Source organism: Mesorhizobium sp. M1D.F.Ca.ET.231.01.1.1, assembly GCF_003999155.2.
GTDB lineage: Bacteria > Pseudomonadota > Alphaproteobacteria > Rhizobiales > Rhizobiaceae > Mesorhizobium.
In genome coordinates, this window is sequence record NZ_RZOZ02000005.1 from 364,168 (window position 1) to 419,699 (window position 55,532).

Sequence of the window (55,532 nt, forward strand, 5' to 3'; positions counted from 1 at the left end):
GCTGGCGGACCGCTTTGGTCTGAAGCGCGTGGTCTGGGTGGCGGTGACCGGCTACGCCACGGTGATGGTGGCGCTGTTCGCCGTCATGGCATCCGGTGTCGACCGGCTCGACGTGATGGCGGCGCTGCTGTTCGTCGGCTACGGCTTCCTCGGCCTTGTCATCCCGACCACTTCCGTGCTGGCCATGGAAGAGCATGGCGAGATCGCCGGCACCGCCTCGGCGCTGATGGGCACGCTGCACTTCGCCATCGGCGCGCTGGCCATGGGCGTAGCGGGGCTCTTCTTCGACGGCACACCGCTGCCGATGGTTGCCGGCATCACGCTCTGCGCGGTGATTTCGTTCACGCTGGCCAAGGTCACGCTTGGCCGAGTGCGGGAGGCGGTCGAAGCGCCGGCGGAGTAAGAACGCACGAAAGATCGGGAAAGGCCGGGCATGCCCGGCCTTTTTCATGTCCGCGACAGACCGGGTGCATCGAGGGCAGGACGGCGCGTACGCTGCGCACCGGGCACCGCCGTTCAGGCGGGTTCGGATGAAAGAAAAGAGAGGGAGAAGGTGGAGGTTTCTGTTGCCAGGTACCTCCGAACCCCGCCTAGAAGTGCGAACCTCTAGGGCTTGATTTGAAGCGTTCGCACCGCATTAAGCGGCGAGACGAGCTTCCGCATAGTTGTCGTTGGCAACTATAAGTTTAGCCCGATGACGGTGGTACAATGCCGGGCAAAAGTACGATCTTTACACCTTCGTCGATCCTATTTCGCCCCCAGCAAAAGCCGCTCCGTCACCCAGAGCGGTTTTTGGTGGAGGCGCCGGGTACCGCCCCCGGGTCCGAACGGCTTATTTCATCGCCTGTTTATCGCCATAGTCGGTCAAGCCGACGAAGCGAATATAGGGACCGATCATGGAAAATGAAAGGCCAAACCGGCACTTGTCCCCGGCGCCAAACGCGACAGCCGAGGGTTGACTTGCGTGCTCACTCAATCGAAGCTCCGCCGGTGATGAGGAGTCTCTGACCTAGCGCACAGGTTGCGCGGCGCGCCACAAGCCTCATCCATCGGATCAGTGGCGCCGACGAGGGGAAGTTCGATGGCCGACTATCTTGCGGATGTGAAGAAATACGATGCCGGCGCCAGCGCCGACGCGGTCGATAAGATCGTCAAGCATCTGGGCATAGCGCTCAGGAACCGCGATTCCTCGCTGGTCTCCTGCACGGACCCGAACGAGCTAGAGCGGGTCCGGGAGAACTGGGCCGGCAAGAAGCTCGGTGTCGCCGACGCCAAGAAGGCCGACGCCTCGATCGAGAAGGTCTGCAAGGCGATGGCGGCCGACAACACCAAGAGTCGCGTGACCTTCTACTATCTGGTGGCCAAGGATCTGGGCAAACTCGGTTCCCTCTGAGGCATAGCCGTCCGCAGCCGGCACGATATCGTGCCGGCATCCTGGACTTTCTGGCGTATCATCCACATCAGTGACCGGCTTTACAGTGTTCGACCGACAGCCAGTCGGCTATGATCATCTGCCATCCGAATCGAGGCGGAGCCGATGCGCCAATATCTTGACCTGCTAAAGCATGTGCTGGAAAACGGCACCGACCGCGGCGACCGCACCGGTACCGGCACGCGCTCGGTGTTCGGCTACCAGATGCGCTTCGACCTTTCGCGCGGCTTCCCGGTCACCACCACCAAGAAGCTGCACCTGAAGTCGATCATCCATGAGCTGCTGTGGTTCCTGGCCGGCGACACCAACATCAGATATCTCAACGACAACGGCGTCACCATCTGGGACGAATGGGCCGACGAGAATGGCGATCTCGGGCCTGTCTACGGCAAGCAGTGGCGCTCGTGGCCTGACGGGCATGGCGGCGAGACCGACCAGATCGCGGGCCTTCTCAAGGAGATTCGCAAGAATCCCAATTCGCGGCGGCTGATCGTTTCGGCCTGGAACCCGGCCGAGGTGGAAGCGATGGCGCTGCCGCCCTGCCACTGCCTGTTCCAGTTCTACGTCTCGGAGGGCCGGCTCTCCTGCCAGCTCTACCAGCGCTCTGGCGATATCTTCCTCGGCGTGCCGTTCAACATTGCGTCCTATGCATTGCTGACGCTGATGGTTGCACAGGTGACCGGTCTGAAGCCAGGCGACTTCGTCCATACGCTCGGCGACGCGCATCTTTACTCGAACCATTTCGAGCAGGCGCGCGAGCAGCTGCGGCGCACGCCGAAGCCGCTGCCGACGATGTGGATCAACCCGGACGTGCAGGATCTTTTTGCCTTCCGTTTCGAGGATTTCCGCCTCGAAAACTATTTTGCGGACGCAACCATCAAGGCGCCGATCGCGGTATAAGGCCGGTCCGGCCGCGGCCAGCGCGCTCCAGTATCGTCAATCGGTGCCGACCATGACGCCCGAAGCCTTGATCACGTCATAAGCCTGCTTGCCTTTTTCGAGCTGCAGATCGGCGACCGCTTCATTCGTGATCGAAGCGGTGACGATGGCGCCGCCGCCAATGTCGATCCTGACATGCGAGGTGGTCGCTCCCTTGGCGATTTCGGTGACGTTGCCCTTCAGGATATTGCGGGCGCTGATCTTCATCTGCCTCTCCTTGGCCATCGCTGTATCGAACGGGCTCCATCGTAGGCTGGGAACACCCTGTCATACAATGGCGAGGAGGGTAAAAGGCCTTTTCTTGTTATGTTCATCCGGATATATCGATCAAAGGCATTGGGCCGAACGGATTTTCAAAACAGGGAGAGATTTCATGACGGGGAAGGGTTTTGGATTGAGGGCAATTGCCATCGGCGGGCTCACGGCGGCGCTGATGGCGGCGGTGCCTGCAGCCCATGCCGACGACAAGGTGGTCGTGTTCGCCGCGGCGAGCCTCAAGGACGCGCTCGATGCGGTCAACAAGGCCTGCGAGCCCGAGGTCGGCGAAGCGGCGACCATCTCCTACGCGGCGAGCTCGGCGCTGGCCAAGCAGATCGAGCGCGGCGCGCCGGCAGACGTGTTCGTCTCGGCCGACCTCGACTGGATGAAATATCTCTCCGACAAGAAGCTGACCAAGCCGGACACCGAAGTGAAGCTGCTCGGCAACCAGATCGTGCTGGTGGCGCCGAAAGATTCCAAGGTCGAAACCAAGGTGGAAAAGGGTTTCGACCTCGCCAGGCTCATCGGCGACGGCAGGCTCGCCATGGGCGACTTCAAGGCGGTGCCGGCCGGCAAGTACGGCAAGGCGGCGCTGGAATCGCTGGGCGTCTGGTCCTCGGTAGAAAGCAAGGTCGCGCAGGCCGAGAATGTCCGCGCCGCGCTCAAGCTGGTGTCGACGGGCGAGGCCGCGCTCGGCATCGTGTACGCCACCGACGCCCATGCCGAAAAGGGCGTGAAGGTCGTCGGTACCTTCCCCGAGGATTCGCACCCGCCGATCATCTACCCGATTGCCCAGACGGCGGATTCGAAGGACAACGATACGGCTGCCTTCCTGAAATGCGTCGAGTCGGCCAAGGCCGCCGCGCTCTTCAAGGAACAGGGTTTTACGGTGCTCGCGCCGAGCAACTGAGAGAGACCTTACACCGCATATGAACTGGCTGCTGGACCTCACTCCCGACGAATGGAATGCGGTCCGGCTGTCGATCAGGGTGGCGACGGTGGCGATGATCGCAAGCCTGCCGCCGGGCATACTGATCGCGCTGCTGCTGGCCCGGGGCCGGTTCTGGGGCAAGACCCTGCTCAACGGGCTGGTGCATCTGCCGTTGATCCTGCCGCCGGTGGTGACCGGCTATCTGCTCCTGCTCAGCTTCGGCCGTCGCGGACCTGCCGGTGCTTTCCTCGCCGAGCATTTCGGCATTGTCTTTTCGTTCCGCTGGACGGGTGCGGCGCTCGCGTGCGGCGTCATGGGCTTTCCGCTGATGGTGCGGGCAATAAGGCTGTCGATCGAGGCAGTCGACCGCAAGATGGAGGCTGCGGCCGGCACGCTCGGCGCCAATCCGCTGTGGGTCTTTGCCACCATCACGCTGCCGTTGACCCTGCCGGGGCTGATCGCCGGGGGGATACTCTCCTTCGCCAAGGCGATGGGCGAGTTCGGCGCCACCATCACCTTCGTCTCCAACATCCCCAACGAGACGCAGACGCTGCCCTCGGCGATCTACACCTTCACGCAGGTGCCGGGCGGTGATGCGGGCGCGCTCAGGCTGACGCTGATCTCGGTCGTCATTTCCATGGTCGCACTGGTGGCTTCCGAGGTCCTTGCGCGGCGGGTCGGCCGGCGGATGGACATCGAATGACGCTTTCGGTCGACATCATGCATCGCCTCGGCGATTTCGCCGTCGAGGCGAATTTCGAAAGCGCCGGCCGGCTGACGGCGCTGTTCGGGCCTTCGGGGTCGGGCAAGTCGACCCTGATCAACCTGATTGCCGGGTTGATCCGGCCGCAGAAGGGGCGGATTGCGATCGACGGCCGCGTGCTGGTCGACACCGCCGCCGGCGTGTTCGTGCCGATGCACAAACGGCGGATCGGCACGGTTTTCCAGGATGCTCGACTCTTCCCGCATATGAGCGTCGCCGGCAACCTGCGCTATGGCCGCTGGTTCACGCCGCCTTCCGAGCGCTACGCCAATATGGACGCGGTGGTTGAACTCCTCGGCATCGGCCATCTGCTCGACCGGCGGCCGGCGAAACTGTCGGGGGGCGAAAAGCAGCGCGTGGCGATCGGGCGTGCGCTGCTTGCCAGCCCGAAACTGCTGTTGATGGACGAGCCGCTTGCCTCGCTCGACGAAGCGCGCAAGGCCGAGATCCTGCCCTATATCGAGCGGCTGCGCGACGAGACGAAAATCCCCATCGCCTATGTCAGCCATTCCGTCGCCGAGGTGGCGCGGCTGGCGAGCGACGTGGTGGTTCTCTCGCAAGGCAAGGTCGCGGCTTTCGGCCCGACCGAGGCGATCATGCAGCGGCTCGACCTTTTGCCGGCGGAGGAGCGCGGCGAGGGTGGCGCGGTGCTCGACACCAGGGTGCTGCGTCACGACGAGGCTTTCGGCATGACTGTGCTCGGCTCGCCGGCGGGCGATATCCGCGTGCCGCGCCTGCCACGGCAAGCGGGGGCTCTGGTGCGGCTCCGCATCCGCGCTCGCGACGTCATGATCGCGACCGAACAGCCGGCGGGCCTCAGCGCGCTCAACATCTTGGGGGGAACGATCGCCGCGGTCAGGCCGGGCGTTGGCCCGACGGTGGAGATTGCCATCGATTGCAATGGTGCGATCGTTCTGGCGCGCATCACCGAACAGTCGAAACACACCCTTCGCCTCGCGCTCGGCCGCAAGGTCTTCGCGGTAATCAAGACGGTGAGCTTCGACAGTGCGACGACCGTTCCCGGATTGCCGGAAGAGGCTGATGGTTGACGAAAGGGCAATATCGCTATGTTGCTTTGGAATAGCGATATTGCGGCAGAGGGGGTAATCTCGACATGATCGCGGAGAACGAGAGATGCCATCGCTGAGCCTGCGAATAAATCTCGACCCCGACGGGCGAATTGGTCCGGGCAAGATCGAGTTGCTGGAGCAAATCGCCGCCTTTGGCTCGATCTCGGCCGCGGCGCGCGGCATGGAGATGTCCTACAAGCATGCCTGGGATCTGGTCGAGGACATGAACCGGGTGTTCGGCAAGCCGCTGGTCGCGGCGCAGACCGGCGGCAGGAAAGGCGGCGGCGCGCAGTTGACCGCGGTCGGCCTCGCCGTCGTCAGCCGCTTCAGGGCCATTGAGCGCGCGGCGGCTTCTGCGGCCGCGGTTCATATGCAGGCGTTGCAGGCCGAGATCGACGCCGGCTGACCGTGGCCTTTTGGAGCGCCTATTCTTCCGGTTCGCCGGGCTTGCGCAGCAGATAGGTGTCCATGATCCAGCCCTTTTTCCGCCGGGCTTCCTCACGGACCCTTTCGATCTCGGGGCCGACATCGCCTAAGCGTCCGGAAATGATGATCTCGTCCGGCGTGCCGAGATAGGCGCCCCACTGGATGAAGACATCCGGGTCGGCCAGCGTGTTGAAGGCGCACTTGCCGTCGAGCATGACCACCGCGCTCCCGGCGTTGGCCGGCAGCCCTTCTTCGGTCAGCCGCCGGCCGGTGGTGACGAGAATGGAATCGCCGATGCGGTTGAGCGCCGTCGCGTGGGAGGCTGCCAGCGCCTGGATGGCGGTGATGCCTGGAATGACTTCGAGCTCGAAACCGACATTGCCTCTGTGGCGCACGCGCTCCAGGATACGCAGCGCGCTGTCATAGAGCGAAGGATCGCCCCAGATCAGGAAGGCGCCGCAGCCGTCTTCGGTCAGCTCATCGCGGATCAACCCCTCATAGATCTCGGCGATCGCTTCGTGCCAGTCGTCGACCGTCACGCGATAGGACGATGTCGGCTCCGCGCGAACCGGCACATCGAACTCGACGCGGCGCGATTGCGGGTTGGAGACGAAACGGTCGCAGATCTGCCGGCGGAGCTTGGCGAGATCGTTCTTCTTGGCGCCCTTGTCGGGAATGAACAGCACGTCGGCCCGGTTCAGGCCGTTGATCGCCTGTACGGTCATGTGTTCGGGATTGCCGGCGCCGATGCCGATGACGAGAAGCTTGCGCATGAAAGCTTTTCCTGCCCGATCGGGCAGCCGGTGTCCAGACGGGCGCAGGCAGCCAGAACGCAAAGGACTTTGAAACGCAGTCCATCGTTTGGCAGAAACGCTGAACTGCCCTAGCTAGTTTTCGTGGAATTGCTCTAGATGGAAGCGCGCATCGGGGTGGTCCCGGTATTGCCGTCGAGAGGGGGATTCATGTTCCGCACTATCCTCACCGCAGCGTTGGCTTTTTTGGCCGCGCCGGCCTTCGCCAACGATTCCGTCGCCGAACTGGGTACCGGCGGGCTGATCCTGTCGCGCAGCGACGCCGTCGCCATGGAAAGCGAGAACCTTTTCATCTCGCCGGAGAAGGTGACCGTCGACTACGTCTTCCGCAACAACACCGACAAGGACGTCAGCGCCATCGTCGCCTTCCCGATGCCGGATATCGAGGGCGATCCGAACGAGATGCCAGCGATTCCGGAAGCGCAGAGCGACAATTTCCTCGGCTTCGAGGTGACGATCGACGGCGTCGACGCAAAGCCGCAGCTCGAACAGAAGGCTTTTGCGCTGGGCATCGACATCACCGCCGAGCTCAAGGCGCAGGGCGTGCCGCTCTATCCCTTCGGCGACGCGGCCAAGGCGGCGCTGGCCAAACTGCCCAAGGATGTCGCCGAGGACTGGGAAAACCGCGGCATCGTCATCGAGGACACCGCCGATGACGGCTCGGGCATGCAAACCGCCTACGCGCCGTTCTGGCAGTTGCGCTCGACCTATTGGTGGCGCTCGACCTTCCCGGCCAACAAGGAAGTCCATGTCTCGCACCGCTATAAGCCCAGCGTCGGCGGCACGTCATCGGTCAGCTTCTACTACGCCGGCAAGTTCCAGGGGCAGTACGACAGCTACAAGACCCGCTACTGCATGGACCAGGCGTTCGAGAATGCGGTGCGCAAGACAGCAAAGGAAAATCCCGACGGCTATCCGAAATATTTCGAAAGCCGCATCGCTTACGTCCTGACCACGGGCGGCAACTGGGCGTCCGGCAGCATCGGCAATTTCAAGCTCACGATCGACAAGGGCAACGCCAGGAATCTGGTTTCCTTCTGCGGCGATAACGTCCGCAAGGTCGGCCCGACGACGTTCGAGATGACGGCCAAGGATTTTTATCCGGAGCGCAACATCGACATCTTGCTGCTCGAGCCGTCGGACAATGGCGGGAACGGCGGCTGATGGAAATCGCGATCTATGTCGCCATTGCCGAGAATGGCGTGATCGGACGCGAAGGCGGGCTGCCGTGGCGGCTGTCCAGCGACCTGAAGCGCTTCAAGGCCGACACGATGGGCAAGCCGATCATCATGGGCCGCAAGACCTACGAGGGCATCGGCCGGCCGTTGCCCGGCAGGCTCAACATCGTGGTGACGCGCGCCAGGGACTGGCGCGCCGAGGGCATCGAGGTCGCCCACTCGCTGGACGAGGCGATCGCGCTGGCCAAGGTGCGCGGGCGCTGCATGGCGGGTGCCGAGGAGATCTGCGTGGTTGGCGGCGGCGAGATTTATGCCCAGGCCTTGCCGGTCGCCGATCGTCTCCATGTCACCCATGTGCTGGCCGCGGTCGATGGCGACGCTCATTTTCCGCCGATCGACCCGGCGATCTGGCGGATCATGCGATCCGAGGATTTCCCTGCGGGCGAAAAGGACAGCCACGCGACGCGCTACACGGTCTACGAGCGTCGAGGCGACGGTCGGTGACGAGGACAAAGGGTCGCTGCCGGGCCAAATCGGACGGCGCGTGCGGCGGACCGCGTTGAAAGCGCGTCACGGCGTCCCTATAGAAGAACGACAGTACAGCGCCGCGCGCCCAACCGGACCCGCAAAAGGCCGCTGTAAAACTTTGATTTGGCGCATGATTCCTTTCCGAAAACCGATACCGGATTTCGGGGTCATGCGTTAGGATTGCGCCGCAAGGCCCGAGGGAACCGAAGCGAAAGGACATTCATGCCCTGGAACGACAAGAGCGGTGGCGGCGGCCCATGGGGCGGCGGCGGCAATCAGGGACCCTGGGGGCAGGGGCCGAGGGGGCCGAGCGGCCCGCAGGGTTCGCCTCCCGATCTCGAGGACATCATCCGCCGCGGCCAGGACAGGCTGCGGCGCGCGCTTCCGGGCGGCGGCGGCGCGAGCCCCGCGGTCCTCGGGCTGATCGCGCTCGCGCTCGTCGCGCTTTGGGCCTTCAAGGCGATCTATACCGTGCAGCCTGACGAGGTTGCCGTCGAATTGCGCTTCGGCAAGCCCAAGCCGGAACTCTCGCAGCCCGGCCTGCATTTCCACTGGTGGCCGATCGAAACTGTCGAAACGGCAAAGATCTCCGAGCAACTCGTCAGCATCGGCGGCGGATCGAGCAGCGGTTCCGGGCTGATGCTCTCCGGTGACCAGAATATCGTCAACGTGCAGTTCTCGGTCGCCTATCAGGTTTCCGATCCACGGGCCTATCTGTTCGATGTCTCCGATCCCGACGGCATGCTGACGCAGGTGGCCGAGAGCGCCATGCGCGAGGTCGTCGGCCGGCGCCCGGCGCAGGATATTTTCCGCGACGATCGGCAGGGTATCGCCACTTCGGTGCGCGAGATCGTCCAGAACACGCTCGACGGCTACAAGACCGGTCTGCAAGTCAACGCGATCTCCATTGAGGACGCGGCACCCCCGCGCGAGGTCGCCGACGCCTTCGACGAGGTGCAGCGCGCCGAACAGGACGAGGACAAGTTCGTCGAGCAGGCCAATCAGTATTCCAACCAGAAGCTCGGCCAGGCGCGCGGCCAGGCGGCACAGATCCGCGAGGATGCCGCCGCCTACAAGAACCGCGTCGTGCAGGAAGCCGAAGGTGAGGCGCAGCGCTTCATCTCCGTCTACAACGAATACGCCAAGGCGCCCGACGTGACGCGCAAGCGCCTTTATCTGGAAACGATGGAGAGGATCCTGAAGGACTCGAACAAGGTCGTCGTCGAGCAGGGAAACGGGCAAGGTGTGCTTCCGTATCTGCCGCTGCCGGCACTGCAGCCGAAGGCGCCGCCGGCGCCGGTGCTGGGAGGTAACCAGTGATGGCCAACCGTCTTCCCATCATCGCGGTCATCGCGGCCGTCCTTCTGTTCCTGCTCTATTCGTCGGTTTTCGTCGTCAAGGCGGGCGAGCAGGCGATCGTGCTCAGGTTCGGCGAGATCATCGACGTCAAGACCGAGCCGGGCATCTACTTCAAGGCGCCATTCGCCTTTTTCGACGCCGACAGCGTTCAGACAATCGAGAAAAAAGTGATGCGCTTCGACCTCGACAACATCCGCGTCCAGGTCTCCGGCGGCAAGTTCTACGAGGTCGACGCCTTCATCGCCTACCGCATTTCGGATCCGCGCACCTTCCGTGCGGCGGTGTCGGGGCAGGTGGAACTCGCCGAAGCCCGGCTGAAGACGCGTCTCGATGCGGCGCTGCGCCGGGTCTACGGTCTGCGCGACTTCGAGGCCGCACTTTCCGAGGAACGTGGCGTCATGATGCGCGAGGTGCGCGACCAGCTCCGTCCGGATGCGACGTCGCTCGGTCTCGACATCGAGGATGTGCGCATCCGCCGGACGGATCTGACGGCGGAAGTCTCGCAGCAGACCTACGACCGCATGAAGGCCGAGCGTCTGGCTGAAGCCGAGCGGCTGAGAGCGCGCGGCAACGAGGCGGCGCAACGCATCAGGGCTCGGGCCGATCGCGAAGTCGTCGAGATCGTCGCCGAGGCGCAGAAGGAATCGGAAATCCTGCGCGGCGAAGGCGAGGCGCAGCGCAGCGCCACCTTCGCGGATGCCTACAAGAGGGACCCGGCCTTCTTCGATTTCTATCGCTCGATGAATGCCTATGGCACCGCGCTGGACAACAGCGGGACCACCATGGTGCTGTCGCCCGAGTCGGAGTTTTTCCGCTACTTCCGCAATCCGGACAGCAAGCCCGCCCCCGGACCGGCACCGGCCGCGCCTGCGACAGCACCTGCGGCGCCTGCGACACAACCCGGCATCGTCCAGTAGCGGGCGGTGCAGGATTTCCTGGCAGCGGTCGGCCTGGTCCTCGTCATCGAGGGCTTGGTCTATGGCGGGTTTCCGGCCCTGGCCCGGAAACTCGCCACGGAAGTGCTGTCGATGCCTGAGAATGTGCTGCGGATCGGCGGACTGGTAGCGATCGGCGTCGGCGTCGGCATCGTCTGGCTGGTCCGGGGCTGATGAAATTCCTTGGTGGCGAAGCGATTGACGATTTATCCTCCGCCGATAGCTATGGCCGCAAACGTGCCTTAATTCTTGCCAACATGACTTGGACTGGCGCCGTTGCGGATGCGCTTTTCCTTTTCAGAACCACCGGGAGGCCACGATGATATCCGACACTCTGTTGCGCGCGGCGCGGCGTACGCTTTTCGCCGGCGCCACCGCATTCGTCGTCGGCATGGTTGCCGTCCCGTCTTTCGTCACGCCCACCGTCGCTTCCGACGGGCCGCCTTCCGTCGCCGATCTTGCCCAACGCCTGCTCGGCGCAGTGGTCAACATCTCGACCTCGCAAACGGTGAAAGGCACCGAGGGGCCGGGCGCGGTGCCGATGCCGCAACTTCCCGAAGGCTCGCCCTTCCAGGACTTTTTCGACGACTTCTTCAAGAACCGCGGCGGTGACAAGGGCGGCGGCGGGCAGAAGGTGCAGTCGCTGGGCTCCGGCTTTGTCATCGACGCCGAGCAGGGCATCGTGGTGACCAACAACCATGTGATTGCCGACGCCGACGACATCGAGGTCAATTTCTCCGACGGCGTGACGCTGAAGGCGACGCTTGTCGGCACCGACACCAAGACCGACGTCGCGGTGCTGAAGGTCGATCCGAAGGGCCACAAGCTGACGGCGGTGAAATTTGGCGATTCCACCAAGATGCGCGTGGGCGACTGGGTGATGGCGATCGGCAACCCGTTCGGCCTCGGCGGCACGGTCACGGTCGGCATCGTCTCGGCGCGCAACCGCGACATCAATTCCGGCCCCTATGACGACTTCATCCAGACCGACGCCGCCATCAACCGCGGCAATTCCGGCGGCCCGCTGTTCAATGCCGAGGGCGAGGTCATCGGCATCAACACGGCGATCATCTCGCCCTCGGGCGGCTCGATCGGCATCGGTTTCTCCATTCCCTCGCAGCTCGCGGCGGGCGTGGTCGACCAGCTCCGTCAATATGGCGAGACGCGGCGCGGCTGGCTTGGCGTTCGCATCCAGCCGGTGACGGACGACATCGCCGAGAGCCTCGGCATGGCGACCGCCAAGGGCGCGCTGGTGGCCGGCGTCATCAAGGGCGGTCCGGTCGACAATGGTTCGGTGCAGGCGGGCGACGTCATCATCAAGTTCGACGGCAAGGACATCCACGAAATGCGCGACCTGCCGCGCGTGGTGGCCGAAAGCCCGGTCGGCAAGGCGGTCGACGTGGTGATCGTGCGCAAGGGTGTCGAGCAGACTGTGAAGGTGACGCTCGGCCGGCTCGAGGACGGCGAGAAGCTGGCCAGCGGCGAGAACGGCACCACCGACCAGGAAAAGGGCGACAAGGCGGCTCCGGTGTCCACGGCTTCGGTGCTCGGCATGACCGTCGGCGAGCTCAATGACCAGACCAGGCAGAAGTTCGGTATCGCGGCCGACGTTTCGGGCGTGGTCATCACCGACGTCGCCAAGGATTCGGCGGCAGCCGAGCGCGGCATCCAGCCGGGCGAGGTGATCACCGAGATCGCGCAGGAATCGGTCGGAACGCCGAAGGACGTCATGGACCGGATCGGCGCGCTCAAGGAGCAGGGCCGCAAGAACGCGCTGCTGATGCTGGCTTCGAAGACAGGCGAACTCCGCTTCGTGACGATCCGGATGGACTGAGTCCGGAAAATCGCCTAGCTGACTGAGTTGCAAGAAAAAGGGCGGCTAAAGAGCCGCCCTTTTTCGCGCCTGCCAGTCCTCGCGCGACAGCCTGTACAGCACATGCCGCTTGAGATGCGGGTGGCCGTCCGGAACCGCGGGGTGGTCGAAGTCGCCGGCCGGGTCGACGCGCATGCCGAGGCGTTTCATGACGGCGATGGAGCGATGGTTTTCGGCGACGGCGAAGGAGACGATCTCCTCCACCTTCAGCGTTTCGAAGCCGTAGGCAAACCAGGCTTCCGCTGCCTCGGTGACATAGCCATTGCCCCAGAATTCGGGCGCCAGCCGCCAGCCGATCTCGATCGTGCCGTCCGGCAGCGATGGCACATCATCCGTATCCAGGAGACCGACGAAGCCGATGCACTCGCCGGTGGCGGCGATCTCGGCCGCGGCGAAGCCATAGCCGTCGTCGTCGATCCAGACGCGGAACTCATCCATCTTGGCGTCGGCCGCGGCGCGGTCGCGGCGGAACGGGAAGAACTCCATCACGCGCTCATCGGAATTGATGCGATGGAACAGCGCGCGGTCGCGCTCTTCCCAGTTGCGCAGGATGAGACGCCCGGTGCGGATCGGCTTCATTGCGTGAAATCCTCCTGGCGATAGCCCTGGAGGTAGAGCAGCGCAGTCAGGTCGCCATGATCGATGCGGATCCGCGCCTGTTCCGCCACCGCCGGCTTGGCGTGGAGGGCGACACCTGTACCGGCAAGGCGGATCATGTCGAGGTCGTTGGCGCCGTCGCCGACGGCAATCGCGTCGGCCGTCGCCAAGCCAAGCCTTGCCGCGATGTCGAGCAGCGCCTCCGCCTTGGCGGCGCGGCCGAGGATCGGCTCGGCCACCGTGCCGGTGAACTTGCCGTCTTCCTCGATCAGCCGGTTGGCGCGGTTCTCCTGGAAGCCGAGCAAGGCGGCAATGCGGCTGGTGAAGACGTCGAAACCACCGGAGACGAGTGCCGTCCAGGCGCCGTTGGCGCGCATCGTCTGCACCAGCGCGCGGCCGCCGGCGGCCAGCGTCAGCCGCTTGGCGATGATGCGGTCGACCACTGCCGTGTCGAGGCCCTTTAGCAAGGCGACGCGCTCGCGCAGGGCGGGCTCGAAGGCGATCTCGCCATTCATCGACCGCGCGGTGATCGCCGCGACATGCGCCTTGACGCCGATCTCGTCGGCGAGCTCGTCGATGCATTCCTGGTCGATCATGGTCGAATCCATGTCGGCAAGCAGGATCTTCTTTCTCCTGCCCTCAGCCGGCTGGACGATGATGTCGACCGGTTCGGAGGCCAGTGCCGCGCGCAGGTTGGCCGTCAATTCGCCGACATCGGGCGTCTCCGGCAAAACCAGATCGCAGGCGACATCTTCGGCCAGCCAGTGAAGGGCGCTTGCGCCGGCCGCATGCGAGGCCATACTCGCAAGCGAGGCCGACACAGCGCGGTCTTTGGGACGGGAAACAAGCGTGGCGATCAGCGGCATCGAAAATTCCGGCAGGCAGGCGGGCGAAGGCCGCGTGAAGAACGCGATCCTGATAGCCGGGCCGACCGCCAGCGGCAAGTCGGCGCTGGCGCTCGATCTCGCCGAACGCCAGGGCGGCGTCATCGTCAACACCGATTCCATGCAGGGCTATTCGGTGCTCGACGTGCTGACGGCGCGTCCAAGCGTCGAGGAGATGGCACGCGTGCCGCATTTCCTCTACGGCCATGTGCATCCTTCGACAGCCTACTCCACCGGCGCCTGGCTGCGCGACGTTACCCGGCTTATCGAGGAAGGCGCTTTGTCCGGGCGGCCGGCCGTCTTCGTCGGCGGCACCGGGCTCTATTTCCGCGCTTTGGCCGAAGGCATCTCGGACATGCCCGACATTCCGCCATCGGTGCGCGAGCGCTGGCGCTACGAGCTCAAGGAACAAGGGGCCGAACGGCTGCATCGCATTCTGATGCACGAGGACTCGGCCGTCGCCATGCAGCTCAGGCCAACCGACGGCCAGCGCATCGTGAGGGCGCTCGAGGTGCTCGACGCCTCGGGACGATCGATCCTCGACTGGCAGGCGGCGCGCGGCCAGCCGCTTGTCGACCGCGACAGCGCGCGCTTCCTGGTGATCGAACCGGATCGCGGCGAGCTCGTCGCGCGCATCGAGGCACGCTTCGACGATATGCTCGACAAAGGCGCGCTCGACGAGGTCAGGCAGCTGATGGCGCTCGACCTCGCTCCGAACCTGCCGGCAATGAAGGCCATCGGGGTCCGAGAGCTGCAGGGCGCCTTGGCCGGGCAGATCAGCTTTCCCGAAGCGATCGAGCGGGCCAAGATCGCAACGCGCCAATATGCCAAACGTCAGACGACCTGGTTCAGGCACCAGCTGGGACCGGAGTGGAAAAGGCTCCGCCCGGGCGATGGCCCGCCAGTCTCGGACTGACAGGTTGCTAATTCAATCAGAGGCTTAAAGTGTCGAGCGCAGCTTCCCGTCGCGGTTGCTCCGGTTAACGGTCCGTAAGGCGGCGCATGCCATAACGACTATGGGTCGCAGTCCCGCGGGGAGTTATGCGTTTTCACAAGGCGGAATCCGCATTCTTTGTCTTTATTTTCGTCATCCTGGCCGCGGGCCTCGTGACCTTCCACGCCTATGGCCAGTTGCAGGACATCGCGACCGATCTCGACACCGCGTCGCGTCTCGAAAGAATAGTCTATCTCAATAAACTGCTGTTCGTGACCGGCGCGCTGCTGGCCGCCGCCTTGTTCTTCGGGATCTTCTTCATTTACCCGCTGATCCGCGGCCAGGTGCGGGAAGAGGGCAAGCTGCGCGCCATGACCGTGTCGCTGAGCGCCCGTTCGCAGACGCTGGAGCAGGCGGCGCTCACCGACGGCCTGACCGGCATGCAGAACCGCCGCTACTTCGACGACGCCCTGCGGGAATATCTCGACGAGTTCGGCCGCATCGACAAGCCGGTGGGCCTGATGATCCTCGACCTCGATCATTTCAAGCAAGTCAACGACACGCATGGTCACGATGTCGGCGACGAGGTCCTGCGTGCCGTCGCGCAATGCGTGCGCGGCATGACGCGCTATCACGATGTGGTGGCGAGGCTTGGCGGCGAGGAGTTTGCCGTCGTCACGCCCAACATGGACGCGGAACTGCTCGCCCGGTTCGCCGAGCGCATCCGCAAGGCTATCGCCAACATGTCCATCCTGTCGGGCAATGTGCGGCTGAAAGTCACCACCAGCGTCGGCCTTGCGGTCTGGGACCGCAAGGAGAGCGCCGAGGACTTCTACCGCCGCGCCGACCGGCAGCTCTATGAGGCGAAGAAGCAGGGCCGCAACCGCGTCTGCGCCTAAAATCCCATCACTGAATTCGTGATGCCGGCCGTATGCCGCCGTTTTCTGCGCTTCCGGCCTTCGCCGGCCGAAGCACTCATGGTGGTCGTGGCAGTTAAGGCTACGGCCGGCGTAGACCGGTGCTCATGGACTTTATGTCCGCTTCGCTCCGGTTCTCGAAAGCGGCACCATCCGGCTCGGCCTGACGAGTTCCGTGACGGGATTTACCCACGTTGGCCGACAAGCAGAGAGGCAATTCTGCCGTGGTTTCGACCGGGACGACGGCAAAGTCTGGGGATCAGTCGTTCTGCTGGCGCATGCCGAAGGTCGAGGGCTTCAGGCCATAGCGCAGGTCGAAATCATCGTCCGGCTGTGCACGCGGCGCGGGTGGCTTGCGATAGTCCGGGTCGCCAGCCTGACGGGCGGAATCCACCACCTCGGCAAAGGCCATCGCCTGCTGCGGCTTCGGCACGTTGCGCAGCCGTTCGACAATTCCCGCGAGATCGACATCGTCGCCGGCTTCCGCGGGCAGGGTCTGCTCGCGCTTGGCCGTTCCAGGTATGAATTCGCGGGACAATTTCTCGAATTTGAGCCGCATGGTCGTCGCCACGCCTTCGCCGAAGGCGATTGCCTCGCGCTGGCCCATGGAGGACAGGAACGCCAGCGTCGAGGCCGAGGAATCAGCGATCGCCGAGCGTATGATCGCCTGGTCCTGCTCGTTGGCGAGCCGCATGGCGAAGAAGGTCGAGCATTGCGACAGGATGGTCGGATCGAGCTCGCCCGGACGCTGGGTGACGACGCCGAGGTAGCAGCCATATTTGCGGCCTTCCTTGGCGATGCGCGACAAGGCGTGCCTGGTCGGCGCGAAGCCGAGGCGCGGATCGGCGGGCATGTAGCGGTGCGCCTCCTCGCACAGCAGAAGTAGCCGCAGCCGGCCCTCGCTCCAGAGCGCAAGGTCGAAGGCGAGACGCGCCAGCACCGAGCAGACGGAGTTGACGACCTCGGACGGCATGCCCGCCATCTCGAAACAGGTCACCGGACGCCCATGGTTCGGCACGCGGAAGATGTTGCCGATGGTCTCGTGGATGGTGTCCTCGATCAGCCGCGAATTGAACATGAAACGGTAGCGCGGGTCGGCCGCGGCCGATTCGATGCGCGTCCTCAGCGACTTCAACGTCGGGCGATCGTTCTTGCTCTCCAGGAGACCCATGCGCTCGTCGATCTGCTTGAGGAGATCGGCGATGCGGTAAGGTACCGGTGTGTCCGCCGTCAGCGCATCGCTGCCGCGCCTGACGTACGAGCCGGAACTCGGGTTGCGGTAGAGATTCTTGGCGGCGGGGATGAGGTCGCGCAGGACGTCGACTTCCTCCGGCACGGTCTCGCGCCCACGAAACAGAACCTCGGCGAATTCCTCCAGCCTGAACATCCAGAACGGCAGGTCGAGCGTCTTGGAATCGACCTTCACGCAATGTTCCGGAAGCGAGGCGGCAAACTCGTTGTGCGGATCGAGGATCAGCACGCGCAGATCGGGCCGGGCCTCGATCGACTTGCGCAGAAGCAGCGAGACAGCCGTGGATTTGCCGACGCCGGTCGTGCCGACAACGGCGAAATGGCGCGCCAGCGTGTCGTCGATGGCGATGTTGGCGTCGATCGCCTCGTCCTGGGACAGCGTGCCGATGGTGATCGAATGGCGGCCGGCGAGATCGTAGACGGCCTGCAGGTCGCGGCTGCGGATGCGATGGGCAACGGCGCCGATATGCGGATAGGTGGTGATGCCGCGATCGAAGACGGGCTTGGCGCCAGGCTCGGCGCCGTCGCGTACCTCGCCGATCAGTTCGATGCTGACCTCGATCGCGTTCTGGCCCTCGTTGCTCCAGACGCGGTCAGACTTGCCGATCGCATAGACAAGGCCAACGGTGCGGGTCCCGCCGAGATTGATGGAGATCATCTTGCCGACGGTCCAAAGGCCGGTGACCGTGCCTTCGGCATCCTCGGCATAGGCACTGATGGTGGCACGCGCGCCGTCGCATTGCACGACATTGCCAAGAATGCGCTTGTCGCTCTGCTGGGCGTCGCGGCGCTCCTGCGAGGTCGGCTCTCCAACGGAGGCTTCGCGTTCAACAAACATCGGTGACCTGTCCCATTCCCCTCGAGGCCAAACCTATCCAATCGGGGTTAAAGTCGGGTGAGGTCGGATGGTGTAGGGCCTGTTAAGGCCGTCGCGAAAATTCGATCGAATAGCACCTTTCGCTATTGCTGATTTTCGATATATTGGACGAATGGCTGATATATCGAATGACATCACATCCACGATCGGCAGGCGGATACGCTCCGAACGGGACTTGCGGGGATGGTCGCTGGCGGAGCTGGCCGAGCGGTCGGCTGTTTCCAAGGCGATGCTGAGCGCGATCGAGCGCGGCATGACAAGTCCAACCGCGGCGCTCCTCGTGCGCATCGCGTCGGCTTTCGGCATGACGCTGTCGACATTGATCGCCCGTGCCGAAATGCAGGGTGGCGGTGTCTGCCGCAAGGATGAGCAGCCGGTCTGGCAGGATCCGGCGACGGGCTATGTGAGGCGGCACCTGTCGCCGGCGACGCAAATGCCGCTCGAACTGATCCGGGTCAGCTTGCCGGCAGGCGCCAAGGTCGATTTCCCGGCAGCGTCCTATGCCTTCATCAAGCAGCAGATATGGCTTATCGGCGGCCGCCTCGACTTCACCGAAGGCGATGTCGTGCATAGGCTGGAACCCGGCGATTGCCTGGCGCTCGGCGCTCCGTCGGACTGCACATTCCATGCCCCGGGACCGGAAGCCGCCGAGTATCTGGTGGCGCTTGTCAGGGGCTGATCGCATGGCGCGCCGACCGAGACGCTCGCACAATGGCGGGCCGCCTATCGACGACTATCAAGGCCCACCCTGGGGCAAGGGCGACGCCTACATCTTCCTCGCCTGGCGCGCCGCTCATGACAAGGCCTGGAAGGCACCCAGCCAGACCATCATGCTGATGCGGCTGGAAAGGGCCGAGCGGCTTGGCCTCACCTATGAGGAATACACGCTCGAGATCCTGGAGCGCGGGCGCCACCTCGGCGAGGACGATGCCGAGCGCATCGCGGAAATCCGCAGGATCCGCCGCCGAAGGCCGAGCAGTCATTTCGAATGACCCCGGCCCGGCACCTCATCCACCTGGAGAGCATGGACATGAACACCCTTGAAATCAGGGCGCTGGACGACGACGCGCGAACCAGCGGGATGCTGGCCGACCTGCTGATCGAGACGGTCGCCGCCGGCGGATCGGTGAGCTTCATGCATCCGCTGTCGCCCGACGCAGCCTATGGTTTCTGGCGCAAAGCACTGGCCGCCGCCGCGCGGGGAGAACGGGCGGTGCTGGCCGCATGGCACGGCGAGACGCTTGTCGGCACCGTCACGCTGCTTCTCGACTGCCCGCCCAACCAGCCGCACCGCGCCGAGATCGCCAAGCTGATGACCCGGCTCGACCGCCGCGGCCAAGGCATCGCGACCCGGCTGATGCGGGCGGCGGAGGAACTGGCCGTCGAGAAGGGGCGCACCCTGCTGGTGCTGGATACCGCGGCCGAGGAAGGGGCTGCCGGCCTTTACGAGAAACTCGGCTTCACGCTGACCGGCGAGATTCCGGACTATGCGCTCAAGCCGCATGGCGGGCTGACCGGCACGCTCATCTACTGGAAGCGGATAGGGAAAGACCGATAGCCCATGAAGGGTCTGCTCGAGGCTCAACGCAGGATGGAAGCCCGCGGTCGGCCTTCCATCCTGTGGACAGCGTCCGGCCTCAAGCCTTGTGGTGCACCTCCTGCAGCCCATAGACGGGCGTTGGCAAGCCGACTTGCCTGGCCTTCAGCTGCAGCGACAGATACTGCGAGTAGTGGCGGGACTGGTGCAGGTTGCCGCCGTGGAACCACAACGCTTCCTGCTGCGTCGGCTTCCACATGTTGCGCTGCTCGCCTTCCCACGGGCCAGGATCCTTGGTGGTATTGGAGCCGAGGCCCCAGACCTTGCCGACCTTGTCCGCCACTTGCTGCGAGATGAGGTCCGCGGCCCAGCCGTTCATCGAGCCGTAGCCGGTGGCATAAATCACCAGATCGGCCGGCAGTTCGGTGCCGTCGACGAATTTGACGCCGGTTTCGGTAAGTTCCTGCACCGCAGCGCCCGGGCCGCTCTTCAGCTTGATCGAGCCGTCGATGACAAGATCGCAGGCGCCGACATCGATGTAATAGCCGGAACCGCGGCGCAAATACTTCATGAACAGCCCCGAGCCGTCGTCGCCCCAATCGAGCATGAAGCCGGCCTTTTCCAGATCCTCGTAGAACTTAGCGTCGCGCTCCTTCATCTGCTCGTAGAGCGGAATCTGGAACTCGTGCAGGATGCGGTAGGGGAGCGAAGCGAAGATCATGTCCGCTTTTCGCGTCGTCATGCCGTTCTCGACCGCCTGCTCGGAATAGAGGGCGCCGAGGCCGATATCCATCAGCGTGTCGGACTTGACGATATGGGTGGACGAGCGCTGCACCATGGTCACGTCCGCGCCGGCTTCCCACAGCGCCGCGCAGATGTCGTGCGCGGAGTTGTTCGAGCCGATGACGACGACCTTCTTGCCGGCATATTTGTCCGGACCGGGATGCGTCGAGGAATGCTGCTGCTCGCCCTTGAAGACGTCCTGGCCTTTGTATTTCGGCCAGTTCGCCTTGCCGGACATGCCGGTCGCCAGCACCAGCTGCTTCGGCTTCAGCACGATCTCCTTGCCGTCGCGTTCGACGACAACGGTCCATTCCTTGGCCTTCTCGTCATATGTGGTGGATTTCGCGGTGGTGGAGCTCCAATAGTTCAGCTCCATCACCCTGGTGTACATCTCCAGCCAGTCGCCGATCTTGTCCTTCGGCGAGAAGACCGGCCAGTTCTTCGGAAAATCGATATAGGGCAGGTGATCGTACCAGACCGGATCGTGCAGGCAGAGCGACTTGTAGCGCTTGCGCCAGGAGTCGCCTGGACGCTCGTTCTTCTCGACGATGATGGTCGGCACGCCGAGCTGTTTCAGCCGGGCTCCAAGCGCAATGCCGCCCTGGCCACCACCGATGATGACGACATAGGGCTGCCGCGAGTGGCCGAGTTCCGCGATCTCGTCGTCGCGCTCCTCGCGCCATGTCTTGCGGCCCTTGCCGTGGCCGTGCTTGGCGCCGAGCGGGCGGGTGAAGCCGGCTTTCTCTTCGTGACCCTTTAGTTCGGCAATGGTGGTCAGCAGCGTCCAGATCATCTCGCCGTTGAACCGCACGAGGCCAAAGCCGCGCGCCGCGCCGGTCTCGAAAGTGATCCAGGCGGTGATGATGCCGCCGTCCTCTGTCGCTTCCTCGCCCTCGGCCACCGTCCAGCCGGTCGGCTTGGTGTTGCTGAGCGTCGCCTGCAGCATGTCGCGGATTTGGTCGCGGCCCTCCATGGTCTTCAAGTTCCAGGTGAAGGCCACGAGGTCGCGCCAGTAGCAGTCAGCCTGGAAACAATTGACGGCGGTATCGATGTCGCCGGCTTCCAGCGCCTTGCCGAATTTGTCGAGCAGCGCCTGCGCCTTGGTGGTGGGTGTCCTCTCGAGCATGTGTTCTCCTCCGCTTGCTAGAGTCCGATCAGAATGGGGTCGATCAGGATTTTCAGTTGGGTTCCGGCAGGATCCAAACGGCGTCGAAGCTGGCCGTCGCGACGAGGTTCGCCGGCCATGCGTCCTCCTCGCAGGCAACGTCCTTTGCCGGGCAATAGTGGTGCTTCAGCCCCGTGTGCTCAACTGTACTATGGTAGCGCGAGGGGCGCCGATCTCACAGGCGGGTGAATTCGCGCGGCACCCCATTGACGAGCCCGCGCTTTGGCCCTTATTGTCCGCGGCCATGAAAACAGCACTCATTCTCGTAGGCTGGCGCGTGGGCAAGGTGGTGTAACCGCCGGGCGAAAACCTCCCATGCGCATCCCACAGGCTCCCTCGGGGGCCTTTTTTATTGCCCAAAATCCAACTAAACGACCAGCAAATCGCCAGGCGGCGAACAGTACGGGACCAGACCGATGAGCAATGGACAGAACGAGCGGCGCGAAATGACGGGCGCCGAAATGGTGGTGCAGGCGCTGAAGGACAACGGCGTCAAGCATGTCTTCGGCTATCCGGGCGGCGCCGTTCTCCCGATCTACGATGAAATTTTTCAACAAGACGAGGTCGAGCACATTCTGGTCAGACACGAGCAGGGCGCCGGCCATGCCGCCGAAGGCTATGCGCGCTCGACCGGCAAGGCCGGCGTGCTTTTGGTCACATCCGGCCCCGGCGCCACCAATGCGGTGACGCCGCTGCAGGACGCGCTGATGGATTCCATTCCCCTGGTGTGTCTCACCGGCCAGGTGCCGACCTCGCTGATCGGCTCCGACGCCTTCCAGGAATGCGATACGGTCGGCATCACGCGCCCCTGCACCAAGCACAACTGGCTGGTGAAGGACGTCAACGATCTCGCCGCCACGATCCATGAAGCCTTCCATGTCGCAACCACCGGGCGCCCCGGCCCGGTCGTGGTCGACATTCCGAAGGACGTGCAGTTCGCCAAGGGCATCTACGTGCCGCCGCAGACGGCACCGCGCACCAGCTACCAGCCAAAGGTCCAGGGCGATCTGGAAAAGGTCAAGGCAGCGGTCGAGCTGATGGCCGGCGCCAGGAAGCCGATCATCTATTCGGGCGGCGGCGTCATCAATTCCGGTTCGGAAGCCAGCCACCTGCTGCGCGAGCTGGTCGACCTCACCGGCTTTCCTATCACCTCGACGCTGATGGGGCTCGGCGCCTATCCGGCTTCAGGCAAGAACTGGATCGGCATGCTCGGCATGCACGGCACCTATGAAGCCAACATGGCCATGCATGATTGCGACGTGATGATCTGCATCGGCGCGCGCTTCGACGACCGTATCACCGGCCGGCTCACCGCATTCTCGCCGAACTCGAAGAAGATCCACATCGATATCGATCCGTCCTCGATCAACAAGAACGTCCATGCGGACGTGCCGATCCTGGGCGATGTCGGGCGGGTTCTGGAGGATCTGGTGCGGCTGTGGCGGGCGACCGCCAAGGCCGACAAGAAGGCGCTCTACCCGTGGTGGGAGCAGATCGCGAAATGGCGCGCACGGGATTCGCTCGCCTACAAGATGAACAGCGACGTGATCATGCCGCAATATGCGATCCAGCGGCTCTATGCGCTGACCAAGGATATGGATACCTACATCACCACCGAGGTCGGCCAGCACCAGATGTGGGCGGCGCAGCACTACCATTTCGACAAACCGAACCGTTGGATGACATCCGGCGGGCTGGGCACGATGGGCTATGGCCTGCCGGCGGCGCTCGGCGTGCAGATCGCGCACCCGGATGCGCTCGTCATCGACATCGCCGGCGACGCATCGGTGCAGATGACGATGCAGGAGATGAGCTCGGCGGTGCAGTATGAGGCGCCGATCAAGATCTTCATCCTCAACAACCAGTATATGGGCATGGTGCGCCAGTGGCAGCAGCTGCTGCACGGCAACCGGCTGTCGCATTCCTACACCGAGGCGATGCCGGACTTCGTCAAGCTGGCGGAAGCCTATGGCGGTCACGGCATCCGCTGCGACAAGCCGGACGAGCTGGACGACGCGATCCGGGAGATGATCTCGGTGAAGAAGCCGGTGCTGTTCGACTGCCGCGTGGCGACTTTGGCCAACTGCTTCCCGATGATCCCGTCCGGCAAGGCGCATAATGAGATGCTCCTGCCCGACGAGGCGACCGACGAGGCGGTGGCCAACGCCATCGACGCCAAGGGCAGGGAACTGGTGTAGCCGCGAGCCGGGCTTGCGGCGGGAAGCCGTGTGGAAACAGAGAATTAGATCCAACAGTTTGAAGTCGAGATTCACGTCATGAACGCACAGCTCCAGCCGACCGGCTCCGCCTATTTCATCGCCAAGGAAACGGAAAAGCCAGAGAACCACACGCTGTCCGTGCTGGTCGACAACGAGCCGGGCGTGCTTGCCCGCGTCATCGGTCTTTTCTCGGGGCGCGGCTACAACATCGAGAGCCTGACCGTCTCCGAGACGGAGCACGAGAAGCACCTGTCGCGCATCACCATCGTGACGCGCGGCACGCCGCATGTGCTGGAGCAGATCAAGCATCAGCTCGAGCGAATCGTGCCGGTGCACCGCGTGGTCGATCTCACCGTGCGCTCGCACGAGCTTGGCCAGGAGCGGCCGCTGGAGCGCGAGCTGGCGCTGGTCAAGGTCGCCGGGACCGGCGACAGCCGGGTCGAAGCGCTCAGGCTGGCAGACGCCTTCCGCGCCAGCGTCATCGACGCCAACACCGAGCATTTCATCTTCGAGATCACCGGCAAGGGTTCGAAGCTCGATCAGTTCATCGCCATCATGAAGCCGCTCGGCCTGGTCGAGATCTGCCGCACCGGCGTGGCGGCGATGAACCGCGGCCCGCAGGGCATGTAGTCGGCGAGCATCGCTCGCACCCTCTCAATCTTCTCTCTGGTCCGGCAGTCGCCCGTCGGTGGCTTTTGCGCATCTGCCAAAAAAGGACAATAAGACTGACATATCCGGGAGGATAACATGTCACTCGACGCATTCCTTGCCCTGTTGGTCTATGCCCTCGTGACTTCGATCACGCCGGGGCCGAACAACCTCATGCTGCTCGCCTCCGGCGTCAATTTCGGTATCGCCAGGACGGTTCCGCACATGCTCGGCATCAGCATCGGCTTTCTGGTCCTGCTGCTGGCCGTGGGCTTCGGGCTCGGCGCGGTGCTGATGGCGTTTCCGGCGCTGCATACGGCGCTGAAAATCGCGGGCGCCGCCTACCTGCTCTACCTTGCCTGGAAGATCGCCATGTCACGCTCGATGAGCGATAGAAAAGGCGCGGAGGCGCGACCGATGCGCTTCATCGACGCTGCGGCGTTCCAATGGGTCAATCCCAAGGCATGGGTGATGGCGATAACCGCCATGGCCGTCTACACCAACCCCGACCATCCGTTCGTCTCGGTGGCGCTGATCTCGATCGCCTTCACCATCGTCAACCTGCCCAGCGTGTCCGTCTGGGCCGGGTTCGGCACCGCGCTGCGCGGCTTCCTGTCGGATCCCGTGCGCCTGAAATGGTTCAACATCGCCATGGGTTTGCTGCTCGCAGCGACGCTCTGGCCGATGCTGCGCTAGGCTCAGTTTCGGGCTGATGCGAGGGGCCGTCGCGGCACGTTGGCCGGCTGCACAGCGATTGTGCAGTGCACATTAAATCTTCGTAATCCCGCGTTTTGGCCCTTTTCCGCCAAGGCCTTGTCCTATCTATTCGGCGAAAATCGCGGCAAGGCGCCGTGAATCGAGCTAGAATAAGGCCACCGGGTTCGGCGTGTCTGGTAGAGGGCATGGTGTCGATGCGCGGAAAAATCGCTCTTGCAGTCGTTGCGCTGGCCTGCCTCGCAGGCGCCGGCCTCTACTTCTCGCCAGCGACGCTGGGCAAGGTCCAGCAGCTGATGTCGGGCCAGCAGGCCGGCACGGCTACTGCGGACAAGACGGCGAAGGCTTCGGACAATCCGAAGGGCGGCGGCGGTGGTGGCCCGCGGTCGGCCTCCATCGTCTCGGCAGCCGCGACGACCGCCGATTTTCCGATCCGCCGCTACGCCATCGGCTTCGTTTCGTCGCCGTCGGTGGTCAGTGTGAACGCCCGCGTCTCCAGCCAGATCGTGTCTATCGCGGTGAAGGACGGACAAATGGTCAAGGCCGGCGATCTCCTCTTTTCGCTCGACGATCGCGCGCTGAAAGCCCAGCTCGCCAAGGACCAGGCGATGCTCGTGAAGGACCAAGCGCTTCTGGTGAGCGCCCAGGCCGACCTGCAGCGCGCCAAGGATCTTGTCGCCCGGCAGGCAGGCACGCAGCAGACCTACGACCAGGCGCTGGCGGCGCAAAAGGCCGCGGCCGCCACCATCGATGCCGACAAGGCGACGATGGACGCCGATACGGTCCAGTTGAGCTACGCGACCATCACCGCGCCCATCTCGGGCAGGCTGGGAGCGGTCAACGTCTCCGTCGGCGACCTCGTCACCACCAGCAACGGCAACTTGAGCAGCTCGACGCCGCTTGTCACCATCACGCAGATGGACCCGCTGCAGGTGAATTTCTCCTTGCCGGAAAGCAACCTCGCCTTGCTGCACAAGGAGCTGGCGAACCAGCAGCAAGGGGACGTGACGCTTACCAAGGACGGCGATCCGACGCCGATCGGCAAGGGCACGCTCGACTTCGTCGATTCCAGCGTCGATACCGCCTCCGGTACCATCGCCACGCGCGCGAGCATACCGAACGCCGACCTTTCGCTTTGGCCGGGCCAGTATGTGAACGTCGTGATCGACGCCGGCACGATGCCGCAAATGACCTCGGTGCCGACGGTCGCGGTGCAGCCCAGCCAGAAGGGTCCGTTTGTCTACGTCGTCAAGCCTGACAACACCGTGGAGATGCGGCCGGTGCAGGTGGCGCTGACGGAAGGCGAGAACAGCGCCATCAGCCAGGGGCTGAAGAGCGGCGAGAAGGTCGTCGTCGAAGGCCAGACCAGGCTGAAGGACGGCGCCGCCGTGCACGAAGGCAAGCCCGCCACCAGCGGCGCCGATCGGGCCGCCCCCAAGGTCGCTGAAGCGGACAAGGCGAGTGGTGGCGACAAGGCTGGCGAGGCGCGCCCATGATTTCCGAATTCTGCATACGCAGACCCGTCGCCACATTGCTGATGTCGTTCGCCCTCGTGCTGGGCGGAATCTTTGCCTACAAGTTCCTGCCGGTCGCGGCGCTGCCGAGCGCCGAATTTCCGGTGGTCAACGTCTCTGCCAGCCTGCCCGGCGCTTCGCCGGAGACGATGGCGACGTCGGTGGCGACGCCGCTGATCAAGCAGTTCGCCACCATTGCCGGCATCGATTCGATCTCGACCACCAACTCGCTCGGCCAGACTTCGATCGCCATCCAGTTCGTGCTCAACCGCGATATCGATGCTGCCGCGGCCGACGTCCAGGCGGCGATAGCGCGCACGCAGCGGCAACTGCCGCCGGAGATGACCTCGCCGCCTAGCTATCGGAAGGTCAATCCCGCCGATGCGCCGATCCTTTTGATGTCGCTGGTCAGCGACACGGTTCCGCTCACCGATCTCGACGCCTTCGCCGAAAACGTCATCTCGCCGTCGCTGTCGACCATCGACGGCGTGGCACAGGTCTCGATCTTCGGCCAGCAGAAATATGCGGTGCGCATCCAGATCGATCCGACCGCGCTTGCCGCGCGCGGCATCTCGATCGATCAGCTGCAGGCGGCGATCGCGTCGGCCAACAGCAACACGCCGCTCGGCGTGCTGCAGAACGACAAGCAGCAGCTCACCATTACCGCCAACACCCAGCTCGTCAACGCCGCCAAGTTCTCCAACCTGATCATCGCCGCCAAGAACGGCCGCCCGGTGCGGCTGGGCGAGGTGACCCGCGTCGTCGATTCGGTGCAGACCACGACGACCGCAAGCTGGTACGACGGCACACGTGCCATCATCATGGCCGTGCAGCGCCAGCCGGACGCCAACACCGTCGACGTCGTCGACAAGGTCAAGGCGATGCTGCCCTCCTTCCAGGACCAGATACCGGCGGCGGCCAGCATCAAGCTGCTCAACGACCGCTCGACCTCGATCCGTCAGGCCGTCGACGACGTGCAGTTCACGCTGCTCTTGACCATCGCCCTGGTGGTGATGGTGATCTTCGTGTTCCTGCGCAGGATAACCGCGACGGTCATCCCGGCGGTGGCGGTGCCGATCTCGCTGATCGCCACCCTTGGCGCGATGTTCCTGTTCGGCTTCTCGATCGACAACATCTCGCTGATGGGCCTCACGCTCGCGGTCGGCCTGGTCGTCGACGACGCCATCGTCATGCTGGAGAACATCTTCCGCCACATGGAGGAGGATGGGCTGTCGGCATTCGACGCCTCGCTGAAGGGCGCCCGCGAAATCGGCTTCACCATCATATCGATCTCGATTTCGCTGGTGGCGGTGTTCATTCCCGTGCTTTTGATGGGCGGCGTGATCGGCCGCATCTTCAACGAATTCGCGGTCGTGGTGACGGTCGCCATCCTGGCGTCGATGTTCGTGTCGCTGACGCTGACGCCGATGCTGTGCTCGCGGCTGCTGTCCGTCACGAAAGCCGATCGCGAGGCGCATGGCGATGGCCGCAGACATGACATCGTGACTCGTGGATATGACTGGCTGCTGAGCTTCTGCCTGCGCCACACCTTCCTGGTGTTCCTGGTCTTCGTTGGAACGGCGGCTGCGTCGGTGTGGCTGATCCAGGCCTCGCCGAAGGGCTTCTTCCCGCAGGAGGACATCGGCCAGATCTCGGTGACCACCATCGCGCGCCAGGACATCTCGTTCGACGCCATGGCGAAGCTGCAGGGACAAGTGGCCAGCGTCTTCTCGCACTCGCCCTATGTCGACCATGTCGCGTGGTCGGCGGGGAGCGGCAACAACGCGCTCAACCAGGGGCAACTTTTCGTCCAGCTCAAGGGCAAGGATCAGCGTCCCAATATCGAGAAGGTGCTTGCGGATCTGAGACGACAGCTGGCCGGCGTTGCGGGCATCGAGACCTATATGCAGCCGGTGCAGAATCTGCGGCTCGGCTCGCGCTCGTCCGCCAGCGCCTACCAACTCGTGGTCCAGGGCTTGGATACCGGCCAAACCGATATCTGGGCGCAGAAGCTGAATGACGCGATGGCGGCGGACCACACGACCTTCACCGACGTCACAAGCGATCTGCAGAACAATGCCCTGCAGGCGTCGCTGGTGGTCGACCGCGACAAGGCCGCCCAACTCGGTATCGACACCAGCACGCTGCGCTCGGCCCTCTATGGCGGGTTCGGCACCGACCAGGTCTCGACGATCTTCGGTTCGGCCGACAGCTATCAGGTCATCACCGAGCTCGATCCCAATATCGAGTGGTCGCCGGAGCGGATGCTGGCCATCGAGGTCAGGACAGCGAACGGCAGCCTGGTGCCGCTCGGCGCCTTCGCCCATGTCGATCGCACGGCAGGCGCGCTGACCGTCAGCCAGCTCGGCCAGCTGCCGGCGGTGACGATCTCCTACAATCTGCCGCAGGGCGTGTCGCTTGGCGACACGGTGACCCGCATCGACCAGCTGAAAGAGCAGATCGGCATGCCGAAGGCGATCTCGACCAGCTTCGCCGGCACGGCCAAGACCTTCCAGGACTCGCTCGCCAACCAGGGCCTTTTGATCGGCGGCGCAATCCTGACGATCTACATCGTCCTCGGCATGCTCTATGAGAGCTTCATCCATCCGCTCACCATCCTCACCGGTCTGCCGTCGGCGGTGCTTGGGGCGGTGGTCGCGCTCAGTCTCGCCGGCATGGATCTGTCGGTGATCGCGGTGATCGGCATCCTGATGCTGATCGGCATCGTCAAGAAGAACGGCATCATGATGGTCGACGTCGCGCTGGAGCTCAGGCGTCAGGGCTTGTCGGCCAAGGAGTCCATCCACAAGGCCTGCCTGATGCGTTTCCGGCCGATCATGATGACGACGCTGGCGGCGTTGATGGGCACGTTCCCGATCGCGCTCGGGACCGGCGCCAGCGCCGAACTGCGCCAGCCGCTCGGCGTCGCCGTGGTCGGCGGCCTGCTCGCCTCGCAGGCGCTCACGCTGTTCGTCACGCCGGTGATCTATGTCTATTTCGAGAACTTCTCCGGCTGGCTGCTCAGCTCCTCGTCGAAGAAGAGCCGGCCGGCACTGCATGCGGTCGAAAGCAGCGAGCAGCCTTCGCTGTTCGAGGAAGAGGCCGAACCGAAAAAGGTGGCTGCCGAGTAGGCTACGATCCTGGCCCAAGGCGTGGTGCTTGCGGCAACGCAGCGGCGATCCTAGTCTGGCGTCATGTCCCACGATCATGACCACGACAACGAGCTCGATCCGTTCGCCGCCCGCGTGCGCGCGCTGGAGACGATCCTTGCCGAAAAAGGGCTGATCGATCCGGCGGCCATCGATGTCATCGTCGACACCTACGAGACGAAGATCGGCCCGCGCAACGGCGCCCAGGTGGTGGCCAAGGCCTGGAGCGACCCGCCCTATGCCGACTGGCTAAAGCGCGACGCGACGGCGGCGATCGCCTCGCTCAGCTACACCGGCCGCCAGGGCGAGCACATGCAGGCCGTGTTCAACACCGAGGAGACGCACAACCTCGTCGTCTGCACGCTCTGCTCCTGCTATCCATGGTCGGTGCTCGGCCTGCCGCCGGTCTGGTACAAGGCGCCGCCTTACCGCTCGAGGGCGGTGATCGATCCGCGCGGCGTGCTGGAAGAATTCGGGCTGACGCTGCCGAGGACCAAGAAGATCCGCGTTTGGGATTCAACGGCCGAGCTTCGCTATCTGGTGGTGCCGATGCGACCTGAGGGCACCGACGGCTGGAGCGAGGAACAGCTTGCGGGGCTGGTCAGCCGCGACGCGATGATCGGCACGGCGCTGGCCAAGGAGCCGGCATGAACGGGCCGCAGGATCTCGGCGGGCAGATGGGTTTCGGGCCGATCGCGCCCGAAAGGGACGAGCCCTATTTCCATTCCGGATGGGAAAAACGGGCATTGGGCGTGACGCTGACCGCCGGTTCAATGGGCGCCTGGAACATCGATGAAAGCCGGCATGCGCGGGAATCGCTGCATCCGGCCGATTACTATTCATCGAGCTACTACCAGATCTGGATCAAGGCGCTGGAGACACTGCTCAAGCGCCACGGCTTCGTCACCGAGCGCGACCTTTCGGCCGGCAAGGCGGTCGATCCGGCCGCAACGCCCAAGCGCGTGCTGAAGGCGGCGGACGTGCCGGCGGTGCTCGCCAAGGGCGGGCCGTGCGACCGGCCAGTCGCCACGCCGGCGCGCTTCCGGGCGGGCGACCGGGTACGGACGAAGACTTTCAATCCGACCGGCCACACACGCCTGCCGCGCTACGCGCGTGGCAGGAACGGGACGATCGAGGCTGTGCGTGACGGGTTTGTCTTTCCCGACAGCAACGCGCATGGCAAGGGCGAGAACCCGCAATGGGTCTATACCGTGGTTTTCGACGGGACGGAGATGTGGGGCGAGGGTGCCGATCCGACGCTCAGCGTCTCGATCGATGCCTGGGAGAGCTATCTTGAGCCGGCATGAAGGCGTACTGCCGGTGGGTTTCGACGAGCCGGTCTTCGCCGAACCATGGCAGGCCGAAGCCTTCGCCATGACGGTGGCGCTACACGGCAAGGGATTGTTTTCGTGGAGCGAGTGGGCGGAAGCTTTATCCGCCGAGGTCAAGAAGCCGGGCGCCGCAGCGGACGGGCACGATTACTATGAGCGTTGGCTGGCGGCGCTGGAGAAGCTTTTGTCCAGGAAGGGTGTCGCCCGCAAGGGCGATGTCGATGAACTCGCAGCCGCCTGGGAACGTGCTGCGCATGCGACCCCGCACGGCAAGCCGATCCTGCTGGAGAACGATCCCGGACCTGGCACATAGCAGTTCTGTTCCCTTTACGTTCTTGTTGGCGCCTGATAGCGTGCCAGGCAGGTAGCAAATGAGATCGCCGCCGGCGACGCCGGTGATGGACGGCCAATCTTGTATTTCGCTCGCGAATCCGGTCTGTCGCGTTGATGGAATTCTCTCCGCAACAGGATGAGGCTTTGAAGGCGGTCGGGCGCTGGCTGAAGGATGGCCGGCCGCAGATCTTCCGGCTGTTCGGCTATGCCGGCACCGGCAAGACGACGCTGGCGCGCTACTTCGCCGAGCATGTCGCCGGGCAGGTGCAGTTCGCCGCCTTCACCGGCAAGGCCGCGCAGGTGCTGCGCTCCAAAGGCGCGGTCAATGCCCGCACCATCCATTCGCTGATCTACAGGCCGAAGGGCGAGGAGTCGGTCTCGGACGAGGTGACCGGCAAGACCTCGATCTCGCCGACCTTCTCGCTCAACCGGCAAAGCCCGATCGCGCGCGCCAAGCTGGTCGTCATCGACGAATGCTCGATGGTCGACGAGCAGCTCGGGCGCGACCTGATGAGTTTCGGGACGCCGATCCTGGTGCTTGGCGATCCCGCCCAGCTGCCGCCGATCTCCGGCGGCGGCTTCTTCACGGAACACGAGCCGGACGTGCTGCTGACGGAAATCCACAGGCAGGCGCGCGACAATCCCATCATCCGGCTGGCGCTCGACGTGCGCGAGGGGCGGGAGTTCATGCATGGCGACTACGGCGCGGCGCAGGTGATCGACAGGGAAAGCGTCAATCAGGAGCTCGTGCTGAAGGCGGACCAGGTGCTGGTCGGCACCAACCGCACGCGGCGCCGCTATAACCAGCGGCTGCGCGAACTGAAGGGTTTCAATGCCGACTATCCACAGGCCGGCGACAAGCTGGTGTGCCTGCGCAACGATCCGGCCAAGGGCCTGCTCAACGGCTCGCTGTGGAAGGTGATGACCTCGTCGCGCGAGACGGTGAAGCCCGGCATCAACCTGCTGGTCTCGCCGGAGGAGGACGATCCCGACCGCGGCGTCGCCAAGATCAAGCTGCTCAAGGCAGCCTTCGAGGATCCGGACGCCGAGATCCCCTGGCAGCAGAAGAAGCGGTTCGACGATTTCGACTATGGCTACGCGCTGACCGTGCACAAGGCGCAGGGCTCGCAGTGGAACGACGTCGTGCTGTTCGACGAGAGTTGGGCCTTCAAGGAGACCAGGCAGCGCTGGCTCTACACGGCAATCACCCGCGCCGCCGAGCGGCTGACGGTCGTGCGCTAGTTTCGCCCACCGGCCTGGCGCCGAGCCACTGCCAGGCAGCGGCTTCGTCGTCACTGTCGAAATGCTTGAACTCGAACGGCAAAGTCTTCGGAAAGAGTTCTCCGACCAGGGATGCCCAGCGCGGTTCCCCGATAGCCGCGCAACGGACAACATGCTCCAGCGCGTCGGCCACGCCTTGTCGGATCGTATCTTCCGAAATGTTGGCCCAATCGACGCTCTCCTCGTCAGTCAATCTCACCAGCACGTCGATCCTCGGGTGCAGCGCATAGGCGGCTTCCAGCAGGCCGAACAGATTTTCCGCATCCGCCGGCGATACGCCACCGACAACGTCGATGGCAAAAAGCGCGTCGCGGTTAGTGTCGAGGCGGCGTATCGCCGGCACGGCTTCCAGGAATTTCACTGGCAAATCCTTGCGGTTGGCCATCACCTAGTCCTCTGGAACACCGGAAACCCTCTATCTGTTCCCTGCAAAGGCGCTATACATGCCCGCCAAAACCAAGCTGGATGCCAATTCATGCCTGCAAAGCTTTCGGTCAATCTCAACGCAGTCGCCATGCTGCGCAACCGCCGCGACCTGCCGTGGCCGAGCGTCACCGGGCTCGGCCGCATCGCGCTTGCCGCCGGCGCGCATGGGCTGACGGTGCATCCGCGTCCCGATGAGCGGCATACCAGGCATTCCGACCTGCCGGAGATCAGGGCGCTGATCGACGACGAGTTTCCCAAGGCGGAATTCAACATCGAAGGCTATCCGACCGAGGATTTCCTGGCGCTGGTCGAGAAGAACCAGCCGGAGCAGGTGACGTTGGTGCCCGACGACCCGGCGCAGGCGACATCGGATCACGGCTGGAACTTCGCCGCGCAGACGGCGTTCCTGACACCGATCGTCAAGCGGCTGAAGAAGGGCGGTTTTCGGGTGTCGCTGTTTTCCGACGCCGATCCGGCCGGCGTGAATGCCGCGCGCGATACCGGCGCCGACCGGATCGAACTCTATACCGGGCCCTATGGCGGTTACCATTCCGATTCCGCCAAGGCGGCCAAGGAATTGGAAAGGCTGGGAAAAACCGCGGATGCGGCACTCGCGGCGGGACTCCAGGTCAATGCCGGCCACGATTTGACCGTGGCCAACCTGCCGGCCTTGGCCAAGCGCATCCCGGCATTGGCCGAAGTGTCGATCGGACATGGGTTGACAGCCGATGCGCTGGAGTATGGCATGGCCGGCACGGTGGGGCGGTTCTTGAAGGCCTGTGGATGGTAGGGCGCCTTGCGTAGCTCCGGCTATTCGGTGAGTCCCGCGCATTGCGGCAGTCTCGGAGCGTGGCGAGTCTGATGAAGTGGGGTTCATGGTGCTAGCCAACGCCGGCGAAACAGAATCCCTCGAACGTTCGGGCCATGCCGAAGCCGAGCGGCAGCACAGCACCAAGGTGCTCATGCTTGGCGCGCTCGGCGTCGTCTACGGCGATATCGGCACGAGCCCGATCTATGCCTTCCGTGAGGCGCTGCACGCTTCGTCGAGCTCGGTTGCCCGCCACGATCTGCTTGGCGTGCTGTCGCTGATCGTCTGGGCGCTCACCATCATCGTCACGATCAAATATGTCGCCTTCGTGCTGAGAGCCGACAACAAGGGCGAGGGCGGCACGCTGTCGCTGATGTCGCTGGCGCGCAGCGCCTATCCGCAGGGTTCCCGCCTCATCCTGGTGATCGGCCTTTGCGGCGCGGCCCTATTCTTCGGCGATTCGATCATCACGCCGGCAATCTCGGTGCTTTCGGCCGTTGAAGGCCTGGAAGTCGTCACGCCGGCGCTCGATGCCTATGTCGTTCCGATCACGCTGGCGATCCTGGCGGTGCTTTTCGCCGTGCAGCGTTTCGGCACGGGCAAGGTGGCGGCAGTGTTCGGACCCATCACGGCGACATGGTTCGTGGCGATCGGCGCTGCCGGCCTCTATCATATCGTCGACGACTGGTCCGTGCTGCTGGCGATCAACCCCTATTACGCGGTCTCCTATCTGGCCACGACGCCGACGGGCGCCTTCGTCACCGTCGGCGCGGTGTTCCTGGCGGTCACCGGCGCCGAGGCGCTCTATGTCGACCTTGGTCATTTCGGCCGCAAGCCGATCGTGCTGGCATGGTTCTCGGTGGTTTTCCCTTGCCTGCTGCTGAACTATTTCGGGCAGGGTGCCTTCGTCCTCTCCCATGGCGGCAAGCCGACGAATCCATTCTTCCAGATGCTGCCCGAATGGGCGCTGATGCCGATGGTCGCACTGGCAACGGCCGCGACGGTCATCGCCAGCCAGGCGGTCATCTCCGGCGCCTTCTCGCTGACGAGGCAGGCGGTGCAGCTCAACCTCCTGCCGCGCATCGAGGTTCAGCACACCTCCGAAATGCAGAGCGGCCAGATCTACATGCCGAGGGTCAATCTCCTGGTCGCGCTCGGCGTGATGCTTCTGGTCGTCGGCTTCGGCAGCTCGAGCGCGCTGGCCTCGGCCTACGGCATCTCGGTGACCGGCGAGATGCTGATGACGACGATCCTCCTGTTCGTGGTGATGCGCTGGCTCTGGAAATGGCAGCTGGCTCTCGCATTGGCGCTGGTGCTGCTCTTCGGCGTCATCGACCTCGGCTTCTTCTCGGCCAATGTCGTCAAGATCGTCGAAGGCGGCTGGGTGTCGATCACGGTGGCCTCCATCATGGGGCTGATCATGTGGACCTGGATCCGCGGCAGCCGTTATCTCTTCGACAAGACCCGCCGCAACGAGATCCCACTCGACTTCCTGGCGGGCAATTTGCTGAAAAAGAAACCGCAGCTGGTATCCGGCACCGCGGTGTTCCTGACCAGCGATCCGCTGAGCGCGCCGACGGCACTGATGCACAGTCTCAAGCACTACAAGGTGCTGCACGAAAAGAACGTCATCCTGTCGGTGGTGACGGCGCCGCAGCCGGTGGTGCCCGACAGCGAGCGCGTGAAGCTGGAGACGGTCAACGAGCTGTTCATGCGCGTGTCGCTGACCTTCGGTTACATGGAGCAGCCGAACATCCCGCGCGCTTTGGCGATCTGCCGCAAGCAGGGCTGGAAGTTCGACATCATGACGACGTCCTTCTTCCTGTCGCGGCGCTCGCTGAAGGCCTCTCCCAATTCAGGCATGCCGGTCTGGCAGGACCGGCTGTTCATCGGCCTCGCGCGCACCGCGGCGGATGCGACGGAGTACTTCCAGATCCCCACGGGGCGCGTGGTCGAAATCGGCACGCAGGTTGCGATCTGACCCTTCCAGGCGATGCCTTCCGCGATAGATTCAATGGATCGGCGCAGGGGGAGCTCTGCGCCGGCGGCATGGGAGCCCTAACGCCAGGGCACTTGATATTGCACTGCAGCAAGCGTAGAGCACCGCGCGTTTTATCGGAGTGTCGTCCATGGCCCTTGCGAACGGTGCTGAGGCAGAACCCGTAGACCAAAACGGGGTTCCGGAAATTGAGCAGCACAGCACCAAGGTGCTGATGCTGGGCGCGCTGGGCGTGGTCTATGGCGATATCGGAACCAGCCCGATCTACGCGTTCCGCGAGGCTTTGCACGCTTCGTCCGGTGGCGACGTCGCCAACCGCGCCGATATTCTCGGCGTGCTGTCGCTGATCATCTGGTCGCTCACCATCACGGTCACCATAAAATACATCATGTTCGTGCTGCGCGCCGACAATCGCGGCGAGGGCGGCGTGCTGTCGCTCATGGCGCTGGCGCGCAGCAGTTTTTCGACTCGGTCGGCGATCATTCTCGGCATCGGCATCGTCGGAGCATCGCTGTTCTTCGGCGACGCGGTGATCACACCCGCCATCTCGGTGTTGTCGGCGGTCGAAGGCATGAATGTCGTGACGCCGGCCTTCCAGCCTTACGTGGTGCCGCTGACCTTGCTCGTCCTCGCCATCCTGTTTGCCGTGCAGCGGTTCGGCACGGGTGGCGTCGGCCTCGTATTCGGTCCGGTCACCGCGATATGGTTCCTGGCCATCGGCCTTTCCGGCCTTAATCACATCATCGACGACCCCGAGATCCTGTGGGCGATCAGCCCGCATTACATCGTCGCGTTCCTGATCAATTCGCCCGACGTTTCCTTCGTCACTATCGGCGCGGTGTTCCTGGCGGTTACAGGCGCCGAGGCGCTCTATGCCGACCTTGGCCATTTCGGCCGCAAGCCGATCGTGCTGGCGTGGCTGGCGATTGTCTTCCCCTGTCTGTTGCTGAACTACGCCGGACAGGGAGCCTACGTGCTCGCCCAGGGTGGCACGGTCGGTCATCCGTTCTTCGAGATGAACGAGGGCTGGGCTCTCATCCCCATGGTGGTGCTGGCGACAGCGGCGACGGTCATCGCCAGCCAGGCAGTGATCTCCGGCGCCTATTCGCTGACCCGGCAGGCGGTGCAGCTCAACATGCTGCCGCGGCTCGAGATCCTGCACACGTCGGAAAAACAGTCCGGCCAGGTCTACATGCCGCGCGTGAACATGCTGCTGGCGCTTGTGGTGATGCTGCTGGTGGTCGGCTTCGGCGCTTCGAGCAGACTGGCCTCGGCCTACGGCATCTCGGTCACGGGCAACATGCTGGTGACGACGACGCTGCTTTTCGTCGTCATGACGCGCATCTGGAAGTGGAACATCTGGCCGGCCGTCGCGCTGACGGCGGCATTCGCGCTCATCGATATCGGTTTCTTCGCCTCCAATATCGTCAAGGTCTTCGAGGGCGGCTGGTCTTCTCTGGCGGTGGCTTTCGCCATCATCCTCGGCATGTGGACCTGGGTGCGAGGCAGCCGTTACCTCTTCGACAAGACCCGCCGCAACGAGATCCCGCTCGACTTCCTGGCGGCAAACCTTCTCAAGAAGAAACCACAGCTGGTGTCGGGCACCGCCGTGTTCCTGACCAGCGATCCGCTGAGCGCCCCGACCGCGCTGATGCACAGCCTGAAGCACTACAAGGTGCTGCACGAACAGAACGTCATCCTGTCGGTGGTGACGGCGCCGCAGCCGGTGGTGCCGGACAGCGAGAGGGTGAAGATGGAGACTGTCAACGAGCTGTTTATGCGAGTGACGCTGACCTTCGGCTACATGGAGCAGCCGAACATCCCGCGCGCGCTGGCGATCTGCCGCAAGCAGGGCTGGAAGTTCGACATCATGACGACGTCCTTCTTCCTGTCGCGGCGCTCGCTGAAGGCCTCACCCAATTCCGGCATGCCGGTCTGGCAGGACCGGCTGTTCATCGGGCTTGCGAAAACGGCGGCGGATGCGACAGAGTATTTCCAGATCCCCACGGGGCGCGTCGTCGAGATCGGCACGCAGGTCGCCATCTGACCAGCTGCATTATGTAGAGGGAAGCGGGAGGCGGGCATGAGCGGCGAATTGGTGCTCGTCACCGGCGGGTCCGGCTTCCTCGGCGCTCACTGCATCCTCGCGCTTCTGAAGGCGGGCTGCCGCGTACGCACGACCGTACGTTCGGCCAAGCGCGAAGCCGATGTTCTGGCCATGCTGAAGGTCGGCGGCGCCGGGCCGGGCGATGCGCTCTCCTTCGCCCATGCCGATCTCATGGCCGATGCCGGCTGGCGGGAAGCAGTCGCCGGATGCCGCTACGTCCTTCATGTCGCTTCGCCGTTCCCGCCCGGCGTGCCGAAACACGAAGACGAGCTGATCGTTCCTGCGCGCGAGGGGGCACTGCGCGTGCTGCGGGCCGCACGCGATGCGGGCGTCGAACGGGTCGTGCTGACCTCGTCCTTCGCCGCCATTGGCTATGGCCAGACGCCCGTTCCGGGCCGTCCGTTCACCGAAGAGAACTGGAGCAACCTGTCGAAAAACGTGAGCGCCTATGTGAAGTCGAAGACGCTGGCCGAGCGGGCCGCGTGGGACTTCGTCGGCCGCGAAGGCGGAGCCTTGGAACTGGCAGTCGTCAATCCGGTCGGGATCTTTGGGCCGGTCCTGGGCCCGGATCATTCGACCTCGACGGACTTCATCAGGCGCCTGATGGACGGCGAGATGCCGGGGCTGCCGCGCATGGTGTTCGGCGTGGTCGACGCGCGCGACGTGGCGGACCTGCATCTGCGCGCCATGGCCAATCCGGCCGCCAAGGGCGAGCGGTTCCTTGCCGTCAGCGGCGATTTCATGACCATCCTGGAAATCGCGCAGGCGCTGAAAGCCCGGCTGGGCGATAGGGCGTCGCGCATCACGACGCGCGTGCTGCCGGACTGGCTTGTCCGGATCGTCGGGCTGTTTGACGGGCAAGCGGCGCAGATCGTGACGGAACTGGGCAAGGCCCGGAACGCAACCGGCGCCAAGGCCATGCGCATGCTCGGCTGGGCGCCGCGACCGCGCGAGGAGGCGCTTGCTGCGACCGGCGAAAGCCTGATGCGGCTCGGATTGCTCAAAAAGTCGAAATAGCGCGCCCGGTGGAACAGCCGCCGGGCGCGTCGGTTTCAGCCGAGCAGAGCGGCTTTGTTCGCTTCGAGGAACTGCTTCAGCGTCCGCGGCTTGCGACCCGACAACGTCTCGATCGCGTCGGTCACCATGCCGATACGGCCGGAGCGCGTGTTGACGTCGAAGGAGACGACGATGCGAGCAAAATCCTCGGGAAGACCGGCTGCCTTGACGCCCTCCGTCAGAGCCTGGTCAGGCAATTGGATGACCTCCAGCGGCTTGCCGGTGACTTCGGTTACCAGGGCGGCGATTTCGTCCGTCGTGTAGGCATGCGGACCGGTCAGCGTGTAGATGCCGCTCTCCGTCGAGCGGGAAGCGAGGCTCGCGGCGATCGCGGCGGCCATGTCGTCGCGCGCGCCGTGCGCGATGCGCCCATCGGCGGCCGACGTGTACCACTTGCCCGATGCAATCGCGTGCGGCAGCGCCATGAACAGGTTCTCCTGGTACCAGCCGTTGCGGAAGATGGTGTAGGGAATGCCGCTCGCCTTGATCGCCTCTTCCGTGCCGTAATGGTCGCCGGCAAACAGCACCGGCGAGCCGGGCTCCGGATTCGGCATCGAGGTATAGAGCAGATGCGAGACGCCGACCGCCTTGGCGGCGGCCACCGCCGCCTGATGCTGCTTGAGGCGCCGGTCGCTCTTCAGGTCGAGTTCCCCGGTCGAGATGATCAGCACCCGGTCGGCGCCCTTGAACGCCTTTTCCAGCGAGGCCTGGTCGTCGAAATCGGCCGCCCTGACGGTGACGCCCAAAGCCGCCAGATCGGCGAGATTTTCGGGATTGCGCGTGGTGGCGACAATGCTGGTCGGCGCGATCTTCTGTGCGTCGAGCAAGTGGTTGACGACGGCGCGGCCGAGGTGGCCGGAAGCGCCGGTGACGAGGAGGGTTTCGGTCATGGAAGTTCCCTGAAAATTGGCCGGTGGGCGGGTGCGGTTATAAGTCTCAAAAAGAGACCAGCGCTAAAATAGGAATTGACCGGAAGCCGTAAAGAAGGCAGTTTTTCGGGAGGTAGGCACAGCGGGGGAACCACCCGGCCGGTCGCCGCTTCGACCAACGGACGTCGCGATGGACAGCAAGATCTTCAATCTGAAATCGAAGCTCGAGGTCTACAAGGCCATGACCGGGGGCGGCAATTTCGCCGATTGCCCGGTTCGCGACGTGATCCAGGGCATCAGCGGCAAATGGAGTTCGCTGCTGGTCATGGCCTTGGCCGAGAAGCCTTACCGGTTCGGGGAGCTGCGCCGCCTTGTGCCCGATATCTCGCAGCGCATGCTGACGCAGACGCTCTACGACCTGCAGCGCGACGGCTATGTGCATCGCGAAGTCTTTCCGACCAAGCCGCCGAGCGTCGAGTACAGCCTCACCGATCTCGGCCGCTCGATGTTCGCGCCGTTGCAGATGCTCATCCAATGGGCCGAACTCAACCATGATGCCGTTCGTGAGGCACGCGCCGCCTTCGATGCCGCGCAGGCCTGAGGTCTGGTGGTGATAGCGGCAAGAATTGCGCCTGGACCGCAATTCCTCGCCACCATGGTCACTGGCACGATGATCGAGCCGTTCAGGCGGATCGGGCCTGCGGGGCTACAATGGCCTGCAGCCGGATGATCTCGGAAAGATAGGATGCCTTCGCCCGCAGGAAGGCGTGCAGCCGCCGCGGATAGTCGGCGCCGACCGCCTCCTTGACCGATTGCCGCTTGCTCAACGTGTTGCGCCAGGCCTGGACGAGAGGCTTTCCGTCCAGGATGCCGAAATCACCGATGCTGTCGAACGTGTCGAAATATCGGAAGATCGGCCCGTAGACGGCATCGACCAATGAGAAGCGGTCGCCGGCGAACCACGGACCGCTCTGCCTTGCCGACAGCTCGGCCTCCACACGCCCAAACATTTCCGACAAGCCGCTGCTTTCCTTCAAGAACGCGGCCTCATCGGGAGCGGAATAGAAGCGGCCTAGCGCAATGAGGATGGCCGAGCCGAATTCGATCCAGGCGCGGTGCCTGGCCCGCATGAGCGGATCGGCCGGGTGCAACGGAGTGGTCTCTGTCTCCTCCAGGAATTCGAGGATGACGGCCGATTCGAAGATGAATTCCTCCTGGCCGCCTTGTCGGACGCGCAGCAAGGGGACCTTGCCGAGCGGCGAGACGGCCCTGAACCAGTCAGGCTTGTTGGCGAGGTCGACGTTGACCCTCTCGAACGGCACGCCTTTCTCGGCAAGCGCGATCGCCGCGCGCTGGACGTAGGGGCAAAGATGATGGCTGACGAGGGTGTGTGCGGCCGTCATCTCACTCTCCCCAGACATAGTTCAGGGCGCCGTCCTCGACACGGGACGACAGGAACATCAGGCGCGAGCCCTTCGGTGCCGGGCCTTCGATCCGCTCGCCGCTTTCCATGTCGAACTTGGCGCCGTGCCATTGGCAGACCAAGGCGCCGTCCTTGCAATCGAGCGGTCCACCGAAATGCAGGCAGGCATTGACCGCGGCGCGGATGCGCTCGCCGCTGCGCCAGACATGGACCTCGCGGCCGAAGAAAGGCACGAGCAGGCTGCCGGTCCGCGGGACGTCGGCCACCTTGCAGATTTCATGTTTCATCGGAATTCTCCTTGTCGATGCAATTGCATCTATATGGATGCATCTGCATCGACCGTCAAGCTTGATGCAATTGCATCTATCGAATAGAATCCCGCCATGACAAAAAAGTCCCCTTCGCCCGAGGCCGTCAAAACCTGGGGCCGCCTGATGCGCGTGTCGCGCCAACTGGTCGAAAAGACCGAGGACGCCCTGAAGGCCGGCGCTCTGCCGCCGCTCGCCTGGTACGACCTGCTGCACGAGCTAGCCGAGGCGGGCGAGGGCGGCTTGCGCCCCTTCGAGCTCATCGATCGCGTGCTGCTGGCGCAGTACAACGTCTCGCGGCTGCTGGCCCGGCTGGAAGCGGACGGCCTGGTGGAAAAGCTGCCCGTCTCGGACGATGGCCGTGGCCAGACCGTGCGCATCACGGCCGCGGGGCGGGAGACGCGCCGGCGCATCTGGGCTGTCTACGGAAAGGCCATATCCGAGCTGATGGGCGACAAGCTTTCTGTCAAGGATCTGGGGCTGCTTTCCGGTTTGCTCGGGCGGCTGCGCGACCCGCCGATCATGGAGTGAAATGCGCCGACCGGCCGGACTTTCAGGGCAGATGCAGTGCCCAAAGAAAAGCAATCGTCGCCAGCGCGCCGAACGCGATACGGACCAGATGCATTTTGCCCCATTTGACGATCATTGATCTTGCCTGCGGATTGTCGACCTCAACCTCCATCGCCTCCAGCAAGCGATTGGTCGGCATCATCGCCAGCAACGTCCATGGCCAGGGCAGGATGATCGCCACCGTGCCGGCCAGAAAGCTGGCTACGTCGGTTTGCCACCAGGCAATCAGCCCGAGAACGCAGGCGACTATGGCAATGGAGGCCTGCATGGCGGCGCCGCGCTTGTAGGAAGGCTGCCATTCCCGCAGCAGTGTCTTGTCGTCAAGGCCAAGCCGCGCCGGCTGCTCCGCGACGCTGACATAAACTGCGGCGCCCGTGAAGGCGGCCGCCACACCCAGGGCAAGCAAACCGGCCAGCATCCGTCCTCTGGCAAGAGAAGCCATCGACGAAAATAGCGCTTGCATGGCTGCGGGCAATACGGCATAGAGGCCGAACCGTAACGTACGGTACTCTCGCCGCCATGGTGAGCATTCCGAGGGAAGTGTGTTGCACAGCGTGCCAGACATCGACAGCAGCGAAGCGCTGACCGAACGGCAGCAGGCCGTCCTGGACGCCGCACTTCGCCTGCTGGTCGAGGAGGGCGACAACCTCACCATGACAGCGGTGGCGCGGCGGGCGAGCTGCTCCAAGGAAACGCTCTACAAGTGGTTCGGCGACCGCGACGGGCTGCTCACCGCAACGGTGCAGTGGCAGGCTTCCAAGGTGCGTGTTGCGCCGGTCGACCGCAAGGGTCTCGACCTTGCCTCGTTGACGGCAAGCCTCGAACGGTTCGCGTCCGACTGGCTGCGGGTGATCTCCAGCGACACGTCCGTCGCGCTGAATCGAGTGGCGGTCGGGCATGCCGGGTCCGGCAAGGATGACCTTGGCGCCATCGTGCTGCAGAATGGGCGCTTCGCGCTCGCCAGACGCCTGAAGCCGGTGCTGGAGGCGGGACGCGAGGCCGGGCTGCTCGACTTCGAGGAAGCCGAGACGGCGTTCAGGACCTTTTTCGGACTGGTCGGCCGCGACGTGCAGATTCGGCTTCTGCTCGGCGACCGGCTGCAATTGACCGAGGCGACGATCGGCGGCGATGCCGCCCGCGCGACGCAGCAGTTTCTCGCTCTCTACGGGCCGAAGGCCCAGGGAGCAAACAACCGGCCGCAAGGCCCTGGAGCCGGATGATTTCAGATCAAGTCGACCTGAAATCTGAATCCGGCTCCAAATCAAAGAGATAGTGAATGATGTCGTCCGAAAACCGCTTCACACTTTTCGGCATCATGCTCTGATCTTCAAAACGGGAAGGAAGACGAAATGCGTGTCTATTACGATCGTGACGCCGATCTCAATCTGATCAAGGGTAAGAAGGTCGCCATCATCGGCTATGGCAGCCAGGGCCGGGCGCATGCGCTCAACCTCAAGGATTCCGGCGTCAAGGAGATCGCCATCGGTCTCAAGGCCGGTTCGGCGACCGCCAAGAAGGTCGAGGCCGACGGGCTCAAGGTAATGAGCGTGGCCGACGCCGCCAAATGGGCCGACCTGATGATGATGGCGACGCCCGACGAATTGCAGGCCGACATCTACAAGAACGAGATCGCGCCGAATATCCGCGACGGCGCCGCGATCGCCTTCGCGCACGGCCTCAACGTGCATTTTGGCCTGATCGAGCCGAAGGCCTCGGTCGACGTCGTCATGATCGCGCCGAAGGGCCCGGGCCACACGGTGCGCGGCGAATACCAGAGGGGCGGCGGCGTGCCGTGCCTGGTCGCCGTCAACCAGGATGCCTCGGGCAACGCGCTCGATCTCGCCCTCTCCTACGCCTGCGGCGTCGGCGGCGGCCGCTCGGGCATCATCGAGACCAATTTCCGCGAGGAATGCGAGACCGACCTGTTCGGCGAGCAGGTTGTGCTGTGCGGCGGCCTGGTCGAGCTGATCCGCGCCGGCTTCGAGACGCTGGTGGAAGCCGGCTACGCCCCGGAAATGGCCTATTTCGAGTGCCTGCACGAGGTCAAGCTGATCGTCGACCTGATCTATGAGGGCGGCATAGCCAACATGAACTACTCGATCTCGAACACTGCCGAATGGGGCGAATATGTCTCGGGCCCGCGCATCATCACCGCCGACACCAAGGCCGAGATGAAGCGCATCCTGAAGGACATCCAGACCGGCAAGTTCACCTCGGAATGGATGCAGGAATACCGCGCCGGTCTGTCGCGCTTCAAGGGCATCCGCCGCAACAACGACAGCCACCAGATCGAAGAGGTGGGTGCGAAGCTGCGCGCGATGATGCCGTGGATCGCCAAGAACAAGCTGGTCGACAAGGCGAAGAACTAAGGCGACCCACGTTTTCAAGCTTCCGGTGTGAAACAGCAAGCCGGCGGAGCGATCCGCCGGCTTTTCCGTGTTCATCCGTAATGCCAGCGCGGCTTCCGCTCGGTGCCGGTGAACTCGACGCCGATGCGGTCCTCGCGGCGCCAGCGGACGACCGCCTTGTAGCCGATGCCGTCGGTCGCCACGTAAAGCAGGAATTCGTCGGGCACGCGCGCCTCGACCGGCACCTTCAGCTCGGCGCCGCCCGGATGCATGTTGCGCACCGTGCACGCGACCTCGGAATTGTTGATGCCGGTCAGGATCGCCGCGCCTTTCAGCACGCGTTGCCTGCGCTTGCCTCTCAGTTCGTCGTCGGTCATGGCAGGCAAATCCTAGCGCGTTTCACCGTTTCACGGAAACGGCGAAACGACCTATCTCCTTGTTTTTACGCAATTCCGGACGGAAAACCGCTCATATTTTTCCTGGAATTGCTCTAGCAAATCGCGACACGGCGATCGTCGTGTTGGGGGCACCGGCACCAAGGATAGCCGCCCCCGCTGAATTTAAGGTTATCGCCCCGCGGGCGAACGCTTTTGCCGAAAAAGAAACGGCGCCGCGATGGGCGCCGCCTCTTTCTTGCTGCCCACACGCTCAGATATAGGGCGATATGCACTGCCGGCGCGGGCCGTAGTTGGGCTGGAACGTGTTGTCCCAGGCCCGGTAGGACCGGTAGCGGTCGTAGCACCATTGGACATGGGCCCTGGAAAGCCGTTCGGTCCGGTAGATGCGCCGCGGCTGATAGTAGCGCGGATAGGGATCGTAATAGTAGGGATCGTAGTAGTTGCCGTAGGCTAGGCTGCCCAGGCCCAGGCCGAGGCCGAGGCCCAGAATGGCCGCGTCGCTATCACTGAAATGCCGATGATGGCGATGATGCCGCCAGCGCCAGTCGCCATCGCCGCCATCCCAGTTGCGGGAGAAATGGCGGCTGCGGAAGTTATCGCCGCGCCATCTGGAGTCGCGGCCGCGCCACTCGCCGCCGCGCCGCCAGCGCCAGTCATACATCTGCGGCGAGTTGTTGTTGCCGCCGGCCCATTCGTCACGGACCGGGATGATTTGCGGCGCGGTCGCATTGGTCGCGGTCGAAAGATCGGGCTGCAGGATCGGGCCGGCAATCGACGGCACCGCCAAGCCCGCAAGGAGACCCAAGGTCACCAGCCCGGATCCGAGGGAAGACAAGAGCGGTTTCATTTCACTCTCCAAGGAGTAAGGCCCCACGCCCAGAACACCCCGGGAATGGGCCTATTGATGGGACTTTCCGTCTGAACGGAGGATGAACGGAAAGGTTCCGTCAACCATGACGGGCATGCGCCTGGCTCTTGTCTTCGCCTTGGCTTGCAGGCAAAGGTCTCGGCCATGTCGCTGCGCCTTGCCACCTTCAACGTCGAGAACCTGATGAACAGGTTCGATTTCTCCGGCTATCGCAACCAGCTCAACGAGGACCGGACGCTGGCGCTGTTCGATATCCAGAGCGAGGCCGAGTACAGGCTGCTCGAACAGGCGCGCACCATCGCTCAGTCCGACGACACCCGCCAGCTGACGGCGCTCGCCATAGCCGCGACCCGCGCGGATATCATCTGCATGCAGGAGGTCGACAATATCGAGGCGCTGAAGGCCTTCGAATATGGCTATCTCTTCAAGATGATCGGGCAGGGCTACCGCCAGAAATACACCACCGCCGGCAACGACTCCCGCGGCATCGACGTCGCCGTGATGATGCGCAGCGAGACGGCCCAGGGCCAGCCGATCGAGTTCGTGCGCATGACCAGCCACGCCTATGTCACGTTCGAGCAGTTCGGCCTGTTCACCCCGGAGCTTGCGGCATTCGGGCATCTGGCCAGCGACCGCATCTTCCGGCGCGATTGCCTGGAGATCGACGTGACGGTCGGCGGCGTGCCGCTGACGCTCTATCTGGTGCATTTCAAGTCGATGGGCTCGCCGCGCAACGGGCTCGACGGCCGCGAGGCGACGATGCCGCTGCGCATCGCCGAGGCGCAGGCCGTGCGCCGCATCATCGAGGACCGTTTCGGCAAGGACCATGCCGCCGACAAACGCTGGGCGATCTGCGGCGACATGAACGACTACCGGCAGCGGCTGAAGATCGAAGGCGACAGCTTCGACGGCTACCGTTTCGAGGTGGTCGACGAAGCCCAATCCGCGATCAACGTTCTGACCGCCGGCGGCTTTTGCGAAAATGTCGTGGAGCGGCGGCCGGAGATGGACCGCTGGAGTTTTTATCACACGCGCGGACCGGAGGAGCGGCACCTGTGCCAGCTCGACTACATCCTGCTCTCGAAGGCGCTTGCGGCGAAGAACGCCACCGCGGTACCGGAGATCATCCGTAACGGCCAGCCGTGGCGCACCATCTTTCCGTCCGGGCAGGAGGTCGAGCGTTTCCCGCGCGCCGGCTGGGACAGGCCGAAGGCCTCGGACCATTGCCCGGTGGTGATCACCCTGGACATGGCTTGAGCACGATGGGCTTCGACCTGCCGCGCAACGTCATCTTGCCGGTCGATGAAGTCGACGTGCGGCTCGACCCATCTGCTCATCCGTTCGAACGGGACAACCAGCCAGCGATCGCCGAGAACTGGCGGCGCGAAACGGCGGCGAAGCCGGCGCTGTACGACGGCACGGTGGTGCTGCTTTCGGCTCTGGGCTATCGCGACAGGCGGCTCATCGGCCGCTGCCATGCGGTGAGGTATTCGACCTTCATGCTCTGGCGCAAGAACCGGGAGCTCAGCGGCGCCGAACATGCCTATGCGCATGCCGTGCTGGTCGCCGGCGACAATGCGCTGGTGGCGATCCGCATGGGCGCGCACACGGTGAACGCCGGCTGCGTCTACTTCGCAGCAGGCTCCTTCGAGCCCGTCGATTTCCGCGACGGCCTCGTCGATGTCGATTTCAACATGATCCGCGAGGTGGGCGAGGAGACCGGGATCGATCTGTCAGCGGCCCGGCCGGGACGGCGCTATCACGCGCTGTCGACGGCGAGCGGCACGGTGATCTTCCGCCGCTACCGGGTGGCCGAACATGCCGATGATCTGGCGCGGCGCATCAGCGCCTTCGTTGCCGCCGAGACCGAGCCGGAGATCGAGGGGCCGGTCATCATCCGCGATGCCGATGACCTGCCGGACGGCCTGATGGGCCACATGAAGCCGCTGATCGAGTGGCACTTTGCTGGCAGCGACGCGGATCTCTGATCCTGGATGTCGCCTTGCAGGCGCAACGTCTCTCACGATCCGGCAACACGTCACTTTGGCAGCCGCCTGGACGAAGCCGGATCATGGAAAGATTGGAAGCAACATGTCCTCAGGCGCGCGTTCCCGGGCGGCGGGCTCGCCCGCGAGCTTGGTCGCCGGGCGTTCGTCCTTGTAATAATAGCTGTAGCCGTTGATGGCCGGTGCGCCACCGAGATGCGCGTAGAGAATTCTCGAACCTTCGGGAAAGAAGCCTTTCCTGGTCAGATCGATCAGGCCCTGCATAGATTTTCCCTCGTAGACCGGATCGGTGATCATGGCCTCCGTGCGGGCCGCCAGCCGGATCGCGTCGTTCGTGGCCTCCGAGGGAACGCCATAGGCCGGATAGGCGTAGTCGGGATTGATCACGATCTCATCGTCGCGGACGGTGCGGCCCAGACCGACGAGTGCGGCGGTGTCGTCGACGATGCGGCGAACCTGCGCGCGGGTCTGGTCGAATGTCCCGGAGGCGTCTATGCCGATCACCCGGTCGGCCCGGTCCTGGGCGGCGAAGCCGACGATCATGCCGGCCTGCGTCGACCCGGTCACAACGCACACGATGATGTAGTCGAAGGTGAAGCCGAGCTCGGCCTCTTGCCTCGCCACCTCCTCGGCAAAGCCGACATAGCCCAACCCGCCAAACTTGTGCACCGAGGCACCAGCGGGAATCGGATAGGGCCTGCCGCCCGCGTCCTTCACCGACTGGATCGCGTCCTGCCAGCTCTTGCGGATGCCGATGTCGAAACCGTCGTCGACGAGCCGGCTGTCCGCGCCCATCAGGCGCGTCAGCAGGATGTTTCCGACCCGGTCGTAGACCGCATCATAGTGCGGCACCCATTTCTCCTGGATCACCACGCATTTCATGCCGATCTTGGCTGCCGTCGCCGCCACCATGCGGGTGTGGTTCGACTGGACGCCGCCGATCGATACCAGCGTGTCGGCGCCGGTGCGAAGAGCGTCCGGCACGATGTATTCGAGCTTTCTCAGCTTGTTCCCGCCCATGGCGAGACCGGAATTGCAATCGTCACGCTTTGCGTAGACTTGCACCTTCCCGCCCAGCGCCGCGCTCAGGCGCGGCAGATGCTCGATCGGCGTCGGGCCGAAGGTCAGCGGATAGCGTTCAAACTTGTCGAGAAGTGACATCGATCTGTCCTCCGCCACGGTGGTTTTCGATAGACAAAGGATAGCCGAACGAGGGCGAAAGGTGCTCTCGAAGGCTCGCCAGGATTTTTCCACTTCCATCAAAAATACGCTAAACTTGGTCTTGATTGTCCACTCAGGCGCATGAAAATGGAAGAATCTTCCGACCCAACTTTCGACCGCATCGACATCAAGATCCTGCGGACCCTTCAGTCCGAGGGACGGCTGACCAATGCGGAACTGGCGGCGCGCGTGAATGTCAGCGCCGCCACATGCCACCGGCGCACGCAACGCCTGTTCGAAGAGGGCTACATCACCGGGGTCAGGGCTGAGATCGCTCCCGCCGCCGTAGCGCTTGGCGCGCTGGTGATGGTCGGCGTCGTGCTCGACCGCTCGACGCCGGAAAGCTTCGCCGCTTTCGAGGAGGCCGTGCTCAAGCTCAAGGAGGTGCTGGATTGCAATCTGGTGGCGGGCGACTTCGACTATCTGCTTAAGATAAGAGTGCGGGACATGGCGGATTTCAACAAGCTCCACGGGCAGAAGCTGATCGCGCTGCCGGGCGTCCGGCAGACCCGGACATTCTTCGTCATGAAAGAGGTCAAAGAGAATGCGCGACTTCCGTTTTGACAGGTCGCGATCTTGAGGATGGTCAGCGTCGCCCCTTGTCCTGCAATGCCTTGCGGTCGTTGCGGGCGGCGACGAAAAACAACATGACGCCGAGGCCGAGCAGCGCGCCCATCGCCATTCCCATCGTCTGGCCGACAACCTCCTGGAAATCCGCAGCGACGCGATCGGGATTTTGGATGCCGTAGCGGGCCAGATACCACCACAGGCCGGCCAAGGCGACCTCGAAGATCGCCAGCACCAGGATCAGCCGCGCCTTCTTGCTCATTCGGATCTCCCCCACATAGCAAAGGCCACTGCAACCGCATTGCCGGGTGTGCGGCAACAGAGGGCGGGCGACTCCCTTCGCGGCCGCGCCTATTCATGCCTCAGCGCGTCGATCGGGTCGAGCCTTGCGCCGCGCAACGCCGGGAAGAATCCGAACACCATGCCGATCAGCGCCGAGAAACCGACGGCGAGCAGGATGACTGCCGGGCTTGGCGCGAAGGGTATCGTGAGCGTCGCCGAGGCGAGGCCGGCGATCGCCAGGCCGATCAGGATGCCGATGATGCCGCCGAGCAGCGACAGCACCGTCGCCTCGACCAGGAACTGGATCAGGATGTGCTTTTCGTGCGCGCCGATCGCCAGCCTGATGCCGATCTCGCGCGTGCGCTCGGTGACCGACACCAGCATGATGTTCATGATGCCGATGCCGCCGACAAGCAGGCTGACCCCGGCGACGGCGCCCAGCATTCCGGTCATGGTGGTGGTGGCGCTGGCCATGGCGTCGGCGATCTGGGTCATGTCGCGGATCGAGAAATCGGGATCGCGGTCCGGCGTGACGCGGCGCGTGTCGCGCAGGATGTCCTCGACGCGCGGCTGCAGTTCGGACGTCGGCGTCCTGTCGTCGGCGGCTATGTAGATCGAGTCGATGTCGCGGTTGCCGGCGATGCGCCGCTGGTAGGCGGCCAAAGGCATCAGCACGACGTTGTCCTGATCCTGGCCGAAGCCGGTATAGCCTTTCGGCTCAAGGAGGCCGATGATCCTGCAGGAGGTGCGGTTGACGCGGATGATCTCGCCTTCGGGATCGCCCGCACCGAAGAATTGCTGGCGCACCGTCTCGCCGATCATGCAAACGCCGGCGCCGGCACGGGTCTCGGAATCGCTGAAGGGGCGGCCGGAAACCAGCTTCCAGTCGCGCGCGTCGAGATAGGCGCTGTCGGTGCCGGTGACGCCCGACGTCAGGCTCTCCGTGCCGAAGATGACGCGGACCTGCTTCTGCGAGGCCGGCGCGATGGCGCGGGCGCCGCTGAGATGGGCGACAAGCGCTTCAACATCCTTGGCGGCCAGCGGTCGAGTGACCTGGTCGAGCCCGCCCGGCCCGCCAGGGCCTGCCGGACGGCCGGAGCGGACGACGAGCAGGTTGCTGCCGAGTTTCGAGATGTCGGTCTTGACCTTCTCGGTGGTGCCCGAGCCGATGGTCAGCATGGCGATGACCGCGGCGACGCCGATGACGATGCCGAGCAATGTTAGGAACGAGCGCAGCACGTTGCGGCGTATGGAAATCAGCGAAAGGCGGACGGTCTCCCAGATCATGCGGCCTCGGCTTTCGCTGTATCCGAAGCGACGTGGCCGTCGAGGAAGCGTACGGTGCGCTCGGCATATTCGGCGACATCGGCCTCGTGCGTGACCATGACGATGGTGAGGCCGAGCTCGGCGTTCAGCCTGGCCAGCAATTCCATGATTTCGTGCGTGCGCGCTGTGTCGAGATTTCCGGTCGGTTCGTCGGCGACAAGCAGCGTCGGCTTGGTGACGATGGCGCGGGCGATGGCAACGCGTTGCTGCTGGCCGCCCGAGAGCTCGGCCGGCGTGTGATGCTCGCGCCCGACAAGCCCGACCTGGGCGAGCGCCTGCATGGCCAACTCCCGACGCTCGCGAGCGGAAACGCCGCGATAGATCAGCGGCAGCTCGACATTCTCCGCCGCCGTGGTGCGAGGCAGCAGGTTGTAGCCCTGGAAGACGAAGCCAACATAGAGGTTGCGCAGGAGGGCGCGGCGGTTGCGGTCGAGCCGGCCGGCATCGACGCCCATGAAGCGGTAGGTTCCGGCGGTCGGCGTGTCGAGGCAGCCGATGACGTTCATGGCCGTCGACTTGCCCGAGCCGGACGGCCCCATGATGGCGACGAACTCGCCTTTGCGGATGGCGAGATCGACGCCGGCAAGCGCGTCCACGCGCGCCTCGCCTTCGCCATAGCTCTTCCAGACCTTGTCGAAAGTGATGAGCAGGGGAGCGGACACGGATCAGCTCCGCTGCTGCGAGCCGGTGATGACCTCGGCGCCTTCCTCGAGGCCGGACGTGATCTCGGTCAACTCGCCGTCGGTCGAGCCGATCCTGACGTTGACGGAATGCGGCCACCCGTTTTTCAGCACATAGAGGGTGCGCGAGCCGTCGGTCGGCGCCTTGGTCGCCTCGCGCTGCCGGTTCGGACGGCCCATGCGGCCGGTGAAAAGGTCGGTCAGGCTCCAGCCGCGGGCCGCTTGTTGCGCCGGACGATAGCGGAAGGCGGTGGCCGGCACGGTCAGCACACCCTTGGCCTGCCTGGTCACCACCGCGACCGTGGCGGTCATGCCAGGCCTGAGCAGCAGCTCGCTGTTGTCGACATCGAGCCGCGCATTGTAGGTGACGACGCCGTCGGTGGTGACCGAGGCGTAGGAGATGTCGCGGATCTCGGCGTCGAAGGGACGGTCCGGGAACGCGTCGACGGTGAAGCGGGCATGCTGGCCGGGCTTGACCTGGCCGATATCGGCCTCGTCCACCGCCGCCTGCAGCTCCATGTTCCGCAAGTCGGCGGCGATGACGAAGAGCACCGGCGCCTGCAGCGAAGAAGCGACCGTCTGTCCCGGATCGACCGAGCGGGTGAGCACGATGCCGTCGATCGGGGCGTAGATCGTGCTCTTGGCGAGATCGGTCTGCTGCGCTTTCAGATCGGCCTCGGCGATGGCGAGATTGGCCTCGGCGCTGTCGAGCGCCGCCTTGGAGCGATCGCGCGTCGCGGCCGCTGCCTCGAGCGACTGGTCAGTCGCCATGCCGCGTTTGGTGAGCGCGCTCGCGCGCACCACCGCGTTCTCGTTTTCCTGCAATGTGACCTTGGCATTCTCGACGGCCGCTGCTGCCGCCTTGGCCGAGGCGGTGGCGCGCTCGATCTGGACCTCGAGCTTGGCGGTGTCGAGCGTCGCCAGCACGTCGCCCTTCCTGACCTGCTGGTTTTCGCCGACCGCGACAGAGCGGACGATGCCCGAAAGCTCGCTGGAGATGTCGACCTGCGTCAGCGGCTGCAGCGTGCCGGTCGCCGACACCCGGACGGTCAGATCGGCGACTGCCGCCGGAGCGGTCGTGTATTCGATCCGGGGCGGCGAGGCGGCGTTCCACCGGTAGGCGCCGATCGCGGCCGCCACGACCGCCAGCGCCAGCAGCGCGTAGAGCCAGCCGCGGCGGCGCTTGCGGCGCACGCCTTTGCGATCGAGCCCGAGAGCCGCCTCGATGGAAGTATCGGATTCTGCGTTTGGCGGATTGACAACCTGGTCCACCCCAGACCCCTATAGCGAAAAATCGACGTCCCTATCCATGCACAGATCAGGCCTTAAGGTTCGAATTTCAAATTAAATTTCCCTCATGTTGGGATTGAGGCAGAAATTCGAGACGATGCGGAAGGTTTTCTCGATGGCGCGCAACTACTTGCTTTACGATGTGTTTACGACCGAGCGGCTGGCCGGGAATCCGGTGGCCGTGGTGCTCGACAGCGAGGGGCTGGACATGGCCGCCATGCAGGCGATCGCGCGCGAATTCAACCTGTCGGAGACGGTTTTCGTGCTGCCGCCGGAAAATCCCAAGCACCGCAACCGTATCCGTATCTTCACGCCGGATTACGAGATGCCGTTCGCCGGCCATCCGACGGTCGGTTCGGCGATCGCGCTTGCGGAACTGGCGGGCGAGTCGGCGGGCATCTTCGTGTTGGAGGAGAATATCGGCCCGGTGCGCTGCGCGGTGAGCAAGCATGACGGCGCCATCTTTGCCGAATTCGACCTGGCGAAACTGCCGGAGCGGCTGGAACTCGTTGCCGACCCGGAAATGATCGGCGCGGCGCTCGGCCTTGGCCCACACGAGCTCGGCTTTGAGAATCACCGCGTCGCCTTCTGGTCGGCCGGCGTGCCTTACGTCACCATTCCGGTTGCGGACCTTGAAGCGGCGGCCAAGATCAGGCTGGACAACCAGGCGTGGTCGGAATTGGCACCCCGCAAGAGCGAATGGGCCTTCGCCAGCCCTTATGTCTATTGCCGCGAGACGGTGCACCACGACAGCGCCTTCCATGTGCGCATGATCGTGCCCGGCACGCCGTCCTACGAGGATCCGGCGACAGGCTCGGCGGCGGCCGCCTTTGCCGGCGCGATCATGCATTTCGACGGCCCGACGGACGGAATCTCGCAGCTGTGGATCGAGCAGGGGCTGGAGATGGGCAGGCCGTCGCGCATCAGGCTGGAGCTCAATGTCGAAGGCGGAAAGCTCGCCGCCGCCCGCATCGGCGGCCATGCCGTGAAGTTGGCCGAAGGCAAGCTTTCTGTGTGACGGGTGCGGCACTTAGGCGATTTGTCGGGAAATGATCCGGCAGGGCTAGACATGACCGAAAGCGGCGGCTATATGCGCCGCCGACGCTGGTTTTCCCGGCGGTGTGGGTGTGTAGCTCAGTTGGTAGAGCAGCTGACTCTTAATCAGCGGGTCCACAGTTCGATCCTGTGCACACCCACCAAATTTTCCTCTTGAATTCGATGAAAAACCCTACGCTCGAAGCGGCCGCCTGCTCAGGGGCCGTTGGGATATGAGGCCGCTGAGGTTTGACCGGCGAGTCGCCCGTGAGGGGCAACCCGCCGTTTTGTTTATTACTTTTCCGAAACACCGGCCTCGGCGAAGCTCGCCATCCTTGCGTGGCATTCGAGCGCCGAGCGCACGATGTTGACGGCAAGGCAGGCGCCGGAGCCCTCGCCGAGCCGCATGCCAAGATCGAGCAGCGGCGGCAGGCCGAGCGCCTCGAGCAGGCGGCGGTGGCCGGCTTCGGCCGAGACGTGGGCGGCGATGGTGTGGGCCAGCCCGGTCGGGTGCAATCTTGCCAGCGGCGCTGCCGCGGCGGTGCAGACGAAGCCGTCGAGCAGCACCGGCACGTTGTTCTTGCGCGCGGCAAGCGTGGCGCCGAAGATCGCGGCGAGCTCGCGTCCGCCAAGCGCCGCGGCGATCTTCAGAGGGTCCGACAGCGAATCGGCATGGCGCTTTATGCCCGCCTCGATGGCCACGACCTTGCGCTGCAGACCGGCGTCGTCGACGCCGGTGCCGCGGCCGGTCCATTTTTCCGCGCCGCCGCCGAAGAGGGCCGTCGAGATCGCCGCGGCCGGCGTGGTGTTGCCGATACCCATCTCGCCGAAGCAGACGAGGTCGAGGTCTTCGGTCACGGCATCATAGCCGGCCGAGACCGCGGCGAGGAAGGTCTGCTCGTCCATGGCCGGCGTTATCGTGAAATCGCCGGTCGGGTGGTCGAGATCGAGCGGGATGACATCGAGCTTTGCACCGGCAATACGGGCGAGCTGGTTGATGGCGGCGCCGCCGCCGGCGAAATTCGCCACCATTTGGACGGTGACCTCCGACGGATAGGCCGACACGCCCTGCGCGGTAACCCCGTGATTGCCGGCAAAGACGAAGACTTTCACCGCGTCCAGCTTCGGCACGTCGCGGCCCTGCCAGCGGCCCAGCCAGGCAGCGATCGTTTCAAGACGGCCGAGGCTGCCCGGGGGCTTGGTCAAAGTGTCCTGGCGCCTGGCGACCGCAGCGGCGGCAGTATCGCTGCCGGCGGGGAGATCGAGGCAGGCGGCGCGAAGGTCTTCGAGCGATTTGAAGGACGTTG

The 55,532-nt window shown here is 64.2% G+C and carries 58 protein-coding genes, 1 tRNA gene and 1 other RNA gene (2 of these 60 only partly in view); 40 read left to right on the top strand and 20 right to left on the bottom strand.

The features are described from left to right. Positions 1-403, top strand: partial view of a multidrug effflux MFS transporter gene (locus EN874_RS16680; RefSeq protein WP_127425714.1) — the 3' end only. Its footprint begins 803 nt before the window's first position; the window shows 403 of its 1,206 coding nt (coding positions 804-1,206); the start codon falls outside the window, past its left edge; the stop codon is at positions 401-403. A 149-nt stretch (positions 404-552) separates the two neighbouring features. Here EN874_RS16680 and ssrA read toward each other — a convergent pair. Next, positions 553-913, bottom strand: a transfer-messenger RNA (tmRNA) gene (gene ssrA / locus EN874_RS16685). A gap of 168 nt (positions 914-1,081) precedes the next feature. Between ssrA and EN874_RS16690 the strand changes: the two genes are divergently transcribed. Next, positions 1,082-1,393 (top strand): DUF2853 family protein, encoded by a 312-nt coding sequence (locus EN874_RS16690; RefSeq protein ID WP_127425715.1) that lies wholly within the window; start codon positions 1,082-1,084, stop codon positions 1,391-1,393. Positions 1,394-1,537: 144 nt separating this feature from the next. After that, entirely contained in the window at positions 1,538-2,332 is a 795-nt protein-coding gene (locus EN874_RS16695) for a thymidylate synthase (RefSeq protein ID WP_127425716.1), read from the top strand. 36 nt (positions 2,333-2,368) lie between these two features. On the opposite strand, the gene EN874_RS16700 is transcribed toward EN874_RS16695, so the two are convergent. Next, entirely contained in the window at positions 2,369-2,578 is a 210-nt protein-coding gene (locus EN874_RS16700) for a molybdopterin-binding protein (protein ID WP_127425717.1), read from the bottom strand. A gap of 166 nt (positions 2,579-2,744) precedes the next feature. Here EN874_RS16700 and modA point away from each other — a divergent pair, with 166 nt between their 5' ends. The 4 genes from modA (at position 2,745) to EN874_RS16720 (ending at position 5,799) form a co-directional block, all read left to right on the top strand. After that, the gene (gene modA / locus EN874_RS16705; protein WP_127425718.1) at positions 2,745-3,539 is read left to right on the top strand and encodes a molybdate ABC transporter substrate-binding protein; all 795 of its coding nucleotides are present in this window, start codon (positions 2,745-2,747) and stop codon (positions 3,537-3,539) included. A gap of 19 nt (positions 3,540-3,558) precedes the next feature. After that, the gene (gene modB / locus EN874_RS16710; protein ID WP_127425719.1) at positions 3,559-4,263 is read left to right on the top strand and encodes a molybdate ABC transporter permease subunit; all 705 of its coding nucleotides are present in this window, start codon (positions 3,559-3,561) and stop codon (positions 4,261-4,263) included. Continuing rightward, complete coding sequence (modC, locus tag EN874_RS16715; protein ID WP_127425720.1) at positions 4,260-5,372, top strand: molybdenum ABC transporter ATP-binding protein; 1,113 nt, start codon at positions 4,260-4,262, stop codon at positions 5,370-5,372. The genes modB and modC overlap by 4 nt, the downstream gene beginning before the upstream one ends. Before the next feature lie 85 nt (positions 5,373-5,457). Next, complete coding sequence (locus EN874_RS16720; protein ID WP_066990897.1) at positions 5,458-5,799, top strand: winged helix-turn-helix domain-containing protein; 342 nt, start codon at positions 5,458-5,460, stop codon at positions 5,797-5,799. Between the two features lie 19 nt (positions 5,800-5,818). Here the strand turns inward: EN874_RS16720 and cobF are convergent, their stop codons facing one another. Then, positions 5,819-6,592: a precorrin-6A synthase (deacetylating) gene (gene cobF, locus EN874_RS16725; RefSeq protein ID WP_127425721.1), complete on the bottom strand. Its 774-nt coding sequence runs from the start codon at positions 6,590-6,592 to the stop codon at positions 5,819-5,821. Between the two features lie 189 nt (positions 6,593-6,781). On the opposite strand from cobF, the gene EN874_RS16730 reads away from it, so the two are divergent. The 6 genes from EN874_RS16730 to EN874_RS16755 all read left to right on the top strand — a co-directional run bounded on the left by EN874_RS16730 (position 6,782) and on the right by EN874_RS16755 (position 12,465). Then, entirely contained in the window at positions 6,782-7,795 is a 1,014-nt protein-coding gene (locus tag EN874_RS16730; RefSeq protein WP_127425722.1) for a DUF4424 domain-containing protein, read from the top strand. Continuing rightward, entirely contained in the window at positions 7,795-8,313 is a 519-nt protein-coding gene (locus EN874_RS16735) for a dihydrofolate reductase (protein WP_127425723.1), read from the top strand. Before EN874_RS16730 ends, EN874_RS16735 begins: the two co-directional genes overlap by 1 nt. Positions 8,314-8,559: 246 nt before the next feature. After that, positions 8,560-9,657: an FtsH protease activity modulator HflK gene (gene hflK, locus EN874_RS16740; protein ID WP_127425724.1), complete on the top strand. Its 1,098-nt coding sequence runs from the start codon at positions 8,560-8,562 to the stop codon at positions 9,655-9,657. Beyond that, a complete protein-coding gene (locus EN874_RS16745) occupies positions 9,657-10,613 on the top strand; it encodes a protease modulator HflC (RefSeq protein ID WP_127425725.1) in 957 nt (318 codons plus the stop codon). Before hflK ends, EN874_RS16745 begins: the two co-directional genes overlap by 1 nt. Before the next feature lie 6 nt (positions 10,614-10,619). Beyond that, entirely contained in the window at positions 10,620-10,805 is a 186-nt protein-coding gene (locus EN874_RS16750) for a DUF2065 domain-containing protein (protein WP_126088539.1), read from the top strand. 145 nt (positions 10,806-10,950) lie between these two features. After that, positions 10,951-12,465, top strand: a complete 1,515-nt coding sequence (locus tag EN874_RS16755) for a DegQ family serine endoprotease (RefSeq protein WP_127425726.1) — start codon at positions 10,951-10,953, stop codon at positions 12,463-12,465. Between the two features lie 45 nt (positions 12,466-12,510). Here the strand turns inward: EN874_RS16755 and EN874_RS16760 are convergent, their stop codons facing one another. Together EN874_RS16760 and serB are read right to left on the bottom strand one after the other, a co-directional pair. Beyond that, positions 12,511-13,083 (bottom strand): GNAT family N-acetyltransferase, encoded by a 573-nt coding sequence (locus tag EN874_RS16760; RefSeq protein ID WP_127425727.1) that lies wholly within the window; start codon positions 13,081-13,083, stop codon positions 12,511-12,513. After that, positions 13,080-13,967, bottom strand: a complete 888-nt coding sequence (gene serB / locus EN874_RS16765; protein ID WP_127425728.1) for a phosphoserine phosphatase SerB — start codon at positions 13,965-13,967, stop codon at positions 13,080-13,082. The genes EN874_RS16760 and serB overlap by 4 nt, the downstream gene beginning before the upstream one ends. Here serB and miaA point away from each other — a divergent pair. Together miaA and EN874_RS16775 are read left to right on the top strand one after the other, a co-directional pair. Beyond that, a complete protein-coding gene (gene miaA, locus EN874_RS16770) occupies positions 13,957-14,901 on the top strand; it encodes a tRNA (adenosine(37)-N6)-dimethylallyltransferase MiaA (protein WP_127425823.1) in 945 nt (314 codons plus the stop codon). The two genes, serB and miaA, sit on opposite strands and share 11 nt — an antisense overlap. Positions 14,902-15,026: 125 nt before the next feature. Continuing rightward, entirely contained in the window at positions 15,027-15,818 is a 792-nt protein-coding gene (locus EN874_RS16775) for a GGDEF domain-containing protein (RefSeq protein ID WP_126088543.1), read from the top strand. A 277-nt stretch (positions 15,819-16,095) separates the two neighbouring features. Here the strand turns inward: EN874_RS16775 and EN874_RS16780 are convergent, their stop codons facing one another. After that, positions 16,096-17,925 (bottom strand): ATP-binding protein, encoded by a 1,830-nt coding sequence (locus EN874_RS16780; RefSeq protein WP_127425729.1) that lies wholly within the window; start codon positions 17,923-17,925, stop codon positions 16,096-16,098. Between the two features lie 151 nt (positions 17,926-18,076). On the opposite strand from EN874_RS16780, the gene EN874_RS16785 reads away from it, so the two are divergent. From EN874_RS16785 to EN874_RS16795, 3 genes are read left to right on the top strand one after another with little or no spacing between them, the layout of a single operon-like run. Beyond that, positions 18,077-18,643 (top strand): XRE family transcriptional regulator, encoded by a 567-nt coding sequence (locus EN874_RS16785; protein ID WP_127425730.1) that lies wholly within the window; start codon positions 18,077-18,079, stop codon positions 18,641-18,643. 4 nt (positions 18,644-18,647) lie between these two features. Further along, entirely contained in the window at positions 18,648-18,956 is a 309-nt protein-coding gene (locus tag EN874_RS16790; protein WP_127425731.1) for a hypothetical protein, read from the top strand. Between the two features lie 38 nt (positions 18,957-18,994). Continuing rightward, positions 18,995-19,522, top strand: coding sequence for a GNAT family N-acetyltransferase (locus EN874_RS16795; RefSeq protein WP_127425732.1), 528 nt, complete (start codon positions 18,995-18,997; stop codon positions 19,520-19,522). A gap of 79 nt (positions 19,523-19,601) precedes the next feature. Here EN874_RS16795 and EN874_RS16800 read toward each other — a convergent pair whose 3' ends face one another. Further along, positions 19,602-21,410 carry an NAD(P)/FAD-dependent oxidoreductase gene (locus tag EN874_RS16800; RefSeq protein ID WP_127425733.1) on the bottom strand — a complete coding sequence of 603 codons (1,809 nt, stop codon included), beginning with the start codon at positions 21,408-21,410 and terminating at the stop codon, positions 19,602-19,604. 455 nt (positions 21,411-21,865) lie between these two features. On the opposite strand from EN874_RS16800, the gene EN874_RS16805 reads away from it, so the two are divergent. The 9 genes from EN874_RS16805 to EN874_RS16845 all read left to right on the top strand — a co-directional run bounded on the left by EN874_RS16805 (position 21,866) and on the right by EN874_RS16845 (position 32,599). After that, on the top strand, positions 21,866-23,647 hold the full coding sequence (locus EN874_RS16805) for an acetolactate synthase 3 large subunit (protein ID WP_127425734.1): 1,782 nt from the start codon (positions 21,866-21,868) through the stop codon (positions 23,645-23,647). Between the two features lie 78 nt (positions 23,648-23,725). Further along, complete coding sequence (gene ilvN, locus EN874_RS16810; protein ID WP_006204962.1) at positions 23,726-24,298, top strand: acetolactate synthase small subunit; 573 nt, start codon at positions 23,726-23,728, stop codon at positions 24,296-24,298. A 117-nt stretch (positions 24,299-24,415) separates the two neighbouring features. Beyond that, positions 24,416-25,012, top strand: coding sequence for a LysE family translocator (locus EN874_RS16815; protein ID WP_127425735.1), 597 nt, complete (start codon positions 24,416-24,418; stop codon positions 25,010-25,012). Positions 25,013-25,227: 215 nt separating this feature from the next. After that, positions 25,228-26,526, top strand: a complete 1,299-nt coding sequence (locus EN874_RS16820; protein ID WP_127425736.1) for an efflux RND transporter periplasmic adaptor subunit — start codon at positions 25,228-25,230, stop codon at positions 26,524-26,526. After that, positions 26,523-29,675, top strand: a complete 3,153-nt coding sequence (locus EN874_RS16825) for an efflux RND transporter permease subunit (protein WP_127425737.1) — start codon at positions 26,523-26,525, stop codon at positions 29,673-29,675. Before EN874_RS16820 ends, EN874_RS16825 begins: the two co-directional genes overlap by 4 nt. A 63-nt stretch (positions 29,676-29,738) precedes the next feature. Further along, entirely contained in the window at positions 29,739-30,344 is a 606-nt protein-coding gene (gene nthA, locus EN874_RS16830) for a nitrile hydratase subunit alpha (protein WP_127425738.1), read from the top strand. Then, positions 30,341-31,000 (top strand): nitrile hydratase subunit beta, encoded by a 660-nt coding sequence (nthB, locus tag EN874_RS16835; RefSeq protein ID WP_127425739.1) that lies wholly within the window; start codon positions 30,341-30,343, stop codon positions 30,998-31,000. Before nthA ends, nthB begins: the two co-directional genes overlap by 4 nt. Next, the gene (locus EN874_RS16840) at positions 30,987-31,337 is read left to right on the top strand and encodes a nitrile hydratase accessory protein (protein ID WP_127425740.1); all 351 of its coding nucleotides are present in this window, start codon (positions 30,987-30,989) and stop codon (positions 31,335-31,337) included. Before nthB ends, EN874_RS16840 begins: the two co-directional genes overlap by 14 nt. 134 nt (positions 31,338-31,471) lie before the next feature. Then, on the top strand, positions 31,472-32,599 hold the full coding sequence (locus EN874_RS16845) for an ATP-dependent RecD-like DNA helicase (RefSeq protein ID WP_127425741.1): 1,128 nt from the start codon (positions 31,472-31,474) through the stop codon (positions 32,597-32,599). Here the strand turns inward: EN874_RS16845 and EN874_RS16850 are convergent. Continuing rightward, a complete protein-coding gene (locus EN874_RS16850; protein ID WP_348631731.1) occupies positions 32,562-33,023 on the bottom strand; it encodes an STAS/SEC14 domain-containing protein in 462 nt (153 codons plus the stop codon). The two genes, EN874_RS16845 and EN874_RS16850, sit on opposite strands and share 38 nt — an antisense overlap. A gap of 90 nt (positions 33,024-33,113) precedes the next feature. Between EN874_RS16850 and EN874_RS16855 the strand changes: the two genes are divergently transcribed. The 4 genes from EN874_RS16855 to EN874_RS16870 all read left to right on the top strand — a co-directional run bounded on the left by EN874_RS16855 (position 33,114) and on the right by EN874_RS16870 (position 38,995). After that, entirely contained in the window at positions 33,114-33,854 is a 741-nt protein-coding gene (locus EN874_RS16855) for a pyridoxine 5'-phosphate synthase (RefSeq protein WP_127425742.1), read from the top strand. 85 nt (positions 33,855-33,939) lie between these two features. Then, complete coding sequence (locus EN874_RS16860; protein WP_128261471.1) at positions 33,940-35,853, top strand: potassium transporter Kup; 1,914 nt, start codon at positions 33,940-33,942, stop codon at positions 35,851-35,853. A 148-nt stretch (positions 35,854-36,001) separates the two neighbouring features. Beyond that, positions 36,002-37,918 carry a potassium transporter Kup gene (locus EN874_RS16865; RefSeq protein ID WP_127425743.1) on the top strand — a complete coding sequence of 639 codons (1,917 nt, stop codon included), beginning with the start codon at positions 36,002-36,004 and terminating at the stop codon, positions 37,916-37,918. A gap of 36 nt (positions 37,919-37,954) precedes the next feature. After that, positions 37,955-38,995, top strand: coding sequence for an aldehyde reductase (locus EN874_RS16870; protein WP_127425744.1), 1,041 nt, complete (start codon positions 37,955-37,957; stop codon positions 38,993-38,995). 35 nt (positions 38,996-39,030) lie between these two features. On the opposite strand, the gene EN874_RS16875 is transcribed toward EN874_RS16870, so the two are convergent. Further along, on the bottom strand, positions 39,031-39,924 hold the full coding sequence (locus EN874_RS16875) for an SDR family oxidoreductase (protein WP_127425745.1): 894 nt from the start codon (positions 39,922-39,924) through the stop codon (positions 39,031-39,033). 169 nt (positions 39,925-40,093) lie between these two features. Between EN874_RS16875 and EN874_RS16880 the strand changes: the two genes are divergently transcribed. Continuing rightward, positions 40,094-40,504 carry a helix-turn-helix domain-containing protein gene (locus EN874_RS16880; RefSeq protein ID WP_126088566.1) on the top strand — a complete coding sequence of 137 codons (411 nt, stop codon included), beginning with the start codon at positions 40,094-40,096 and terminating at the stop codon, positions 40,502-40,504. Positions 40,505-40,586: 82 nt separating this feature from the next. Here the strand turns inward: EN874_RS16880 and EN874_RS16885 are convergent, their stop codons facing one another. Then, positions 40,587-41,306: a glutathione S-transferase family protein gene (locus EN874_RS16885; RefSeq protein WP_168247508.1), complete on the bottom strand. Its 720-nt coding sequence runs from the start codon at positions 41,304-41,306 to the stop codon at positions 40,587-40,589. A gap of 1 nt (position 41,307) precedes the next feature. After that, positions 41,308-41,613 (bottom strand): Rieske (2Fe-2S) protein, encoded by a 306-nt coding sequence (locus EN874_RS16890; protein WP_127425747.1) that lies wholly within the window; start codon positions 41,611-41,613, stop codon positions 41,308-41,310. Positions 41,614-41,709: 96 nt separating this feature from the next. Between EN874_RS16890 and EN874_RS16895 the strand changes: the two genes are divergently transcribed. After that, positions 41,710-42,165 carry a helix-turn-helix domain-containing protein gene (locus EN874_RS16895; RefSeq protein WP_127425748.1) on the top strand — a complete coding sequence of 152 codons (456 nt, stop codon included), beginning with the start codon at positions 41,710-41,712 and terminating at the stop codon, positions 42,163-42,165. Between the two features lie 22 nt (positions 42,166-42,187). Here the strand turns inward: EN874_RS16895 and EN874_RS16900 are convergent, their stop codons facing one another. Next, positions 42,188-42,619: a DUF1772 domain-containing protein gene (locus EN874_RS16900; protein ID WP_168247515.1), complete on the bottom strand. Its 432-nt coding sequence runs from the start codon at positions 42,617-42,619 to the stop codon at positions 42,188-42,190. Positions 42,620-42,746: 127 nt separating this feature from the next. Here EN874_RS16900 and EN874_RS16905 point away from each other — a divergent pair, with 127 nt between their 5' ends. Both EN874_RS16905 and ilvC read left to right on the top strand, forming a co-directional pair. Further along, positions 42,747-43,424 (top strand): TetR/AcrR family transcriptional regulator, encoded by a 678-nt coding sequence (locus EN874_RS16905; protein ID WP_126088571.1) that lies wholly within the window; start codon positions 42,747-42,749, stop codon positions 43,422-43,424. A 129-nt stretch (positions 43,425-43,553) separates the two neighbouring features. Further along, entirely contained in the window at positions 43,554-44,573 is a 1,020-nt protein-coding gene (ilvC, locus tag EN874_RS16910; protein ID WP_127425749.1) for a ketol-acid reductoisomerase, read from the top strand. Positions 44,574-44,644: 71 nt separating this feature from the next. Here ilvC and EN874_RS16915 read toward each other — a convergent pair whose 3' ends face one another. Both EN874_RS16915 and EN874_RS16920 read right to left on the bottom strand, forming a co-directional pair. Next, the gene (locus EN874_RS16915; RefSeq protein ID WP_127425750.1) at positions 44,645-44,929 is read right to left on the bottom strand and encodes a PilZ domain-containing protein; all 285 of its coding nucleotides are present in this window, start codon (positions 44,927-44,929) and stop codon (positions 44,645-44,647) included. A gap of 271 nt (positions 44,930-45,200) precedes the next feature. Continuing rightward, positions 45,201-45,797 (bottom strand): BA14K family protein, encoded by a 597-nt coding sequence (locus EN874_RS16920; protein ID WP_127425751.1) that lies wholly within the window; start codon positions 45,795-45,797, stop codon positions 45,201-45,203. A 165-nt stretch (positions 45,798-45,962) separates the two neighbouring features. On the opposite strand from EN874_RS16920, the gene EN874_RS16925 reads away from it, so the two are divergent. Further along, positions 45,963-47,075 carry an endonuclease/exonuclease/phosphatase family protein gene (locus tag EN874_RS16925; RefSeq protein WP_127425752.1) on the top strand — a complete coding sequence of 371 codons (1,113 nt, stop codon included), beginning with the start codon at positions 45,963-45,965 and terminating at the stop codon, positions 47,073-47,075. Positions 47,076-47,080: 5 nt separating this feature from the next. Then, entirely contained in the window at positions 47,081-47,806 is a 726-nt protein-coding gene (locus tag EN874_RS16930) for a hypothetical protein (protein WP_127425826.1), read from the top strand. Positions 47,807-47,887: 81 nt separating this feature from the next. Here the strand turns inward: EN874_RS16930 and EN874_RS16935 are convergent, their stop codons facing one another. Next, positions 47,888-48,985, bottom strand: a complete 1,098-nt coding sequence (locus EN874_RS16935) for a 1-aminocyclopropane-1-carboxylate deaminase (protein ID WP_245513593.1) — start codon at positions 48,983-48,985, stop codon at positions 47,888-47,890. 147 nt (positions 48,986-49,132) lie between these two features. Here EN874_RS16935 and EN874_RS16940 point away from each other — a divergent pair, with 147 nt between their 5' ends. Then, complete coding sequence (locus EN874_RS16940; protein WP_127425753.1) at positions 49,133-49,609, top strand: Lrp/AsnC ligand binding domain-containing protein; 477 nt, start codon at positions 49,133-49,135, stop codon at positions 49,607-49,609. Positions 49,610-49,631: 22 nt separating this feature from the next. Here EN874_RS16940 and EN874_RS16945 read toward each other — a convergent pair whose 3' ends face one another. The 4 genes from EN874_RS16945 to EN874_RS16960 form a co-directional block, all read right to left on the bottom strand. Beyond that, entirely contained in the window at positions 49,632-49,874 is a 243-nt protein-coding gene (locus EN874_RS16945; RefSeq protein WP_127425754.1) for a hypothetical protein, read from the bottom strand. Positions 49,875-49,963: 89 nt separating this feature from the next. Continuing rightward, entirely contained in the window at positions 49,964-51,181 is a 1,218-nt protein-coding gene (locus tag EN874_RS16950) for an ABC transporter permease (protein ID WP_127425755.1), read from the bottom strand. Continuing rightward, positions 51,178-51,882, bottom strand: coding sequence for an ABC transporter ATP-binding protein (locus EN874_RS16955; RefSeq protein WP_127425756.1), 705 nt, complete (start codon positions 51,880-51,882; stop codon positions 51,178-51,180). The genes EN874_RS16950 and EN874_RS16955 overlap by 4 nt, the downstream gene beginning before the upstream one ends. 3 nt (positions 51,883-51,885) lie before the next feature. Beyond that, entirely contained in the window at positions 51,886-53,172 is a 1,287-nt protein-coding gene (locus tag EN874_RS16960) for an efflux RND transporter periplasmic adaptor subunit (protein ID WP_127425757.1), read from the bottom strand. A 115-nt stretch (positions 53,173-53,287) separates the two neighbouring features. Here EN874_RS16960 and EN874_RS16965 point away from each other — a divergent pair, with 115 nt between their 5' ends. Together EN874_RS16965 and EN874_RS16970 are read left to right on the top strand one after the other, a co-directional pair. Further along, positions 53,288-54,208: a PhzF family phenazine biosynthesis protein gene (locus EN874_RS16965; protein ID WP_245513594.1), complete on the top strand. Its 921-nt coding sequence runs from the start codon at positions 53,288-53,290 to the stop codon at positions 54,206-54,208. A 105-nt stretch (positions 54,209-54,313) separates the two neighbouring features. After that, positions 54,314-54,389: transfer RNA gene (locus tag EN874_RS16970), tRNA-Lys, on the top strand. Positions 54,390-54,519: 130 nt separating this feature from the next. On the opposite strand, the gene cobT is transcribed toward EN874_RS16970, so the two are convergent. After that, a protein-coding gene (gene cobT, locus EN874_RS16975) for a nicotinate-nucleotide--dimethylbenzimidazole phosphoribosyltransferase (protein ID WP_127425758.1) crosses the window boundary here: on the bottom strand, positions 54,520-55,532 show its 3' portion. 13 nt of this gene lie beyond the right edge of the window; only the last 1,013 of its 1,026 coding nucleotides appear in the window; its start codon lies beyond the right edge, outside the window; its stop codon occupies positions 54,520-54,522.

Bases quoted from the DNA above. Each gene is read 5' to 3' on its own strand.
- EN874_RS16800 (WP_127425733.1), bottom strand. From the start codon at position 21,410: ATGCTCGAGAGGACACCCACCACCAAGGCGCAGGCGCTGCTCGACAAA.
- EN874_RS16890 (WP_127425747.1), bottom strand. From the start codon at position 41,613: ATGAAACATGAAATCTGCAAGGTGGCCGACGTCCCGCGGACCGGCAGC.
- EN874_RS16875 (WP_127425745.1), bottom strand. From the start codon at position 39,924: ATGACCGAAACCCTCCTCGTCACCGGCGCTTCCGGCCACCTCGGCCGC.
- EN874_RS16940 (WP_127425753.1), top strand. From the start codon at position 49,133: ATGGAAGAATCTTCCGACCCAACTTTCGACCGCATCGACATCAAGATC.
- EN874_RS16920 (WP_127425751.1), bottom strand. From the start codon at position 45,797: ATGAAACCGCTCTTGTCTTCCCTCGGATCCGGGCTGGTGACCTTGGGT.
- nthB (WP_127425739.1), top strand. From the start codon at position 30,341: ATGAACGGGCCGCAGGATCTCGGCGGGCAGATGGGTTTCGGGCCGATC.
- EN874_RS16930 (WP_127425826.1), top strand. From the start codon at position 47,081: ATGGGCTTCGACCTGCCGCGCAACGTCATCTTGCCGGTCGATGAAGTC.
- EN874_RS16690 (WP_127425715.1), top strand. From the start codon at position 1,082: ATGGCCGACTATCTTGCGGATGTGAAGAAATACGATGCCGGCGCCAGC.
- EN874_RS16845 (WP_127425741.1), top strand. From the start codon at position 31,472: ATGGAATTCTCTCCGCAACAGGATGAGGCTTTGAAGGCGGTCGGGCGC.
- EN874_RS16745 (WP_127425725.1), top strand. From the start codon at position 9,657: ATGGCCAACCGTCTTCCCATCATCGCGGTCATCGCGGCCGTCCTTCTG.
- EN874_RS16950 (WP_127425755.1), bottom strand. From the start codon at position 51,181: ATGATCTGGGAGACCGTCCGCCTTTCGCTGATTTCCATACGCCGCAAC.
- EN874_RS16790 (WP_127425731.1), top strand. From the start codon at position 18,648: ATGGCGCGCCGACCGAGACGCTCGCACAATGGCGGGCCGCCTATCGAC.
- modC (WP_127425720.1), top strand. From the start codon at position 4,260: ATGACGCTTTCGGTCGACATCATGCATCGCCTCGGCGATTTCGCCGTC.
- EN874_RS16795 (WP_127425732.1), top strand. From the start codon at position 18,995: ATGAACACCCTTGAAATCAGGGCGCTGGACGACGACGCGCGAACCAGC.
- EN874_RS16895 (WP_127425748.1), top strand. From the start codon at position 41,710: ATGACAAAAAAGTCCCCTTCGCCCGAGGCCGTCAAAACCTGGGGCCGC.
- EN874_RS16945 (WP_127425754.1), bottom strand. From the start codon at position 49,874: ATGAGCAAGAAGGCGCGGCTGATCCTGGTGCTGGCGATCTTCGAGGTC.
- EN874_RS16820 (WP_127425736.1), top strand. From the start codon at position 25,228: ATGCGCGGAAAAATCGCTCTTGCAGTCGTTGCGCTGGCCTGCCTCGCA.
- EN874_RS16935 (WP_245513593.1), bottom strand. From the start codon at position 48,985: ATGTCACTTCTCGACAAGTTTGAACGCTATCCGCTGACCTTCGGCCCG.
- EN874_RS16815 (WP_127425735.1), top strand. From the start codon at position 24,416: ATGTCACTCGACGCATTCCTTGCCCTGTTGGTCTATGCCCTCGTGACT.
- EN874_RS16755 (WP_127425726.1), top strand. From the start codon at position 10,951: ATGATATCCGACACTCTGTTGCGCGCGGCGCGGCGTACGCTTTTCGCC.
- modA (WP_127425718.1), top strand. From the start codon at position 2,745: ATGACGGGGAAGGGTTTTGGATTGAGGGCAATTGCCATCGGCGGGCTC.
- ilvC (WP_127425749.1), top strand. From the start codon at position 43,554: ATGCGTGTCTATTACGATCGTGACGCCGATCTCAATCTGATCAAGGGT.
- EN874_RS16775 (WP_126088543.1), top strand. From the start codon at position 15,027: ATGCGTTTTCACAAGGCGGAATCCGCATTCTTTGTCTTTATTTTCGTC.
- EN874_RS16720 (WP_066990897.1), top strand. From the start codon at position 5,458: ATGCCATCGCTGAGCCTGCGAATAAATCTCGACCCCGACGGGCGAATT.
- EN874_RS16760 (WP_127425727.1), bottom strand. From the start codon at position 13,083: ATGAAGCCGATCCGCACCGGGCGTCTCATCCTGCGCAACTGGGAAGAG.
- EN874_RS16855 (WP_127425742.1), top strand. From the start codon at position 33,114: ATGCCTGCAAAGCTTTCGGTCAATCTCAACGCAGTCGCCATGCTGCGC.
- EN874_RS16805 (WP_127425734.1), top strand. From the start codon at position 21,866: ATGAGCAATGGACAGAACGAGCGGCGCGAAATGACGGGCGCCGAAATG.
- hflK (WP_127425724.1), top strand. From the start codon at position 8,560: ATGCCCTGGAACGACAAGAGCGGTGGCGGCGGCCCATGGGGCGGCGGC.
- EN874_RS16865 (WP_127425743.1), top strand. From the start codon at position 36,002: ATGGCCCTTGCGAACGGTGCTGAGGCAGAACCCGTAGACCAAAACGGG.
- EN874_RS16735 (WP_127425723.1), top strand. From the start codon at position 7,795: ATGGAAATCGCGATCTATGTCGCCATTGCCGAGAATGGCGTGATCGGA.
- EN874_RS16730 (WP_127425722.1), top strand. From the start codon at position 6,782: ATGTTCCGCACTATCCTCACCGCAGCGTTGGCTTTTTTGGCCGCGCCG.
- nthA (WP_127425738.1), top strand. From the start codon at position 29,739: ATGTCCCACGATCATGACCACGACAACGAGCTCGATCCGTTCGCCGCC.
- EN874_RS16780 (WP_127425729.1), bottom strand. From the start codon at position 17,925: ATGTTTGTTGAACGCGAAGCCTCCGTTGGAGAGCCGACCTCGCAGGAG.
- EN874_RS16825 (WP_127425737.1), top strand. From the start codon at position 26,523: ATGATTTCCGAATTCTGCATACGCAGACCCGTCGCCACATTGCTGATG.
- EN874_RS16860 (WP_128261471.1), top strand. From the start codon at position 33,940: ATGGTGCTAGCCAACGCCGGCGAAACAGAATCCCTCGAACGTTCGGGC.
- EN874_RS16700 (WP_127425717.1), bottom strand. From the start codon at position 2,578: ATGAAGATCAGCGCCCGCAATATCCTGAAGGGCAACGTCACCGAAATC.
- ilvN (WP_006204962.1), top strand. From the start codon at position 23,726: ATGAACGCACAGCTCCAGCCGACCGGCTCCGCCTATTTCATCGCCAAG.
- EN874_RS16695 (WP_127425716.1), top strand. From the start codon at position 1,538: ATGCGCCAATATCTTGACCTGCTAAAGCATGTGCTGGAAAACGGCACC.
- EN874_RS16915 (WP_127425750.1), bottom strand. From the start codon at position 44,929: ATGACCGACGACGAACTGAGAGGCAAGCGCAGGCAACGCGTGCTGAAA.
- modB (WP_127425719.1), top strand. From the start codon at position 3,559: ATGAACTGGCTGCTGGACCTCACTCCCGACGAATGGAATGCGGTCCGG.
- cobF (WP_127425721.1), bottom strand. From the start codon at position 6,592: ATGCGCAAGCTTCTCGTCATCGGCATCGGCGCCGGCAATCCCGAACAC.
- EN874_RS16925 (WP_127425752.1), top strand. From the start codon at position 45,963: ATGTCGCTGCGCCTTGCCACCTTCAACGTCGAGAACCTGATGAACAGG.
- EN874_RS16965 (WP_245513594.1), top strand. From the start codon at position 53,288: ATGCGGAAGGTTTTCTCGATGGCGCGCAACTACTTGCTTTACGATGTG.
- serB (WP_127425728.1), bottom strand. From the start codon at position 13,967: ATGCCGCTGATCGCCACGCTTGTTTCCCGTCCCAAAGACCGCGCTGTG.
- EN874_RS16785 (WP_127425730.1), top strand. From the start codon at position 18,077: ATGGCTGATATATCGAATGACATCACATCCACGATCGGCAGGCGGATA.
- EN874_RS16870 (WP_127425744.1), top strand. From the start codon at position 37,955: ATGAGCGGCGAATTGGTGCTCGTCACCGGCGGGTCCGGCTTCCTCGGC.
- EN874_RS16880 (WP_126088566.1), top strand. From the start codon at position 40,094: ATGGACAGCAAGATCTTCAATCTGAAATCGAAGCTCGAGGTCTACAAG.
- EN874_RS16850 (WP_348631731.1), bottom strand. From the start codon at position 33,023: ATGGCCAACCGCAAGGATTTGCCAGTGAAATTCCTGGAAGCCGTGCCG.
- EN874_RS16885 (WP_168247508.1), bottom strand. From the start codon at position 41,306: ATGACGGCCGCACACACCCTCGTCAGCCATCATCTTTGCCCCTACGTC.